General features: G+C 42.6%; 60 protein-coding genes and 1 pseudogene. 34 read left to right on the top strand and 27 right to left on the bottom strand.

Annotated features, from left to right (window positions below; all coding sequences use genetic code 11):
* Both FTU01_RS12360 and FTU01_RS12355 read left to right on the top strand, forming a co-directional pair.
* The coding region (locus FTU01_RS12360; RefSeq protein WP_004785112.1) for a transposase domain-containing protein at positions 1-98 on the top strand (98 nt) is incomplete at its 5' end.
* A 248-nt stretch (positions 99-346) separates the two neighbouring features.
* Positions 347-697, top strand: a complete 351-nt coding sequence (locus FTU01_RS12355) for a hypothetical protein (RefSeq protein ID WP_166134638.1) — start codon at positions 347-349, stop codon at positions 695-697.
* 135 nt (positions 698-832) lie between these two features.
* Here the strand turns inward: FTU01_RS12355 and FTU01_RS12350 are convergent.
* From FTU01_RS12350 to FTU01_RS12295, 12 genes and pseudogenes are all read right to left on the bottom strand, one after another.
* A pseudogene (locus FTU01_RS12350) lies at positions 833-1,075 on the bottom strand (transposase); the annotation flags it as partial.
* 245 nt (positions 1,076-1,320) lie between these two features.
* A complete protein-coding gene (locus FTU01_RS12345; protein WP_179992703.1) occupies positions 1,321-1,974 on the bottom strand; it encodes a tRNA-(ms[2]io[6]A)-hydroxylase in 654 nt (217 codons plus the stop codon).
* Between the two features lie 15 nt (positions 1,975-1,989).
* Positions 1,990-2,715, bottom strand: coding sequence for a pyridoxine 5'-phosphate synthase (gene pdxJ / locus FTU01_RS12340; RefSeq protein ID WP_180139350.1), 726 nt, complete (start codon positions 2,713-2,715; stop codon positions 1,990-1,992).
* A 13-nt stretch (positions 2,716-2,728) separates the two neighbouring features.
* The gene (locus FTU01_RS12335; protein ID WP_180139349.1) at positions 2,729-3,439 is read right to left on the bottom strand and encodes a DNA repair protein RecO; all 711 of its coding nucleotides are present in this window, start codon (positions 3,437-3,439) and stop codon (positions 2,729-2,731) included.
* Positions 3,440-3,450: 11 nt separating this feature from the next.
* Positions 3,451-3,648 (bottom strand): NF038104 family lipoprotein, encoded by a 198-nt coding sequence (locus FTU01_RS12330; RefSeq protein ID WP_180139347.1) that lies wholly within the window; start codon positions 3,646-3,648, stop codon positions 3,451-3,453.
* Positions 3,649-3,666: 18 nt separating this feature from the next.
* Positions 3,667-4,695: a GTPase Era gene (gene era / locus FTU01_RS12325; protein WP_004784513.1), complete on the bottom strand. Its 1,029-nt coding sequence runs from the start codon at positions 4,693-4,695 to the stop codon at positions 3,667-3,669.
* The gene (gene rnc / locus FTU01_RS12320) at positions 4,695-5,393 is read right to left on the bottom strand and encodes a ribonuclease III (RefSeq protein WP_004784515.1); all 699 of its coding nucleotides are present in this window, start codon (positions 5,391-5,393) and stop codon (positions 4,695-4,697) included. The genes era and rnc overlap by 1 nt, the downstream gene beginning before the upstream one ends.
* Positions 5,365-5,736 (bottom strand): DUF4845 domain-containing protein, encoded by a 372-nt coding sequence (locus tag FTU01_RS12315; protein WP_034171224.1) that lies wholly within the window; start codon positions 5,734-5,736, stop codon positions 5,365-5,367. The genes rnc and FTU01_RS12315 overlap by 29 nt, the downstream gene beginning before the upstream one ends.
* 24 nt (positions 5,737-5,760) lie before the next feature.
* A complete protein-coding gene (gene lepB / locus FTU01_RS12310; RefSeq protein ID WP_159124070.1) occupies positions 5,761-6,588 on the bottom strand; it encodes a signal peptidase I in 828 nt (275 codons plus the stop codon).
* Positions 6,589-6,609: 21 nt separating this feature from the next.
* Positions 6,610-8,427 (bottom strand): translation elongation factor 4, encoded by a 1,818-nt coding sequence (lepA, locus tag FTU01_RS12305; protein ID WP_004784519.1) that lies wholly within the window; start codon positions 8,425-8,427, stop codon positions 6,610-6,612.
* 260 nt (positions 8,428-8,687) lie between these two features.
* Positions 8,688-9,173, bottom strand: coding sequence for an acyl-CoA thioesterase (locus FTU01_RS12300; protein WP_373686385.1), 486 nt, complete (start codon positions 9,171-9,173; stop codon positions 8,688-8,690).
* A 122-nt stretch (positions 9,174-9,295) separates the two neighbouring features.
* Positions 9,296-10,681: a Do family serine endopeptidase gene (locus FTU01_RS12295; protein WP_034171221.1), complete on the bottom strand. Its 1,386-nt coding sequence runs from the start codon at positions 10,679-10,681 to the stop codon at positions 9,296-9,298.
* Positions 10,682-10,917: 236 nt separating this feature from the next.
* On the opposite strand from FTU01_RS12295, the gene nadB reads away from it, so the two are divergent.
* A complete protein-coding gene (gene nadB / locus FTU01_RS12290) occupies positions 10,918-12,546 on the top strand; it encodes an L-aspartate oxidase (RefSeq protein ID WP_180139344.1) in 1,629 nt (542 codons plus the stop codon).
* Positions 12,547-12,666: 120 nt separating this feature from the next.
* On the opposite strand, the gene FTU01_RS12285 is transcribed toward nadB, so the two are convergent.
* The 4 genes from FTU01_RS12285 to pabC all read right to left on the bottom strand — a co-directional run bounded on the left by FTU01_RS12285 (position 12,667) and on the right by pabC (position 15,676).
* The gene (locus tag FTU01_RS12285) at positions 12,667-13,107 is read right to left on the bottom strand and encodes a PaaI family thioesterase (RefSeq protein WP_180139354.1); all 441 of its coding nucleotides are present in this window, start codon (positions 13,105-13,107) and stop codon (positions 12,667-12,669) included.
* Positions 13,108-13,198: 91 nt separating this feature from the next.
* Positions 13,199-13,798, bottom strand: coding sequence for a dTMP kinase (tmk, locus tag FTU01_RS12280; RefSeq protein WP_180139343.1), 600 nt, complete (start codon positions 13,796-13,798; stop codon positions 13,199-13,201).
* Positions 13,799-13,800: 2 nt separating this feature from the next.
* Positions 13,801-14,859, bottom strand: a complete 1,059-nt coding sequence (mltG, locus tag FTU01_RS12275; RefSeq protein WP_180139341.1) for an endolytic transglycosylase MltG — start codon at positions 14,857-14,859, stop codon at positions 13,801-13,803.
* 1 nt (position 14,860) lies between these two features.
* Positions 14,861-15,676 (bottom strand): aminodeoxychorismate lyase, encoded by an 816-nt coding sequence (pabC, locus tag FTU01_RS12270; protein WP_180139339.1) that lies wholly within the window; start codon positions 15,674-15,676, stop codon positions 14,861-14,863.
* A 161-nt stretch (positions 15,677-15,837) separates the two neighbouring features.
* On the opposite strand from pabC, the gene FTU01_RS12265 reads away from it, so the two are divergent.
* The 7 genes from FTU01_RS12265 to FTU01_RS12235 all read left to right on the top strand — a co-directional run bounded on the left by FTU01_RS12265 (position 15,838) and on the right by FTU01_RS12235 (position 22,533).
* Entirely contained in the window at positions 15,838-16,848 is a 1,011-nt protein-coding gene (locus FTU01_RS12265; protein ID WP_180139336.1) for a sulfate ABC transporter substrate-binding protein, read from the top strand.
* 174 nt (positions 16,849-17,022) lie between these two features.
* On the top strand, positions 17,023-18,048 hold the full coding sequence (locus tag FTU01_RS12260) for a sulfate ABC transporter substrate-binding protein (RefSeq protein ID WP_180139334.1): 1,026 nt from the start codon (positions 17,023-17,025) through the stop codon (positions 18,046-18,048).
* Between the two features lie 20 nt (positions 18,049-18,068).
* Positions 18,069-18,674: an alpha/beta hydrolase gene (locus tag FTU01_RS12255; protein WP_180139333.1), complete on the top strand. Its 606-nt coding sequence runs from the start codon at positions 18,069-18,071 to the stop codon at positions 18,672-18,674.
* An 86-nt stretch (positions 18,675-18,760) separates the two neighbouring features.
* Positions 18,761-19,594, top strand: coding sequence for a sulfate ABC transporter permease subunit CysT (cysT, locus tag FTU01_RS12250; protein WP_180139331.1), 834 nt, complete (start codon positions 18,761-18,763; stop codon positions 19,592-19,594).
* Positions 19,591-20,484, top strand: a complete 894-nt coding sequence (cysW, locus tag FTU01_RS12245; RefSeq protein WP_034171212.1) for a sulfate ABC transporter permease subunit CysW — start codon at positions 19,591-19,593, stop codon at positions 20,482-20,484. Before cysT ends, cysW begins: the two co-directional genes overlap by 4 nt.
* Positions 20,485-20,495: 11 nt before the next feature.
* Positions 20,496-21,557, top strand: coding sequence for a sulfate/molybdate ABC transporter ATP-binding protein (locus FTU01_RS12240; RefSeq protein WP_125279340.1), 1,062 nt, complete (start codon positions 20,496-20,498; stop codon positions 21,555-21,557).
* 52 nt (positions 21,558-21,609) lie between these two features.
* Complete coding sequence (locus FTU01_RS12235; RefSeq protein ID WP_004784546.1) at positions 21,610-22,533, top strand: CysB family HTH-type transcriptional regulator; 924 nt, start codon at positions 21,610-21,612, stop codon at positions 22,531-22,533.
* Positions 22,534-22,750: 217 nt separating this feature from the next.
* Here the strand turns inward: FTU01_RS12235 and carO are convergent, their stop codons facing one another.
* A complete protein-coding gene (carO, locus tag FTU01_RS12230; RefSeq protein ID WP_180139329.1) occupies positions 22,751-23,494 on the bottom strand; it encodes an ornithine uptake porin CarO in 744 nt (247 codons plus the stop codon).
* Between the two features lie 299 nt (positions 23,495-23,793).
* On the opposite strand from carO, the gene dapD reads away from it, so the two are divergent.
* The 5 genes from dapD to FTU01_RS12205 all read left to right on the top strand — a co-directional run bounded on the left by dapD (position 23,794) and on the right by FTU01_RS12205 (position 27,187).
* On the top strand, positions 23,794-24,615 hold the full coding sequence (gene dapD, locus FTU01_RS12225) for a 2,3,4,5-tetrahydropyridine-2,6-dicarboxylate N-succinyltransferase (RefSeq protein ID WP_004784553.1): 822 nt from the start codon (positions 23,794-23,796) through the stop codon (positions 24,613-24,615).
* A 131-nt stretch (positions 24,616-24,746) separates the two neighbouring features.
* Entirely contained in the window at positions 24,747-25,457 is a 711-nt protein-coding gene (gene queE / locus FTU01_RS12220) for a 7-carboxy-7-deazaguanine synthase QueE (RefSeq protein WP_034171208.1), read from the top strand.
* A 33-nt stretch (positions 25,458-25,490) separates the two neighbouring features.
* Positions 25,491-26,159, top strand: coding sequence for a 7-cyano-7-deazaguanine synthase QueC (gene queC / locus FTU01_RS12215; RefSeq protein ID WP_180139328.1), 669 nt, complete (start codon positions 25,491-25,493; stop codon positions 26,157-26,159).
* A 27-nt stretch (positions 26,160-26,186) separates the two neighbouring features.
* The gene (locus FTU01_RS12210) at positions 26,187-26,648 is read left to right on the top strand and encodes a hypothetical protein (protein ID WP_034171206.1); all 462 of its coding nucleotides are present in this window, start codon (positions 26,187-26,189) and stop codon (positions 26,646-26,648) included.
* Positions 26,649-26,728: 80 nt separating this feature from the next.
* A complete protein-coding gene (locus tag FTU01_RS12205) occupies positions 26,729-27,187 on the top strand; it encodes a peroxiredoxin (protein ID WP_180139326.1) in 459 nt (152 codons plus the stop codon).
* Between the two features lie 75 nt (positions 27,188-27,262).
* On the opposite strand, the gene FTU01_RS12200 is transcribed toward FTU01_RS12205, so the two are convergent.
* A complete protein-coding gene (locus FTU01_RS12200; RefSeq protein ID WP_166138351.1) occupies positions 27,263-27,862 on the bottom strand; it encodes a LysE/ArgO family amino acid transporter in 600 nt (199 codons plus the stop codon).
* 107 nt (positions 27,863-27,969) lie between these two features.
* Here FTU01_RS12200 and FTU01_RS12195 point away from each other — a divergent pair, with 107 nt between their 5' ends.
* A complete protein-coding gene (locus tag FTU01_RS12195; RefSeq protein WP_180139323.1) occupies positions 27,970-28,872 on the top strand; it encodes a LysR family transcriptional regulator ArgP in 903 nt (300 codons plus the stop codon).
* 46 nt (positions 28,873-28,918) lie between these two features.
* Here the strand turns inward: FTU01_RS12195 and FTU01_RS12190 are convergent, their stop codons facing one another.
* On the bottom strand, positions 28,919-29,482 hold the full coding sequence (locus FTU01_RS12190; RefSeq protein WP_180139320.1) for a YceI family protein: 564 nt from the start codon (positions 29,480-29,482) through the stop codon (positions 28,919-28,921).
* Between the two features lie 47 nt (positions 29,483-29,529).
* On the bottom strand, positions 29,530-30,099 hold the full coding sequence (locus FTU01_RS12185; protein WP_180139317.1) for a nicotinate-nicotinamide nucleotide adenylyltransferase: 570 nt from the start codon (positions 30,097-30,099) through the stop codon (positions 29,530-29,532).
* A gap of 101 nt (positions 30,100-30,200) precedes the next feature.
* Between FTU01_RS12185 and FTU01_RS12180 the strand changes: the two genes are divergently transcribed.
* The 3 genes from FTU01_RS12180 to FTU01_RS12170 all read left to right on the top strand — a co-directional run bounded on the left by FTU01_RS12180 (position 30,201) and on the right by FTU01_RS12170 (position 32,737).
* Complete coding sequence (locus FTU01_RS12180) at positions 30,201-31,001, top strand: enoyl-CoA hydratase (RefSeq protein ID WP_180139314.1); 801 nt, start codon at positions 30,201-30,203, stop codon at positions 30,999-31,001.
* 73 nt (positions 31,002-31,074) lie between these two features.
* On the top strand, positions 31,075-31,869 hold the full coding sequence (locus FTU01_RS12175) for a nitroreductase family protein (RefSeq protein ID WP_180139311.1): 795 nt from the start codon (positions 31,075-31,077) through the stop codon (positions 31,867-31,869).
* Between the two features lie 448 nt (positions 31,870-32,317).
* A complete protein-coding gene (locus FTU01_RS12170) occupies positions 32,318-32,737 on the top strand; it encodes a hypothetical protein (RefSeq protein ID WP_257233729.1) in 420 nt (139 codons plus the stop codon).
* A 181-nt stretch (positions 32,738-32,918) separates the two neighbouring features.
* Here FTU01_RS12170 and FTU01_RS12165 read toward each other — a convergent pair whose 3' ends face one another.
* The 6 genes from FTU01_RS12165 to FTU01_RS12145 all read right to left on the bottom strand — a co-directional run bounded on the left by FTU01_RS12165 (position 32,919) and on the right by FTU01_RS12145 (position 42,687).
* On the bottom strand, positions 32,919-34,385 hold the full coding sequence (locus tag FTU01_RS12165) for a carotenoid oxygenase family protein (RefSeq protein ID WP_180139308.1): 1,467 nt from the start codon (positions 34,383-34,385) through the stop codon (positions 32,919-32,921).
* Between the two features lie 140 nt (positions 34,386-34,525).
* Positions 34,526-34,843, bottom strand: coding sequence for an NGG1p interacting factor NIF3 (locus tag FTU01_RS12160; protein WP_180139305.1), 318 nt, complete (start codon positions 34,841-34,843; stop codon positions 34,526-34,528).
* Between the two features lie 17 nt (positions 34,844-34,860).
* The gene (locus FTU01_RS12155) at positions 34,861-35,742 is read right to left on the bottom strand and encodes a LysR family transcriptional regulator (protein WP_180139302.1); all 882 of its coding nucleotides are present in this window, start codon (positions 35,740-35,742) and stop codon (positions 34,861-34,863) included.
* Between the two features lie 479 nt (positions 35,743-36,221).
* Positions 36,222-36,347 carry a KGW motif small protein gene (locus FTU01_RS15590; protein ID WP_253144109.1) on the bottom strand — a complete coding sequence of 42 codons (126 nt, stop codon included), beginning with the start codon at positions 36,345-36,347 and terminating at the stop codon, positions 36,222-36,224.
* A 312-nt stretch (positions 36,348-36,659) separates the two neighbouring features.
* On the bottom strand, positions 36,660-40,493 hold the full coding sequence (gene purL / locus FTU01_RS12150) for a phosphoribosylformylglycinamidine synthase (RefSeq protein WP_180139353.1): 3,834 nt from the start codon (positions 40,491-40,493) through the stop codon (positions 36,660-36,662).
* Positions 40,494-41,058: 565 nt separating this feature from the next.
* Entirely contained in the window at positions 41,059-42,687 is a 1,629-nt protein-coding gene (locus FTU01_RS12145; protein WP_180139299.1) for an arylsulfatase, read from the bottom strand.
* 193 nt (positions 42,688-42,880) lie between these two features.
* Here FTU01_RS12145 and FTU01_RS12140 point away from each other — a divergent pair, with 193 nt between their 5' ends.
* The 10 genes from FTU01_RS12140 to pal all read left to right on the top strand — a co-directional run bounded on the left by FTU01_RS12140 (position 42,881) and on the right by pal (position 53,324).
* Complete coding sequence (locus FTU01_RS12140) at positions 42,881-44,221, top strand: deoxyguanosinetriphosphate triphosphohydrolase (RefSeq protein ID WP_166138742.1); 1,341 nt, start codon at positions 42,881-42,883, stop codon at positions 44,219-44,221.
* A 120-nt stretch (positions 44,222-44,341) separates the two neighbouring features.
* On the top strand, positions 44,342-44,944 hold the full coding sequence (gene ruvA, locus FTU01_RS12135) for a Holliday junction branch migration protein RuvA (RefSeq protein ID WP_168406939.1): 603 nt from the start codon (positions 44,342-44,344) through the stop codon (positions 44,942-44,944).
* Positions 44,945-45,179: 235 nt separating this feature from the next.
* A complete protein-coding gene (ruvB, locus tag FTU01_RS12130) occupies positions 45,180-46,181 on the top strand; it encodes a Holliday junction branch migration DNA helicase RuvB (RefSeq protein WP_166138764.1) in 1,002 nt (333 codons plus the stop codon).
* Positions 46,182-46,706: 525 nt separating this feature from the next.
* Positions 46,707-48,056, top strand: a complete 1,350-nt coding sequence (locus FTU01_RS12125) for an amidohydrolase (protein ID WP_373686384.1) — start codon at positions 46,707-46,709, stop codon at positions 48,054-48,056.
* A 260-nt stretch (positions 48,057-48,316) separates the two neighbouring features.
* A complete protein-coding gene (ybgC, locus tag FTU01_RS12120; RefSeq protein ID WP_034170923.1) occupies positions 48,317-48,724 on the top strand; it encodes a tol-pal system-associated acyl-CoA thioesterase in 408 nt (135 codons plus the stop codon).
* A 27-nt stretch (positions 48,725-48,751) separates the two neighbouring features.
* Complete coding sequence (gene tolQ / locus FTU01_RS12115; RefSeq protein WP_179992679.1) at positions 48,752-49,450, top strand: protein TolQ; 699 nt, start codon at positions 48,752-48,754, stop codon at positions 49,448-49,450.
* Positions 49,450-49,899 (top strand): protein TolR, encoded by a 450-nt coding sequence (gene tolR, locus FTU01_RS12110; protein WP_159124030.1) that lies wholly within the window; start codon positions 49,450-49,452, stop codon positions 49,897-49,899. Before tolQ ends, tolR begins: the two co-directional genes overlap by 1 nt.
* A 3-nt stretch (positions 49,900-49,902) precedes the next feature.
* Positions 49,903-51,210: a cell envelope integrity protein TolA gene (gene tolA / locus FTU01_RS12105; protein WP_180139297.1), complete on the top strand. Its 1,308-nt coding sequence runs from the start codon at positions 49,903-49,905 to the stop codon at positions 51,208-51,210.
* Between the two features lie 202 nt (positions 51,211-51,412).
* Positions 51,413-52,696: a Tol-Pal system beta propeller repeat protein TolB gene (tolB, locus tag FTU01_RS12100; RefSeq protein WP_180139351.1), complete on the top strand. Its 1,284-nt coding sequence runs from the start codon at positions 51,413-51,415 to the stop codon at positions 52,694-52,696.
* A 55-nt stretch (positions 52,697-52,751) separates the two neighbouring features.
* Positions 52,752-53,324, top strand: a complete 573-nt coding sequence (gene pal, locus FTU01_RS12095) for a peptidoglycan-associated lipoprotein Pal (protein ID WP_180139294.1) — start codon at positions 52,752-52,754, stop codon at positions 53,322-53,324.
* A gap of 90 nt (positions 53,325-53,414) precedes the next feature.
* On the opposite strand, the gene FTU01_RS12090 is transcribed toward pal, so the two are convergent.
* Positions 53,415-53,600, bottom strand: coding sequence for an NF038105 family protein (locus FTU01_RS12090; RefSeq protein WP_159124034.1), 186 nt, complete (start codon positions 53,598-53,600; stop codon positions 53,415-53,417).
* Between the two features lie 183 nt (positions 53,601-53,783).
* Between FTU01_RS12090 and FTU01_RS12085 the strand changes: the two genes are divergently transcribed.
* The 5 genes from FTU01_RS12085 (at position 53,784) to FTU01_RS12065 (ending at position 57,077) form a co-directional block, all read left to right on the top strand.
* Positions 53,784-54,758 (top strand): class 1 fructose-bisphosphatase, encoded by a 975-nt coding sequence (locus tag FTU01_RS12085; protein WP_159124035.1) that lies wholly within the window; start codon positions 53,784-53,786, stop codon positions 54,756-54,758.
* Positions 54,759-54,807: 49 nt separating this feature from the next.
* Entirely contained in the window at positions 54,808-55,584 is a 777-nt protein-coding gene (locus FTU01_RS12080; protein ID WP_179992676.1) for an RNA methyltransferase, read from the top strand.
* Between the two features lie 167 nt (positions 55,585-55,751).
* Positions 55,752-56,366: an RNA polymerase sigma factor gene (locus FTU01_RS12075; protein ID WP_159124054.1), complete on the top strand. Its 615-nt coding sequence runs from the start codon at positions 55,752-55,754 to the stop codon at positions 56,364-56,366.
* Entirely contained in the window at positions 56,363-56,680 is a 318-nt protein-coding gene (locus tag FTU01_RS12070; RefSeq protein WP_004784617.1) for a hypothetical protein, read from the top strand. Before FTU01_RS12075 ends, FTU01_RS12070 begins: the two co-directional genes overlap by 4 nt.
* Entirely contained in the window at positions 56,670-57,077 is a 408-nt protein-coding gene (locus FTU01_RS12065; protein ID WP_159124038.1) for a DUF3106 domain-containing protein, read from the top strand. The genes FTU01_RS12070 and FTU01_RS12065 overlap by 11 nt, the downstream gene beginning before the upstream one ends.
* Positions 57,078-57,233 lie beyond the last annotated feature (156 nt).

Raw genomic sequence — 57,233 nt, 5'->3', positions numbered from 1 at the left:
ATGCCTATTTAAGTGATGTGCTGAAAAGGCTGCCGACACATAAAGTGACCCAGATTGAAGAGTTACTGCCACACTGCTGGAAACCTAAATCGAATTAAAATTGGTATGGGATTCAGCGGACGCTTACTATGTATCGCCTTTTGAGTTTGAAGCAATGTACTATGATAAGATTAACCCGTTAGGTCAGGTGGCCTAACTTAAATAAAAAAATCTCCGATAAATCCGGTAAGGTTCAAAATGCGATTTATGGCTTTTTTATGTAAAAAAAAGTAATATCTGTTTTATTGTTAAATTATAACAATTAGTATAAATACACCTATGATTTACAGATGAAAAAGGTAGTTAAATGAAATATTTTCTAAGTTTAACTTTGTTAGTTTTAGCAATGACTGGGTGTACTTCGAGTCCAAAGACTGAAACTTTACAAGATAAGGCTACAAGCAATACTTCAGCTGATACGCAGGTCCTTAAATTTTCTGGTCCAAATGGTTTATTAATTTTTCTGAAATCATCGGATAACTTTGAAACTGCTTTAATGACTGATAACTCAGGCATGGTATATAGTTTAAAGCAAACAGTTGCTGGTAGTGGTATTCGTTTAGCTAATAATAATGGAGTTTCAATTCACTTTAAACGTGGTGAAGGGGTTGTTGAATTTGTAAAAGACCAGCCAATCAGCATTACTGAAGTAAAATAATAAGGTTTAAACTTTAAGAGAACCCCACACCATAATCTACATACCGAAAGTTGGACACTATTCCTTGAAATGTGGTCAAACATGATCAAGGACTAATTCGCACTCTGTTAATGGGTGAATTCAAACATGAGGTGCGACTTTTGCATGTAGTTTTTTTAGATCGATGGGTGGTTCTGTTGGAGCTTTTGATTGATCGAAAGCTTGCGAGGAAGCTGAAATCAGTTGATTTTTCCAGTCGATAATTTGGTTTTGATGAACATCAAATTCAGCACTCAATTCAGCAAGTGTTTTTTCTGCTTTAATCGCAGCAAGTGCTACCTTAGCTTTAAAATCATTTGAATGATTTCTTCTTGGTCTACGTGCCATAAAATACTCCATATATTGATGTTTATAACATCATTTGGGGAGCAAAATATCACTTATAAGTGTTGTTCAAATTTCCTGATCCACCTCTAAATCCGACCAAAATTAAAAAATAGGCATGGGATTCAGCGGACGCTTACAAATGCTTAGGCTATTTTAAATCCTTTCAATAGATAAATAAGCTAGGTAGCGAATCTTATATTTATAAAAAAATCCCCCGATTTGGAGGATCTTTTTTGATGTCTTAATTAAGTAGCTTTTTAAGCTGCTTTTGCAGGTACACCACTATGGAAACGGAACATTTCATCTGGACTAAGAATCAGATTCTTTTCTACTTCACGGATATGCTCAATTCGGCTTTGAATATCTTCTTGTGGATTTTTCAGTTTTGCAGTTTTAGCCACATCTAAAGCTAAGGCCAAGTAGTCCTCAAAATGGCGAGATTCAGATTTAAGCAAGTAACGGTAGTAACGTCCTAGCTCATCATCCACCAGCGGCGCAAGCGCATAGAATCGCTCACAAGAACGTGCTTCTACAAAAGCACCAATCACCAGCACATCAATTAATGCTTCGGGTTCATAGGTCCGGATTTCCTTACGCAAACCACCTGCATAACGCCCTGCACTGAGTCCAATCCATTGCTGGCCACGCTTATTCATGAATTCCAGCACCTGTTCATAATGCAGCATTTCTTCACGTACCAGCTGCGCCAGTTTCACTTGTAAATCTACAAAGAAGCTATAGCGGAACATCAGGTTCATTGCTGTACTGGCTGCTTTCTTCTCACAGTTGGCATGATCCTGCATCAGGATCTCCAGATTCTGTAATGCCTCATCGAGCCAGGCTTTTGGTGTTTCACAACCTAAGAAGCCAATGACAGGCTTCATCAGTTCATCATAATCAATATTTGACATATATCTTTTGCAATCTTAACGCGCAGCTTTAATTGCAGCCTTCATTTGTTGTACAGCTTGCGCCAGTCCAACAAAAACTGCATCTGCAATAATCGAGTGACCAATATTTAATTCATGAATTTGAGGAATCGCAGCAATTGGAGTGACATTATCCAGGTTCAGACCGTGACCTGCATTGACCACCAGACCTTTAGAAGCCGCATACTCTGCCCCTTTGATAATGCGATCCAGCTCAACTTGCTGTGCTTCTGGCGTGTCAGCATCGGCATAAGCACCTGTATGAAGCTCAATTGTAGGTGCGCCACAAGCGACTGCCGCATCAATCTGGGCAATGTCTGCATCAATAAATAGCGACACGTCACAGCCAATCGCAGACAGTTCCTGGGTGGCTTTTTTCACATCTTCAAAATGACCAACGACATCCAGACCACCTTCAGTCGTCACTTCCTGACGCTTTTCTGGTACAAAGCAGACATGCTGCGGCTGGATTTCTTTAGCAAAAGCCACCATTTCATCAGTCACAGCCATTTCCAGATTCATATGCGTGGTCAATACCGGACGCATACGACGTACATCTTCGTCCTGAATATGTCGGCGGTCTTCGCGCAAATGCAGGGTAATTCCCTCTGCACCGGCTTGCTCACAGATCAATGCAGCATTGACTGGGTCTGGGTAGGTCGTACCACGTGCTTGTCTTAAAGTTGCGACATGGTCAATATTGACACCAAGTAATGCAGCCATAATATTTTCCTAACTACGATTGAGATTGAGAATTTTGGATCCACAATTGTCGACTTTTCAGTGGTCGGTCACCAAGCAAAGCAGTGATCACCTGTCGATATAGCTTCGTCAGTAATTGTAACTGTTCTGGATTAAAATCCCTACCATTTTCATAGTGCTGCATTGTTAAAATCTGCGGGCCCGACATGGTTGAGCGCAAGGCCTTGGCCGAAGGCATAAAACCTTCATTCAACTGAAAATAGTAATGTTGCAAGGGATTGATTGGTGCCTGATTGGCATCGACCGAAAAATCCAGTTCATAGCCCAGTTCTTCTAATAAGATATGTTCAAACTGACGCAGAACCTGTTTTAAATAAGTATTGGGATTTTCCTGATCGGAGAGTTTTTGCAAGGCATTCAATGTTTCGCCATATTTGGCAAAGGTCAGCGGCATTTGCACTTCAAGCGGACATAAACGCAACAGGATTTCATTCAGATAAAAGCCAGAAAAAAAGGCATCACCGAAAAAAAAGATCGGCTGATTAACAATTTCTAATTTGGTGAAGTTTTTGAGTTCAGATTTGCCTGAGGCTAGCAAGCTGATGGGTTGATATTGTGGTGGTGGATTTTGTCTTAATATCCCATCGATACGGCCATATTCCTGGGTAAATAAATGCACAATATGACTGCGATCGCGATATTTACGATGATGAATCAGGTATCCATGCAGCACTTCATTACGCATAGGCTGCTTCTTTAGTCTTTATTCTTTTTTGATTTTTTCTCTTCTTCTTCGTCATCCCCATCAGGAATGGCGGCACCCACAACAGCCGCGGTCCCTTTGACCGCGTACTTTGTGGTTTTATAGGCAACTTTGGCAGGAACGGTCACTACTTTATGAATACAGCCTTGCAAGAATAAAACACATGCAATGACTGCTAGAAATTTCATCATGATCCGTTCTCGTCCAATTTAAATGTCGCTATAACCTAGACTTTTCAGTGCTCGCTCATCATCAGACCAGCCGCCTTTGACTTTCACCCAAAGCGTTAGCATGATTTTCTGCTCGAACATTTTTTCCATGTCGACACGTGCATCCATGCCGATTTTTTTCAGCTTGGAACCTTTTTCACCAATCACAATGGCTTTTTGGCCAGCACGATCAACGAAAATGGTGGCATCAATATAAGTACATGCCGGCTTCATACGGCCTGTTTTTTCGTTCAGGGTCGGCTCTTCAGTTTTGAAAGATTCAATCTGAACAGTTAAATCGTATGGCAGTTCTTCACCTAACTGACGCATGATCTTTTCACGGATAATTTCAGAGGCCAGGAAACGCTCTGAACGATCGGTAAGCTGATCCAGTGAATATAGCGGCGGCTGGAATGGCAGATACTTGGCAATCGTATCGCGTAAGTGTTCGAGGTTGGCACCACGAAGTGCAGACACCGGTACGATTTCAGCAAAGTTCATCAGTTTGGCACGTTCACGAATCAGCGGTAAGGCTTCATTCTTGTTCTCGAACGTGTCCAGCTTGTTGATTACCAGAATGACTGGCATATCCGCATTTTTTAATTTCTCCAGAACAAGCTCATCGTTCTGGGTCCATTTCTGTGCATCAACGACAAACAGCACCAGATTCACATCACGCAATGCAGAGTGCGCAGCACGGTTCATCATTTTATTGATGGCACGCACTTCTTTTTTATGCATCCCCGGTGTATCAACAAATACTGCCTGAGATTTTTCACGTGAATCAATCCCTACGATTTTATGACGGGTAGTTTGTGGCTTACGTGAAGTAATCGAAAGTTTCTGGCCCAGTAAGTGGTTCATCAAAGTTGATTTACCCACGTTTGGACGTCCGACAATCGCCACGAAACCGCTACGATAATCAGAAGGAATTTCAGTACCCTGTGCACTGAAAAATTGACTAATCAAGTCATTGCTGTCGCTTTGCGACTCGTGATCAGCATCAATGTGATCGGAATGAGTAGTCATTAAGACTTATGCTCCAAATGTTTTAAAATATCTGCCGCAACCGCCTGTTCAGCGAATCGTCGGCTTGAACCTTCACCGGCCATGACCGGCAAGCCTTCTACCTGGCATTCCACTTTGAAATGCTGGTTCGGGGCATCACCCTGAATATCTACAACCTCGTAAACTGGGAGAGGTTTTTTACGTGCTTGTAAATATTCCTGTAGGCGTGATTTAGGATCTTTCAGCTGGTCAGTCGGTTCAATATTGTCTAAATATGGTTCGTACCATTTTAGCACAATCGCCTGTAGTACAGTGAGATCACCGCAATCCACATAGATCGCACCAATGATGGCTTCGACCGTATCCGCAAGTATAGACTCACGATGATGACCACCCGATTTCAGCTCACCCGTACTGAGAATCAGGTTCTGACTCAATTTTAGATCATTGGCAATTTTCCCTAACGCTTCCTGTCGGACAAGGGTCGCACGCATACGCGTCAGACGGCCCTCATTTTCCTGTGGATAAGCAGTAAAGAGATAATTGGCTATGATCATCCCTAAAAGAGAATCGCCTAGAAATTCTAGGCGTTCATAGTTGTGTTTATGACTAACTGAACGATGGGTTAGTGCCAGTTTTAACAGATCAGCTTGTTTAAACTGATAGCCGATCCGTTTGGCAAGACGCTCATCATTTAGTTTTGACTGTGCTTTGATCAAAATCTTTCTCAAACTTCATCACTAAATCGATATTCATTATAAAATTCTTGCGAATTTCATAATTCTTGTGCACCTGTAAACCATCAGTGTTGGTTACTTTGGCAATTTCATCAAACTTCAGATCGCGAATATTGTTCATTTCTAAACGCTGCCCCATCTGTTGACGAAATTTTTCTGGCGCAATATTTGCCGGAGAACTCTTTAAAAGTTCCTCAATCTGATTATCCACCATACGATCATCAAAGTATGGCCCCCAAACTGCAATCGCCACTTTGGCAAGAAAAGCAAACCCCACGATTGCAAATAAAATTCCAATATACGAAGCACCTTGCTGATGTTTCATTTTTTATTTTCCTGACTGAAATAATTAATCGATTATCCCGTTTCGACTAAACGATGGCAGTTTAAAGCCAGGTTCTTTATGCATCCAGATATAGAATGCGCGACCTGTTAAGTTTTCTTCCGGAACAAAGCCCCAGAAACGACTGTCAGCACTTTGATCGCGATTATCCCCCATCGCAAAGTAATGACCTTCTGGAACTTTCACTTCCCAATATAAACCATTTTCAGTTGAAAACTTACCATTTTCTATATAGTTAAGGAATGGAGCCTGACGAGCTACATTAACTCCTTCCAGCTCACGCATAGTGAAAGTATGTTCGCCAATGGTTTCTTTATGATAAATCGAATTTGGCGTATCCAGGCGATCTTTTTCACGACTGAATTCTACTGGAACTTTTGCTACTTTCTCACCATTAATGGTTAACTGGCCATGATCATAAACAATATGATCACCTGGCAAACCAATTACACGTTTAATATAGCTAATCGTTGGTTGTGGCGGATAACGGAAGACCACGACATCGCCACGTTCCGGACTACCTGTATCCAGAATTTTTGTATTTACAATCGGTAATTTCACACCATAGTCAAACTTATTGACCAAGATAAAATCACCGGTTTCCAGTGTTGGAACCATAGAATCTGATGGAATATTGAAAGGTTCGTACAGGAAAGAACGCAATACTAAAACGACGGCCAAAACCGGCCAGAAATCATAAGCCCAAGTAATAATGAAGTTTTCATTGCCCTTGCCTTTGGTCTGTCGTTGTTTCAGAACAAATTTATCCAGCAACCAGACCGCGACGAAAAATAAGGTCGCAGGAACAAGAATCAAATTAAAATCAAAATCCATGGGCTTATTATCCTTATAGTATTAGCGTTCAACTTTCAGTACAGCTAAGAACGCTTCTTGTGGAATTTCAACACTACCCACCTGTTTCATACGTTTCTTACCTTCTTTCTGTTTTGCAAGAAGTTTCTTCTTACGTGATACGTCACCACCATAACATTTTGCCAATACGTTTTTACGCATTGCTTTTACAGTAGAACGGGCAATAATTTGCGCACCAATGGCCGCCTGAATTGCCACATCAAACATCTGACGAGGAATCAGGTCTTTCATTTTTTCAACCAGTGCGATCCCACGATGACGTGCATCCTGACGGTGGCAAATCATTGCTAAAGCATCGACTTTTTCACCATTGATCAGGACATCCACTTTCACCAGTGATGAACTTTCAAAACGCACAAAGTTATAGTCAAGGGAGGCAAAACCACGTGAACAAGATTTCAATTTATCAAAGAAATCCATCACCACTTCAGCCATTGGAATTTCAAAAGTAACGGATACTTGATTCGCCATGAACTTCATGTCTTTTTGTACACCACGGCGCTCAATACATAAGGTCATGACATTACCCAGGTATTCCTGTGGCACGAGGATATGACATTCTGCAATTGGTTCACGCAGGTCTTCAACAGTTGAGCCATCTGGCATTTTTGATGGGCTGTCGATGTAAATGGTATTGCCATTTTTCATCACTGCTTCATAAATTACCGTTGGTGCTGAAGAAATCAGATCCAGATCGTATTCACGTTCTAGACGCTCCTGTACGATCTCCATGTGCAGCATACCCAAGAAGCCACAGCGGAAACCGAAGCCTAGAGCATCAGAACTTTCTGGTTCGAAGAACAACGCAGAGTCATTGATTTGCAGTTTATGCAATGCTTCACGGAAAGGTTCAAAATCACTGGAATCGATTGGGAACAGGCCCGCATAGACCTGTGGTTTTACTTTTTTGAAGCCAGGTAATGTTGGAACTTCTGGAGTAGTTGCCAGTGTAATGGTATCACCCACTGGTGCGCCAAAAATGTCTTTAATACCGGCAATCACGAAACCAACTTCACCCGCTTCAAGGATATCGGTTTCAGTATGCTTCGGATTGAAAATACCGACTGAAGTGATGATATGTGTCTGACCAGTCGATTTCACCAGCATCTTGTCGCCCTTGCGAACACGACCCTGTTTCACACGAACCAGAGATACTACGCCCAGGTAGTTATCGAACCATGAGTCAATAATCAACGCTTGCAGCGGTGCATCACGTTCACCTGTTGGTGCAGGAATGACATTCACCAGCGTTTCAAGCACACCTTCAATACCTAGGCCAGTTTTTGCTGAACAGGTCGGTGCTTCAGTCGCTTCAATCCCGATAATATCTTCAATTTCCTGAATTACACGTTCAGGTTCAGCTTGTGGCAAGTCAATCTTGTTCAGTACTGGTAAAACTTCCAGACCCTGCTCAATGGCGGTATAGCAGTTTGCAACAGACTGCGCTTCTACCCCTTGTGCTGCATCCACAACGAGAAGTGCACCTTCACAGGCCGCCAAAGAACGTGAAACTTCATAAGAGAAATCCACGTGTCCCGGGGTATCAATGAAGTTCAACTGATACTCTTGGCCATTTGGATGGGTATAGTACAAGGTGACCGAAGCCGCTTTGATGGTAATCCCACGTTCGCGTTCAAGTTCCATAGAATCAAGAACTTGAGCCTGCATTTCACGATCCTGCAAACCACCACAAGTTTGAATAAAACGATCTGCCAGAGTCGATTTACCGTGGTCAATATGCGCAATAATCGAGAAGTTACGAATGTTTTTAATATCAACAGATTTTTTAGCTTGCGCCATGGGCTACCTTGAGAAAAAAACGCGTCATGCAATTTAAAAAGTCATTGCATAACAAAAGCCGAATAGAAATTGCCGAGGATTATAGCAGAATGGAGATACAGAAAAAGAATTATCTTTCTTCTCTCTCGCCTATCTTAAATACGTAACCGCTTTATGTTTTATTTTCTTTTCCTCAGCTTTTTTTCAAGAAAACAGCTTGTTAAATGGGTTGCCTCCTATTTGGTAGCTACTCTCTATTCAATCTCGATATCATCACCTTATTAGATTGATTCTTCTCTTATCGCCTTTGCTTCTTTACTCAAATATAAAGTAGAAAAATCATAAGGGTTAATACTGTCTGAGAGAGGCTGATAAGCTTGGGTAAAACTTGGCGACATACGCTTCGGTCGACCCGACGCAATTTCGATACAGGCCCACTGCGTACTACCGGTAAATAGGATATTCTGATCCTGCGGACGATAAAATACATACTGTCTGAATGAATACAAGGCATTTAGATCACTTAACCAAGTTCGTAGAATCAGCTCATCCCCTTCAAATGCCGCCTTGCGATACTGGACATGATGTTCAACTGCAACCATGGCATGTTTAAGTTGCAGATACTCATTTAAACCGAGTCCTAATTGCTCGATATGCGCCGAGGCCACATCCTGCATCCACTGCACATAAACTACGTTATTCACATGTCCTAGACGATCAATATGTTCAGGTTGTACCTTCAAAACTTGGTCAAAAATACCGGTCACTTTTCTCTTATCCTTTATCGCAATTTTTTCCATGTAGAGTCTACAGAAATTATGGCTCGGGTAAATTGCGAAAAATAAAAAACCGCCTAAACAAGCGGTCTTTTATTGAAGATTCATTTATTTTATGAAATGCGCATCCCGACAATGGCACGTTGACCCTGACGAATCAGACCGACACGGGCAACACTACCTTTTTTTAGATCTGCCACAGCTTCCACAAACTGGTTACTGTTCAAGATTGCTTTACCATTGATTTGAGTCACGACATCATTTGGCATAATCCGTGCCTGAGCTGCGATCCCATCTCTACGAACATCCTGAATGACTACACCACCCTTAATCTCTAAACGCTCTTTTTCAGCCGGGCTTAATTCCCGAATAGTAACGCCTAATACCGGACCTTTATTTGGCTGAGCCTGGTTACCTGCTTTGGCTGGCGTTTCATCTGGTGCAGTCGTGAGTGTTGCATTGATATTACGACGTTTATCATCACGTAATACTTCTAACTGGATCTGCTGTTTAGGCGCAGAACGGTTCAAATAGTTCAACAACTGGCTAGTGCGTGAAATATCAGTACCGTTGTATTTTAAAATCACATCACCGGCTTGCAGACCCGCTTTTGCCGCTGGCGAGTTTGGTGCCACCTGAGTAATTAAAGAGCCTTCTGGCTTAGATAATTTATAAGATTCTGCCAAAGTACGGTCGATATCTTGCAGACTTACACCCAGATAAGAACGGGTCACTTTACCATCACGTTTCAGCTGGTCAGCCACTTCCATAGCGACATCAATGGGAATCGAAAATGACAGGCCCATATAACCGCCAGTACCACTGAAGATTCGTGAGTTCACCCCAACCACTTCACCGCGCTGGTTAAATAGCGGTCCACCCGAGTTACCTGGATTCAGGGCCACATCAGTCTGAATAAATGGGACTGCGGTTTCGCCCATCATATTACGCATCTTGGCACTGACAATCCCGGCAGAAGCGGAGTAGTCAAAACCAAAAGGTGAACCGATTGCTAATACGGGTTCACCTACACGTAATTTATCGACATCACCAGTACGCAGTTCCGGGAAACCTGAACCATTGACTTTCAACAAAGCGACGTCGGTACGCTCGTCGCTTCCCACGACTGTCGCATCAATTTCCCGACGATCATTCAAGGTAATTGTCACTTTAGACGCATCTTCAACTACGTGGTGGTTGGTCAGCAGATAGCCATCCTTACTAATGAAGAAGGCACTCCCATATCCAGTTTTTTCCTGCGGTACACGTGGCTGCGGAATAATCACCTGATTACCAAAGAAACGGCGTAAAATTTCAGGAACCTGTTGTTGCAAGAGCTCTTCTTCGCTCATTTTCTTGACAACACTCACACTGACAACTGCCGGACTGACCTGATCAACCAGGTTAGAAAAATCGACGGGTGTTACTGCCTGTAACTGAGCAGCACTCATGGTAACAGTCGCTGCAAATAATCCTTTTTTTAAATCCAGAATTTTCATATAAATTATTCACCCAAATTGTTGATAAATTTATGTAAATAGGTTTTATCACAAACTTCATATATTTTAAGTAACAATATGTTCGAAAGCTTGAATGTTGGCAACCTTTAATTTTTCTAAAGCATTAAGTTAAAGCTTTTATTAATTTTTTTCATCAATAAATGAGCACTTAAACGCTTGCCTTTTGTACAAAAAAGCGCTCTGATTAACGGACTTTTTTCAATTAGCTGATGGACATGTCTAATTTTCCCCTTACCCATCATTTTGACGTGATCATTGTGGGCAGTGGCGGTGCCGGTCTTAGTCTAGCACTTTCTTTGTCTGAACATTTTAATATTGCAGTTCTTGCCAAATCCACCCTGACCGATGCCAGTACCTATTATGCACAAGGTGGCGTTGCAGCAGTACTGGATGAGACAGACTCGATTGAACAGCATATTGATGACACCATGATTGCAGGTGTACATCTGTGTGAAATGGATGCGGTGAAGCAGACGGTTGAAGGTGGTAAGCCTTCGGTGGATTTTCTGCTGAAACACGGCGTCCAATTTACCCTGGATGAGCAGGAACAATTACATTTGACCCGTGAAGGCGGCCATTCACAGCGCCGAATCATTCACGCAGCTGATGCGACTGGGCGTGCCATTTCTACCACGTTAGTACAGCGCGCTCAGGAAAAAGAAAATATTACCATCTTTGAAAATTACATTGCGATTGATCTGATCTGCTCACAAAAACTGGGCTTAGATGGTGAAAATCGCGCCTTAGGTTTATATGCACTCAATGAAGAAAGTGCACAAGTCCATACTTTCTTAGCACCATTTACTGCCCTGGCTTGTGGCGGTGCGATGAAAGCCTATCTTTATACTTCCAATCCAGATATCGCGACCGGTGATGGGATTGCGATGGCTTATCGTGCCGGTTGCCGGGTTGCCAATATGGAATTCAACCAGTTCCATCCAACCTGTTTATATCATCCGCAAGCGCGTTCATTCCTGATCACCGAAGCTATGCGAGGTGAAGGCGCCTATTTACGCCTTCCTGATGGTGAGCGCTTTATGCTGCGCTTTGATGAGCGAGCAGAACTGGCACCACGTGATATTGTGGCGCGTGCAATTGACTATGAGATTAAACGTCTGGGCATTCGTCATGTCTGGTTGGACATTACCCATAAAGATGAAAGCTTCATCAAGGAACATTTCCCGACCCTGTATGCACGTCTGCTAGAGCTTGGCATCGACATCACCAAGGAAATGATTCCTGTGGTTCCTGCTGCGCATTATACCTGTGGCGGTGTAGTTGTAGATGAAAATAGCCAGACCGATATTGCCGGACTCTATGCCATTGGTGAAACGTCCTATACCGGCTTACATGGCGCTAACCGTATGGCCAGTAACTCACTTTTAGAATGTTTTGTATATGGCATGAGTGCTGCCAAACATATTCAGGAAAATTTCAAGGCGGATCAAGCTATCCCTGAAGTTCCGGAATGGGATGATTCTCAGGTGACCAATCCTGATGAAGATGTGGTTATTCTGCAAAACTGGGACGAGCTGCGTCAGACCATGTGGAACTATGTCGGTATTGTTCGCACCACTAAACGTCTAGAACGTGCCCTGCACCGAATTGAGATGTTGAAAAAAGAAATTACCGAGTATTATCAGGATTATCAGGTGAGCAAAAACTTGATCGAGCTGCGTAATCTGGTACTCGTTTCAGAGATGATCGTGCGTTGTGCCATGCAACGTAAAGAATCCCGTGGACTGCATTTCACCTTGGATTATCCAGAATTGCTGCCTGAGCTACGCAAAACCGTACTGATTCCACCAAGTTTTGAAGTAGAAACTCCTTTGGTGAATGCTTAAAGATATAAATAAGGCAGTTAATATTTTTAAATATCATCTGCCTTTTCTTTGGCTCTGATTTTTTTTAAGTTTTAGAATAATCAGGTTATTTAAATAAAGCATATGATTTGTATGAGTTAATCAGCATTTTAAGGAATGTATGGGTTCTTTACGTGGTGGAACCGAATAGGTTGCTGTCACATGGGCAACTGGCTCTTCCTGATCAATCGAATAAATCCAGACTTCTCCCACAATGAGCGCCTTCCCCACTTTCATCAATTTACTTTCTCCTCTCAGATCGACTCCGCCTGAAGGCTTACGCAAAAAATTGATATTCAAATTCGTGGTCACTGCCAGACCAATCAGTCCAATCTCACCGAGGATCGCAATATATAAAGCCAGATCGGCCAAGGTCATCATGGTGGGTCCAGACACTGTGCCGCCGGGGCGCAATTCCTGCTCACTCACGCGATACAGTACGGTTGCACCCTGAGGCACTACAGCTTCGATCTGGCACTTTTCCAGGCTCTGCGGAAATTCCTGCTGTAAAAACTGGATGATTTCTTCTCTTGTACTTTTCATCATGTTTTATCTTCCTGATTTATTCCAATATAGAAGATTCTTCCTTGAAATAACTAGAAAAAAGTATGCCAAAAATGTCTTTAGAATAAAATTATTTTAAATAAGACAGCGCCTGTTCAAACACCTGACCAGGTGTTTGAGTTGCATCCAGACATTTAATCCGCTCTGGATGACGCTGGCATAGTGTTGCATATCCGGCGCGAACTTTCTCAAAGAAAGTAACTTTCTCTTGCTCAAACCGATCCAGCGCACCTCGGGCACGTGCGCGATTCATACCCAGTTCAATCGGTGCATCCAGCCAGAACGTAATATCCGGCATACGTTCTACGAAATTTTGATTTAGCAGATTCAGCTTGTCTTCACTGAGTCCACGTCCTGCACATTGATAGGCAAAACTGGCATCACTAAAGCGATCACATAAGACAATTTTTCCAGCATTTAAAGCGGGTAAAATCACTTGTGCCAGATGCTGGGCACGTGCCGCATACATCAACAATAACTCTGTATCATGGCACATCGCTTCTTCGTGGTTTACGGCCAATAACAGCGAACGAATCTGTTCTGCCATTGGTGTGCCACCCGGCTCGCGGGTCAACACGACCTCTTTACCTTGAGCAATAAAATCATCATAGATACGACGAATGAGTGTGGTTTTCCCTACACCCTCAGTGCCTTCAAAGCTGATAAACATGCTCATTCCTTATTTTTTGAACGTAAAACAGAGAGATACTCTTGTACTGCTCTATTGTGGTCTTGCAGACTACTGCTGAATTTATGCCCACCATTACCCGTTGCAACAAAATAAATATTTTGTGAATTGTCCGGATGCATCGCTGCTTCAATGGCTTTCTTGCTTGGCAAGGCAATCGGTGTCGGTGGCAAGCCAGCCATGGTATAGGTGTTATAAGGTGTTGGATTGCGTAGATCCTGACGAGTGATATTACCTTTGTAATTCTCACCCATACCATAAATTACGGTTGGATCTGTCTGTAGGCGCATGCCGATTTTCAAACGGCGCACAAATACACCAGATACCTGTTGTAACTCGCTATCCAGACTGGTTTCTTTTTCAATGATCGATGCCATGATCAGCGCTTCATATTTATTCTGATATGGCAGATCTGAAGCACGTTTTTCCCAAGCCTGATCCAGAGACTTCATCTGGCGCTGATAAAGATCAGTCAGAATCTTGCGATCCGTTTCGCCTTTGGCAAAGAAATAGGTATCTGGAGCGAACAGACCTTCAGGATGATTAAATGGAATATTGAGTTCTTTGAGCAATTGATCGGTTGGCAAATTCACCACTTCTTTAGTCACCAGATCATCTTTCTTTAAGGCATCAATCAGCTGTTTAAAAGTCGTGCCTTCGATGACCAAGATCCGGTTCATCTGAGCATTTTCTGCATTGGAAATCATGTCCAGTACTGCACGGATGCTCATACCTTGAGGAATTTCATAGACACCCGCCTTCATGGTGTCATGAATCATGATGCGCTGATACAGTTTTAAAATAATCGGAAAGCTGACATGATTTTCTTTGGCCAGCCGATCAATAAATCCAGAATAGGTTTCACCGTTACTAATTGCCAGTAACTGTTTTTGACCTTCTACAGGATAATCTTTCCATAGGCTAGCTTTCAGGATCAACCCTAGAACCAGGAGTATCCCGATTAGAAATAGAACTATCCCTTTCATGAAACCAGGGCGTTTGGCATTATTTTTCTTTTTGGTTTTAGACTTGGAAGCTGACATATTAATAAGGCATCTGATTCAATCGAAGACGGTTAAAAAGTTCAATACAAGCATCTACATTTAAAGCACGCTGCTCAAATTGAGTGGCAATTTTCATCGGACTGAGCGCATTGCAGAAAAACAGGCTGTCGATATGAGGAATTTCATCCATTTCCACATCACGCTGCTGACAGATAATGCCCTGATCCTGCATACGTTGCAAAATTTCTGCACGCATTACACCGAAGACGCCATTATAACGAAGTTCTGGTGTAATCCATGTATTGTTTATACGAATGAAGCAATTACTGCTCACCCCTTCAACAATTGTACCCTGCACATCAGTTACCAGTGCTTCCGGCCAGCCATGCTGATCCGCTTCCTGTTTAAGCAAAACCTGTTCCAGACTGTTTAAGGTTTTCAGCCCCACCAGATTCGGCATACTGAGGCCAATGGCCTGTTGCAATACACCCGCCTGAATATGCTCATAACTGAAGTCCTGTACAGTTTTCGGATAATAGAACACCCAAAGATCTGCCGGATGGTCTGGCAGGCTATAACCACGCTGTCCTATACCACGACTCAGTACAATCTTTAAGGTTCCGTTCAATTCAGCTTCTGATTTCAGTAACGCTTGCAAACTTTTTTCAATCAGGTCCAGATTAGCCTGCAAACTTAATTTTTGCTGGCTCATTCTTAAACGGGCTAGATGACGGTCTGCTAACTCGATCCGGTTTCGACGGATGCGCGCGGTAGTAAAGCAGCCATCTCCATAATGAAAGGCACGATCCAGCACATCTATATCTTTGACGGGTTGAGCATTTTTTAAATACAGCATGCTTTTAAGGCCTCTCTGGTGACGGATAGAGCGATGAAATATAAGCTCTGCCTATATATCTGTTTTACTCACATAAAATTCGTTTTTAATTATTTTTTATGCAAAAAATCTCCAGCTATTCTTGCCCCATCCAACAAAACAAAGAAACATTTGAGGCAAATATGAACATCCGTAAATTAAAAATTGGGGTATTGGCAGCACTGATTTCGGCAACCGCTTTGAGCGTATCTGCAAAAGACTTCCTGAACGTGTCTTATGACCCAACTCGCGAATTGTACGATAACTTTAATAAAGAATTCAGTGCTTACTGGAAAAAATCTACTGGCCAAGATGTGAACTTTAAACAGTCACATGGCGGTTCAGGCAAACAGGCACGTGCTGTCATTGATGGTCTGAATGCGGACGTCGTGACTTTGGCTCTAGCTGCAGATATCGATGAGATTGCAGCACGCGGCCTGCTACCAAAAGACTGGCAGAAAAAATTCCCACAAAACTCGACACCTTATACCTCAACCATCGTTTTCCTGGTGAAAAAAGGTAATCCTAAAGGCATTAAAGACTGGGGCGATCTGGTGAAACCGGGCGTAGAAATCATTACACCAAACCCAAAAACTTCTGGTGGCGCGCGCTGGAACTATTTGGCAGCGTGGACTTGGGCGAAACACCAACTAGGTGGCAATGATGCAAAAGCACAAGACTTTGTTCGCCAGATCTACAAGCAAACTAAAGTACTCGACTCAGGTGCGCGTGGTTCAACAACGACTTTCGCTGAACGCGGGATCGGTGATGTATTGCTGGCTTGGGAAAATGAAGCGCATTTAGCCATTCGTGAACAGCCAGGCAAGTTTGAAATCATCACCCCTTCACTTTCAATCCTGGCTGAACCGCCAGTGGCGATTGTTGAGAAAAATGCCAAGAAAAATAATAGTGAAACATTGGCGAAAGCTTACCTGAACTTCCTGTACTCACCTGCAGGTCAGACTGTGGCAGCGAAAAACTTCTACCGTCCACGTAATACAACCGTGTTGAAGCAATACAGCAATATATTCAAGCCATTAAAATTGGTGACGATTGACAAAGAATTTGGCGGTTGGGATAGGGTACAGAAGAAACACTTTGCCAATGGTGGTGTCTTTGACCAGATTGTAAAAGCCAATAGTTCAAAATCTTGATAAGAAAGAATTCAAACAATGGCCTTATTGAATAAGGCCATTGTCATATCAGAGACTTACCAAACCACTTATCTTATATTTTCATATAAAATTCATTTTTAATTATTTTTTATGCATAAAGAATAGGTTTATTCTGCACTCATGTTACAAAACGTGTAAGAGTTTGAGGTTCACATGAGCATTTCAACAAAACTAAAACTAGGGGTTCTGGCGGCTGTTATTTCAGCAACTTCATTTTCTGCTGCAGCACGCGACTTTCTGAATGTCTCTTATGATCCGACGCGTGAACTCTATGAAGACGTCAACAAAGAATTTGGTAAATACTGGAAAAGCCGTACTGGCCAAAGCATCAACTTCAAACAGTCACATGGTGGTTCAGGTAAACAGGCACGTGCCGTGATTGATGGTTTGGATGCCGATGTCGTAACTTTGGCATTAGCTGCTGACATTGATGTACTGGTCGAAAAAGCCAAACTGTTACCTTCAGACTGGCAGAAAAAATTACCACAAAACTCGACACCATATACTTCTACCATCGTATTCCTGGTACGTAAAGGCAATCCAAAGGGTATCAAGGATTGGGGGGATCTGGTAAAACCAGGTGTAGCGATTATCACACCAAATCCTAAAACTTCAGGCGGTGCACGCTGGAACTATTTAGCAGCTTGGGCATATGCCAAACACTTACCGGGTGGTAACGACAAAACTGCACAAGAATTTGTTCGTAAAATCTATAAACAAACCAAAGTACTTGATTCAGGTGCGCGTGGTTCAACCACCACTTTTGCTGAACGCGGCATCGGTGACGTACTACTGGCTTGGGAAAATGAAGCACATTTAGCCCTTCGTGAACAACCGGGCAAGTTTGAAATTGTGACTCCTTCCCTATCAATTCTGGCTGAGCCACCCGTGGCGATTGTTGAAAAGAATGCCAATAAAAAAGGCAACAAATACCTGGCTCAAGGTTATCTGAACTTCTTGTATTCACCACTGGGTCAGGAAATCTCAGCACGTAACTTCTATCGCCCACGTAATGAAAAAGTGCTGGCGAAATACAGCCAAGTCTTTAAGCCATTAAAACTGGTGACTATTGATCAGGAGTTTGGTGGCTGGGATAAAGTACAGAAAGCCCACTTTGAAAATGGTGGTGTTTTTGACCAGATCGTTAAAGCTAACAACGCAAAAAATAATTTAAGCTAATTTCATACAGGAGCATCGACATGACTCATACGCTTATTGTTCCCGGTGTAGGTGGCAGTGAATACAATCACTGGCAAACCTGCCTGCAACACCGGCTGATGCGTTGCTCCCGTGTGCAGCAAAAAGACTGGAATCATCCGGTACTGCATGTATGGGTCGCTGAATTTATTAAAACCCTGCAAACCATTCCAGATGATGTACAAATTGTGGCACATAGCTTTGGCTGTTTGACCAGCGTGGCAGCACTGGCCCAGCATCCTGAACTGAATACTAAAGTCAAAAATCTGGTTCTGGTTGCACCTGCCAATCCTGCACGTTTTGGGGAAAATGGTTTTGCCCGTGATAGCCAGATGGATTACAGCGCCTATTTTCAGCAGCTCAAGATTCAGGCCCCAACGACTTTGCTGATCAGTGAAAATGATCCTTGGCTGAGTTTTGAAGATGCCCAGGTTCTGGCGAAAGCCTGGAAAATCAAACCGATTAATCTGGGAGCTGTAGGCCATGTCAATGTTGCTTCCGGTTTTGGTCCTTTCCCTGAAATTGAACAATATTTGATTTCAGAAAAGGCTATGCACCATATCAGCAAAGTTGATGAGAGCAAGTATTATTTTAAATTTGCATTTTAGTCCCTGCAAATTATGCTTGTGCCGATTCTATTTTCTAATTTTCGCTGGTTAACTTTAACCAGCATTCTCTCTTTTGAGGAGTAATCATGTCGCAGCGATCCCGAGTGCTGCCAGGATTTGGTCTTTCTCTAGGCTTTACCCTAGCGTATTTGTCATTAATCGTTCTGATCCCGCTGTCTGCCGTTTTTATTAAATCACTCGGCATTGGCTGGGAAGGCTTATGGGAAATCCTGAGCTCTGAACGTATCTTGAAATCATTACAGCTAAGCTTTAGTTCAGCCATTATCGCTGCTTTGATTAATGTAGTTTTTGGCCTGTTACTGGCATGGTGTCTGGTGCGTTATAGCTTTCCGGGCAAACGTATTGTCGATGCACTGGTCGATCTGCCTTTTGCCCTGCCAACCGCAGTTGCCGGTATTGCTCTGACTTCTTTATATGCACCGACTGGCTGGATTGGTCAATATCTGGATCCAATCGGCATCAAGGTAGCTTATACCCCGATCGGTATTACCCTAGCTTTGATCTTTATCGGTATTCCTTTTGTGGTCCGTACGGTACAGCCGGTTCTTTCTGATTTAGAAACTGAACTGGAAGAAGCAGCATCTGCACTCGGTGCGAACCGTTTTCAGATCGTCACTAAAGTCATTTTCCCAATTCTGCTGCCAGCACTGATCACAGGTTTTGCTTTGGCTTTTGCACGTGGTGTCGGTGAATATGGCTCAGTGATTTTCATTGCCGGTAACCAGCCCTTTGAAACTGAAATTGCACCCTTAATGATTATTTCCCGTCTGGAAGAATATGACTATGCAGGTGCGACCACAATTGCTGTAGTGATGCTGCTCATTTCGTTTGTGATGCTCTTTTTGACTAACTTATTGCAAGCTTGGGCGAGCCGTCGTACCGGGAGAACTGCACGATGAGTTTAAATACCAACAGCAATGCGCTGGCTGAAAAATTGCAATCCCGCGATGCGACTCGTGAGCCGACCTGGGTACGTTATACCCTGATTGCGATTGCACTGATCTTTTTTTTAAGCTGCCTGATTCTGCCTTTAGTTCTGGTCTTTGTTGAAGCGTTTAAACAAGGCGTTGGCGTATATACGCAAGCCCTTGTTCATCCAGATACTTTATCTGCGGTCAAACTGACCTTGCTAACGGCTGTGATCGCGGTACCGATGAATGTAGTATTCGGCGTAGCTGCAGCCTGGTCAGTGGCGAAGTTTAACTTCCCGGGTAAATCAATTTTGACCACCATTATCGATATGCCTTTCTCAGTATCACCTGTTATTGCAGGTTTGATGCTGGTACTGATTTTCGGTACTCAAGGCTGGATGGGTGGCTGGTTGATGGATAATGACATCAAGATCCTTTACGCCGTTCCTGCGATTGTTCTGGCAACGATCTTCATTACCGTACCTTTTGTAGCGCGTGAGCTGATCCCTTTAATGGAAGCGCAAGGTACTGAAGAAGAAGAAGCTGCGATTGTACTCGGTGCATCTGGCTGGCAAACCTTCTGGAAAGTGACCCTGCCAAATATCAAATGGGGCCTGATTTACGGCGTAATTCTGTGTAATGCCCGCGCCATGGGTGAGTTCGGTGCAGTATCAGTGGTTTCTGGCCATATCCGTGGTGAAACCAATACTTTGCCGCTACACGTCGAAATTCTATATAACGAATATACCTTTAGTGCTGCGTTTGCCGTGTCATCGCTCCTGGCTCTCCTCGCAATTGTGACTCTGGTTCTGAAAACCTGGGTTGAACTGCGCCAGGAAAAACAAGACAAACGTAATGATGATTCAACAGTTTCTTAAGGAATGCCCACATGAGTATTCAAGTTAAAAATATTGAAAAACACTTTGGTGCATTCCATGCACTGAAAAACATTTCACTGGATTTCCCGGATGGTCAGCTGGTTGCCCTGCTCGGCCCTTCAGGCTGCGGTAAAACAACCCTACTACGTATCATTGCGGGTCTGGAATCTGCTGACGGTGGTCAGGTGATTCTGGAAGGTCAGGATGCAACCAATGTTCACGTTCGTGAACGTGAAGTGGGTTTTGTATTCCAGCACTATGCCCTGTTCCGTCATATGACCGTATTCGATAACGTGGCTTTTGGTCTACGTGTCCGTCCACGTTCAACCCGTCCATCGGAAGCAGAAATCAAAAAGCGCGTGACTCGTTTGTTAGACCTGGTTCAATTGGGCTTCCTGGCAGACCGTTATCCGGCTCAATTGTCTGGTGGTCAGCGTCAGCGTATTGCACTAGCACGTGCCCTTGCAGTTGAACCGCGTGTACTGTTACTAGATGAACCGTTCGGTGCACTAGATGCCAAAGTCCGTAAAGAACTGCGCCGCTGGTTACGTACCCTGCATGATGAACTGCACATTACTTCAATTTTCGTCACTCACGACCAGGAAGAAGCCTTAGAAGTTGCTGATCAGATCGTAGTGATGAACAAAGGCAATGTGGAACAGATCGGTTCACCACGTGAAGTGTATGAAACACCAAAAACACCATTCGTGTTTGACTTCCTGGGACAAGCCAACCGCTTCGAAGGTCAGAACAATGGCGGCATCATTCAGCTAGGTGAAGACCGTATTCAGTTCGATGCCGCTAAACAGGCAGCTCAGGGTAATGTCATTGTCTTCGCTCGCCCGGATGAACTGCGTATTCATGCACAACCACAAGAGAATGCGATTCAGGCCACCTTTATTCGTGAACTCTGGATTGCAGGAAAAGTCGTTGCAGAATTGAATGACCGCCAAGGCAATCTGATTGAAATTTCACTGACACCAGAAGAAGCCCGCGCTCATCAATTCCGTCCGGATCAAACTGTTTGGTTGAGTGCATTAAATCTGCATTTATTTGAAAACCAGGTCGCGTAAGACTGCAAGATGGGGCTTTTAAATGCCCCATCCTCTTATAGGGTAAAGAATTATGAATTTCCAACAATTAAGAATTATTCGAGAAACTGTTAGACAGAATTTTAACTTAACTGAAGCTTCTGCCGCGCTTTACACTTCGCAGTCAGGTGTCAGTAAGCATATTAAAGACTTGGAAGATGAGCTTGGTGTACAGCTATTTATCCGTAAAGGTAAACGCTTATTAGGATTAACTGAACCAGGCCAGGCACTTCTTGGCATTGTAGAGCGTATGCTGGTTGATGCAGACAATATCAAACGTCTTGCAGATGACTTTAACAAGGTCGATGAAGGTACATTAACGATTGCAACGACGCATACCCAAGCACGTTATGTATTACCGCCAATCGTGAATCAGTTCAAAAAAGAATTTCCGAAAGTTCATCTGATTTTGCAACAAGCCAGTCCAATGGAAATTACCGAAATGCTTCTTCAGGGTGAAGCAGATATCGGGATTGCGACTGAAGCCTTAACGACTGAAGAAAATCTGGCGAGTGTGCCTTATTATAACTGGCAGCACAGTATTATTACGCCGCAAAATCACCCGTTGAATAGCAAAGAACAGGTCCGTATTGAAGACCTCGCTGGCTATCCGATTATTACTTATCACGGTGGTTTTACTGGCCGTTCTAAAATCGACTCAGCCTTTGAAGAAGCCGGTGTAGATGTGGATATTGTCATGTCAGCTCTGGATGCCGATGTTATTAAAACTTATGTCGAGCTCAACATGGGTGTCGGTATTGTCAATGATCTGGCTTATGATCCAGAACGTGACTATCGTTTGAAACAAATTAAAACTGATATTTTTGGTGTGAATACGACTTGGATTGCTGTGCGTAAAGGTCATTTACTACGTGGCTATGGCTATGAATTTATCTCACTTTGCTCACCAGATGCCGATATTAAAGCATTGAAAAAAGTGGCATATCCTGATGAATAATTAGTAACTATAAAATTTCATAAAGAGGCTGATATAAGCCTCTTTTTTTCTGTTTCTATCTACTCAATTTACATAAGCAAAAAGAGCTTTCTAATTTTTAAATCTTATTTTTACTTAATTGAAATTTATAAGGCTGTGAGCTTCTAAGCTTGTCTTGAGTATTACAAGAACAATAAAAAAAACGAGCCTAGGCTCGTTTTTTTTATTGTATGCAAGATTAGAAGCGGAAGCTTACACCCAGTTTTGCTACTGGAAGCCATTCGTATTTATTATCTTCACGAATTTCACGCTCTTCATTTCTTAAAGCTGTATCAAAATCTGGTACATCTGGATTAGCAGAGTCTAAAGCTTCAAAGTTACCTGTTGAAGTTAAACTCACACGTGGATTACCATTATAGTATGCACCGATTTCTCCAAATACACCCCAACGGTTAGTAATTGCTGGAGAGAAACCAATACCTACATATGGTGCGATATTATTCTTATAAGATAAGTCACCTGTTACTCGTCCAGTAGTACTTCCTACTGTTTTATATCGATTACCATCCACTGTAATAATACCATCTGCACCTGTACGACTTTCTAGACCATAGTCATTATCGATATAAGCCACACCTGCTGCCATATAGAACCAGTTCGCCCAAGGACGAATTTCAGCATTCAAATAAGTCAGGTTATTATCCATATCTAGATCATATTTTGTACCATTGATTGATAAATCATCTGACCATGAAATATCACCACCGTTATAACCTAGAGTAACACCTACATAAGGGTTAGCATTCCAAGAGATCGCGCCACCATAACCGGTAGTACCGACTTCAGCACGAACAGCTGCAGGTTTAAAGAAAGAGAATTCAGCTACGCCTTCATCTGTTACGATTGTTTCATCAGCAGCCATGACAGATCCAGCTGTGGCAGCTAGAACGGATACTGCTAAAAGTTGATATAAAGCTTTCATTATTTCTCTCCTCAAAAGAACTTTTTTTTCATCATTAGTTATTTGTGATGAGCTCAATATAAAGGAGCCAATGAATATTTTTTATTCGTGTTTTGCTGAGCTTTTGTTATTTTTTGATACATATTAATTTTTCTTGTTGAATGATAAGCCTTTTTTAAACAATGTTTGTACATATCTAAAATACGAAAAGGATACTAATCACTTTACTTGCGAATTTAATTCAGCACCCTTCCTAGTTTTCCATCTTTTTAGAGCAATATAGTGTAAAATATCGGAAATTTTTTTCTGGAAGGAAGATCATGTCTCAGCTTTCAACAATCATTGAACAAGCGTTTGAAGACCGTGCGAATTTCACAGCAGCAGACTGTCCTGCTGAAATCCGTCAAGCAGTTGAGGAAGTAATTGCTGGCCTGGACAATGGTACTTTACGTGTTGCTGAAAAAATCGAAGGTGAATGGGTTGTTCATCAATGGATTAAGAAAGCGGTATTGTTATCATTTAAATTAAACGATAACAAACCAATGGAAGCTTGTGATCTTCGCTTCTACGACAAAGTAGATACTAAATTCTCTGACTGGACTGACGAGCAGTTTAAAGCTGCTGGCGTACGTGTTGTTCCTCCGGCGGTAGCGCGTAAAGGTTCTTTCCAGGCGAAAAACGTGGTACTGATGCCTTCTTATGTGAACATCGGTGCTTATGTAGATGAAGGTACGATGGTTGATACTTGGGCAACTGTAGGTTCATGTGCTCAAATCGGTAAAAATGTTCACTTGTCTGGTGGTGTAGGAATCGGTGGTGTTCTTGAACCGCTTCAAGCTAACCCAACTATTATTGAAGACAACTGTTTCATCGGTGCACGTTCTGAAATCGTTGAAGGTGTAATCGTTGAAGAAGGTTCTGTCATTTCAATGGGCGTATTCATTGGTCAATCTACCAAGATTTATGACCGTGAAACTGGCGAAATCCATTATGGCCGCGTACCTGCTGGTTCTGTGGTGGTTTCAGGCAGCCTGCCATCTAAATGCGGTAAATACAGCTTATATGCAGCTGTAATCGTGAAAAAAGTAGATGCAAAAACTCGTGCTAAAACTAGCCTGAACGATCTGCTACGCGAAGACTAAGATGTCTTAACCTAGAGGACACATTTGTGTTCCTCGGAGCTTCAACCGCTCCTCGTCTCTACGGTCAGCAATGATCGTAGGGATTTTTATTTTTATACATTGTTATTTATTTTTCAGTGGTTAATGTTGTTATGAATACGCTTCGATCTTCCGCAATTCCAGTTTCTGATCCGTCTGCGGGCTTACGCATTACGGAGATCTTCTATTCATTACAAGGTGAAGCCAATACTGCAGGTTTACCGACCGTATTTATCCGCTTAACCGGATGTCCACTGCGCTGTACCTATTGTGATACTACGTATTCTTTTGAAGGCGGCGAGCGCAAATCTTTAGATGACATCATCCAGACCACGCTTGATTTTAAAACGCCTTATGTCTGTGTGACCGGTGGTGAACCATTAGCGCAACCGAATGCCCTGCCTTTGATGCAGCGACTTGCAGATTTAGGCTGTGAAGTCTCTTTAGAAACCAGTGGTGCATTAGATGTTTCTAAAGTGGATACACGTGTATCCAAAGTTCTAGATTTAAAAACACCAACTTCAGGTGAAGTTGCACGAAATTTGCTTACAAATCTGGATCATTTAACTCAGCATGACCAGATTAAGTTTGTGATCTGTAATCGTGAAGATTATGAATGGTCAAAACAGCAGGTAGAACAGTACCAGTTGAATGAAAAAGTCAGTACGGTCTGGTTCTCCCCTGCATTTGCAGTTGAAAAAGGAGCTGCGCGCTTGCCACAATTGGCACGTGATCTGGCTCAATGGATTTTAGAAGACCATCTCCCTGTTCGTTTCCAGCTGCAGCTGCACAAGTTGTTATGGAATGATGAAACTGGTCGTTAATTTTTGTAAATTTACTATATTGGAGTATTTGTTATGCGCCCTCGTGCCATTGTATTGTTATCTGGCGGATTAGATTCAACAACCTGTCTGGCTTGGGCGCAGGCACGCTATGAATGTATCGCACTGAGTTTTATGTATGGCCAACGTTCCACTACAGAACTTGATGCAGCTCGTGCGCTGGCTCAACGCTCGGGTGTAGAACATCGTGTCATCAATATTGATTTAGGTAACCTGGGCGGCTCAGCCCTTACTGATCATAGCATTGAGGTACCGGATCAGTTGCAGGAAGGTATTCCGGTAACCTATGTGCCTGCACGAAATACCATCTTCTTATCTTATGCTTTGGCCGCTGCAGAGGTGTTCGGTGCCGAGGCAATTGTGATCGGTATTAATGCGGTGGATTATTCAGGTTATCCAGACTGCCGCCCGGAATTTATCGAAGCTTTTGCCAACATGGCACGCCTTGCAACCAAGGTTGGTATCGAAGGTCAGGCCCTGAAATTTGAAACACCTTTGTTACATTTATCCAAAGCAAATATCATTCGCTTAGGCCTAGAACATGGCGTAGACTACAGTCAAACGGTATCTTGCTACCAAGCAGATGACCAAGGACGTGCGTGTGGAACATGTGACAGTTGTCGTTTACGCAAGCAAGGTTTTGCTGATGCAGGTGTTGAAGACCCGACACGTTATTACCTTTAAAATCGATCAAGGTTATAAATCCATATTATGAATATTAAAGCCAAATTACTTGCGACTAGCCTACTCTCTTTGTCTGCCCTATTTTCAACTGCATCTTTTGCAAATAATGATCAAGCTAAGGCAAAAGCAGAATTTGAGGCGATGAAAAAAGAATATACAACTGCCATGAAAAATGCTGGAAGCAGTTCAAATGTGCGTGACGGTTTAATTAAAGCCTGTGCTATTCCATACAAACAGGCAGTGAAGTACAAAAAACTGACTCAGTCTGATGTGAATAAGCTTTGTACATGTGAAGTAGATGCGGAAGGTAAATTGACTCAAGCCCAAAAATGGCAGATTCAAAGCACCATTAACCAGAAGAAAAATCCTGCAACTTTAGACTTTGTTAAAAAACAAAGCCAGAACGTGCAGTCTTGTGTAGGCCCACAGCTCGCAGGTAAATTAAACTCACTTGCTGCAGAAGCCAATAAAGCCGCTCAAAAGAAATAATCCTGACGGATGTTTTTCTAGGATAAGCCACTATAATGTGGCTTATTTTTTTGAAAAAATTTAGAAAAATTGGAGAGATCATGTCTGAGATCAGCTTACTTGAGCACACTTTTCCGACCACTACAGGTGAAATTAATCTGGCCCAACTGGATGCAGAATGGTTAATTATCTATTTTTATCCTAAAGATTCGACACCTGGATGTACCACTCAGGCAGTCGGTTTTTCTTGTTTAAAAGATCAGTTTGATGCGCTCAATACGACTATTCTGGGCGTATCACGTGATTCGGTTAAAGCGCATCAGAACTTCACTGAAAAACAGAATCTGACCATCAATCTGATCAGTGATAAAGAAGAAGTGTTATGTAAACATTTTGATGTCATTAAAGAAAAGAATATATATGGCAAGAAAGTAATGGGCATTGAGCGCTCTACCTTCATTTTCCATAATGGCAAGCTGGTCAAAGAATACCGCAAGGTAAAAGCTGCTGGCCATGCTGAACAGGTTTTAGAAGATTTGAAAGCTTTACAGGCTGCTTAAGGTCTTTCATAAAATCAAAAAAGGCATGATCAGAAATATCATGCCTTTTTCTTTAGAGTTGCTGCAAAGAATAATTTAGTTCACTAAAGAAACCGCAATCGACCACATTACACAGCCAATGAGTACATCCAGTATTTTCCAGGCTTTTGGACGCTGAAAAATAGGTTGCAGATAACGTGCTGCATAGCCCAGTCCAAAAAAGAATACAAAGGACGCACTAATCGCTCCCAAGGCAAATTGTATCTGCGCATTGGAATATTGGGTGGAGATGGAACCAATCAAGACCAGTGCATCCAGATAGACATGCGGATTAAGCCAGGTCAGCATCAAACAAATCAGCAAAACTTTATATAAAGAAGGCACATCCTTTTGATCTGTGTCCAGACGCTGCTCATTCTTCCAGGCCTGATAAAAATGTTGAGCGCCATAGATCGCCAGAAAAGTCGCACCCAGATATTTTGCCATGTTGATCCAGTGTGGATTAACCAGCATTAATTGTGAAAATCCCAAAACACCGGCAAAAATTAAAATCGCATCAGATAAGGCACAACACATACAGATCGCAAAGACATACTGCTGTTTCAAGCCCTGTTTTAATACAAAAGCATTTTGTGCACCAATGGCAATAATCAGGCTAAAGCCTACCGCCAGACCTTGTATATATGCATTTAACATTGGAATATCATGGAATTATAAAGATGGAGATCATTATCTATGTTATTCTTTTCAATTAAATATAATTAAGAAAATATCATTCAGACTAAATTTTATTTAGGTAAGCTATGCCACTTAATTCTAAAAACTGTGATGCTTTTCTGGCTGTTGCAGAAACCCAAAGTTTTGATGCTGCCGCAAAAGTATTAAATATTACGGCTTCGGCAGTTACTTTAAGAGTGCAAAATCTGGAAAGAGATTTGGGGCAAGTTCTGGTGCTACGTGAGCGTCCTTGTAAAGTGACCAATGCTGGTCAAACCTTACTGAATTATTTGCAGCATCAACGCCTGTTACAGCAGCAATTGATCCAGCAATTAAATGGTCAAAATAAAGCAGAATTTAGCTCGATTCATATTGCGGTAAATGCGGATTCTCTTGCGACCTGGTTATTTCCCTGTCTGAACACCACCCTGCTTGCAGAGAAAATCACATTGAATCTTCAGGTCGCTGTTCAAAGTGAAACTTATAAGCTTCTAGAGCAGGGTCAAGTCAATGCCTGTATTAGCAGTGAGAGTGAAGCCATGCCGGGTTGTAAGGCTCATTTTATTGGCCAGATGCATTACAGAATGGTCGCAACACCTGCTTTTGTGCATTCTTGGTTTAGACAAGGCATTCACCGGGAATCACTACGTAAGGCACCTGCTGTGATTTACAATGATCAGGATCATCTACACAGCCATCTACTGTTAGCTCAATTTGGCTTAAACCAGCAATGTTTTCCTTTTCACTATATCCCCTCCTCGACCGCCTTTGCGGATGCCATTTTTTCAGGATTGGGATACGGTTTGGTGCCGGACTATCAAATTGCGGACCGGATTCAAAATGGGACATTGATCGAAATACTGCCTGAATGCTGTTGTGATGTACCTTTATATTGGCATCACTGGAAACAGCAGTCTCCCGCTTTAAAACAGTTAACCAAAGTCATTCTGGAACAGGCAGAACAGTGCATGAATAGTCCAAGTCAATAAATAGTTCTATTATATCCTGCCGAATTCACAGAAATTGAATATCACATTATTGGGTTTTCCACTGCCCCATTAAATGAATATTAACCTTTTCACCTACGCCTGCAGTGGCCTTCTTCATCCCAAAATCTGAGCGATTAATTACCGTGGTGGATTTCACATCGAGTAGATTAGGATTACCCTTGTTCGGTGTCAGCGTGGTATCGAATACCACTGGTCGAGTAACCCCTCTTAGAGTGAGTTGACCCATGACCTGATAGCGATTCGTACCATTTGGCTTAAACTGGGTACTTTTGAAATTGACCGTTTTATAGCGCGATGCATGAAACAGGTCCTCACCCATAATCATATTTTTAAGGCTAGGTTTAGAAACTTCCAGGCTATCCACCTGCATAGTGAACTCAGTAGATGACTGTTGTGGCTGATCAGGATCAAACTGCATGGTTGCCTTGAACTCTTGAAAATTTCCCTTTACCACATTCAAACCCAAGGAGTTAATGCTAAAGCCGACACTACTTTGAGGCGTCAATGTCCAGCTTTTAGCATACGCAGCCGATATACACATAGCAGATAGAGCACCCGCATAAGCTATATTTTTCAGGAATAGATTCATTGTGTTCATCCTTAACAATCAAATGAACTCACTACCTTAAAACGGTTTTAGCCCAGATTTGTTTTATCATTTAGTTCAAACTTGTTGACCAATTGTTGAAAAATCTCATTATTTTTAAATTTATGTAAAAACTCACTAGTGCCTAAAGGAAAAGCTGATTCCACTACTTCACCGCGATAATACGCTTCACGTAAAGGAGTCGCTGAAATTGCACCGACCAAGCTATCGAGTTCCACCATTTCCCACTCCGGGAACAAACTTAAATAATAAGAAGATTCATCTTTAAAGTGTCCAATCAGACCAACTTTTGCTTCTGGTTCAACTACTTCAGACACCAGCGATTTCACCAGTTTTTGCCATTTTTCATCATTATAGACATCAATGACATGGACAAATTTAATACGCTTCTGATCTGCTTCAGAAAAGTTCGACAGGATCATTTCTTCACGTTCAGTGGCCAGAAATGGATTTTTAATATTGCGTTCTTGCTGTGCCGAGCCTAATGCCAGAATCACCTGTTGGCTCTGCTGCAAGGCAATTTTAATCGTTTGCATATGGGCCAGATGGAAAGGTTGAAAACGACCAATAAACACCAGGTAATCAAATTTATACTTCATAGCACATCTTACTTTTATGAACGCATCAGTTATGCCGCAGGGAATTTTTTGCGACATAATAAGCGCCAATAAATTCATATTAATAAAGCAAGGATAGTACGATGACACTGAGCTGTATTCAACAACCGCATCAGCATTTAAATGCGAATTTAGACAATGGCGTACTGACCTTAGCCATTCACCGCCCTGAGGCAAAAAATGCGCTTTACGGCGAACTATATCTATGGATCGCACAGGCACTGGATGAAGCAGACCAGGATAGTAGTGTGCGTGTCGTGATTCTACGTGGTCAAGACGCAGACTTTAGTGCCGGCAATGACATGCAGGACTTCATGAAGTTTATTCAGACGCCTCTGCAAGCTAAGGCTGGCGATACTCCTCCTTTTGTGCTGTTGAAGTCCGCTGCAAAATTTTCCAAGCCTTTAATTGCTGCCGTTCGTGGCGTTGCGATTGGGATCGGGGTAACGATTCTGCTGCATGCTGATCTGGTTTATAGTGACAATACTGCCCTGTTCCAGATTCCATTTGTTAGCCTTGGCCTGTCGCCTGAAGGCGCTTCAAGCAAGCTGTTAGTACAACAAGCTGGCTATCATAAAGCGGCTGAGTTACTGCTTACTGCACAACGGTTTAATAGTGAAAAAGCATTGGGTGCAGGTCTGGTAAATAGCATTGAGGAAAACGTCTATGCTGCTGCTGAAAAACAGGCAAAAACTCTTGCCGCTTTACCGCTGGCTTCTATTAAACAAACCAAAGCACTGATGAAGCATAATCTGGCTGAAATTATCGAGTGTATTGATGATGAAGCTGAGATATTTATGAAGCGTGTCGGTTCACCTGAAATGACGGAAGCCGTTCAGGCGTTTATGCAAAAACGGAAACCTGATTTCACACAATTCAACTAATTCTGAAACTTATCTTTTAATTGAGGCAGTTTAGACTGCCTCAATCTTTTATTTTTTTGAAAGAATCTAGCTTATGACTAATGAAAACTCCCAAACGACTTCTCAAACAACCGATAGTTCAAATCCTGAAAAGAAACGTTACTACGAACCTGCTCCTCAGGATATTGATGTAGATAATTTCCGCAAGGTCATCGAAAGCCGCCGTTCAGTGCGTAAATTTACCAAGAAACCAATTCCTGCCGAGGTCCTCGATGCCTGTCTGGACCTGGCCTTGCTGGCACCGAACTCCTCAAACCTGCAGCCATGGACATTTTATGTGGTGCAGAACTCCTCCAAGAAAAAACGTCTGGTTAAAGCATGTATGAGCCAGCTTGCTGCTAAAACAGCTTCGGAACTGATTATCTGTGTAGCACGTACTGACCGTGTAGATGAAATGGCTAAACTGAATATCAGCGAGTTTCCATTTCCTGAGGCTCCACCAGCCATTAAAAAGTACTATAAATACATTCCCTATAACTATAAAACAGGTTATCTGAATGCCTTTGGTAACTTTAAGAAAGTTGCTTTCAAAGTAGCACGTACACTCGATAAACAAATGCCAGTGTCTGCATTTAGCCCTGCTGATGCGAAACTTTGGGCAAGTAAAACCACAGCATTAGCCTGTGAAAACCTAGTACTGGCTTTACGTGCTTATGGTTTTGATAGCTGTATGATGGAAGGCTTTGATGAACCAATGGTTCGTGAACTTCTAGATCTGAATGATCAGCAATATCCAGTGATGGTGATTGGTGCTGGTGAACGTGCCAAAGATGGTGTGTTCTTCCCGCAGTATCGTTTTGATCGTGAGTTGTTTATTCAGAAGGTTTAAGTTTAAAAGTAGTATTTAAAGGATTTAATAATATTAATTTAATTAATATTTGATGACATGGATGTCGCTTAATTAAGTATATTAGAAAAATCTAAATAATAATTTTATAGTTTCCTCATACAAGTATTTCATAATGATTTTATTCTTATAAAGAATTACTTAAAACAAAAAATTTTCAATCATCAATTATCTCAACCAAATTAAAACTAACTACGGAATAGCATTAACCTTTACACCTAAGACAGGCGTTTATAATGGTCAAACTTATTAAAACGAGCATACTTATAAATATAATAATGTTAGCTACAGGATGCTCATCAATGATGAAAAATAGTATTAGTTACGCTAGGCTTTGTTGCACAAAGATTTCATAACTATATGATTTTAGAAGTTTTGATTATTTTTTGATCCAAAATTAAATTTATTTAAATCAGATGCTTACATATTTATGCAACAAAGCCGTTACGCTATACATTATGAGACAGGAAAATTTATATATAAAAACAATTGGCCCGAGTGTAGAAATTTAACAATGACTCCAGATTTAATAAAAAAGCAAAAATATATTACAACTTATAGTAGCTGTAAGATATCTCCTGAAGGGTATGTTCCTCAACAAATTATTATTGAATATGTGCCTTGGTTGACTTATGAAGAGCAAATAAAAAAAGGATATGGTATTCCTGAAGAATTACGTTACGCTCAAGGAGAAGCAGCAGCAAAAAAAAGATTGGCTATAATGGCAGCACAACAGGAAAGAATATCAAAAATCCCAATTACAGCATGGAAAAAAATTGTACTTACTCCCCCTAAAGAAGTGGAAAAATACAAATATCAAGTTCCCGAAGGAAAAGGCAATCGAAGTTGAGGTAAAAATATCCACTACATCATTTCCCTTCATCCTGATGGTAATTACAGTATAGAAACCAAACTGTATTGGGTTGAGAAATATCAAGAAAAGTGGAATTGAAGATTTATTTAAGCATCTAGTCAAGTCCGTTTGATTTCAAACGGACTTAAATAAACTAAAATTTTTCCTAAATATAATTTTATATTACTTTTAACTCCCGATAATCAATCCAATTACAATGAAAACCAACTGGCACTCGAACGGGTAAATAAATCGTGGCAATTGGGCCATCCTTAATATGCTGTGCATCCAAAATCACAACTTTCGAAGGGCCACAATCTAAAGCATGCACATAAGACATGAGCCAACCCTCATTTTCAGCTTGTGCACCTTCTTTTTCGACAAATATAGCCTCACCTGTGACCCAATTTTCTCCAAATGAATAACTTTCTATGGTCGTAGTTTCTAAATCATGCCCCAACAGGCTATTACTGCTGACATGGTAAGGATCATCAAATTCGCCAAAGGAAATGCTATAAGCATAACGATAAGGCCGTCCGGTATAAGCTTCATTAATGCGTGGGAATTCCTGTTTAACATCCGATAAGATTGTCCGCTTCACTTTCCCTGTTCCTTTTTCGAAGACAAATCGTTCTAATCGAAGATCCTGATCTTCAATTGGGCCCTGAATCGAATGCACCATTGCTTTGGAATGTACCACTGCATCCATGACCACATTCCCTGTATCCAGATCATAAGCATTCATGGTATGAAAAATAAAACAGGGATCGATGTTGTACCAGCGTATATCCTGAGCACTTCCACCAAAAGATAACAGACCAATACGTGCCTGATGTTTCGGGTTCCATTGATATGGCAGCAGCGAACCTTTTAAGGCACTCTGCACCGAGAAATTTACATTTAAGTCCAAAATTAAGACCTGAGATTCGGTAATCGCACAGTCATGTACCATCGGACCATGTTTGACTGGAATTTCAACATGATTTTTCAGTTTGCCCTGTACATCGATATGCAGATAAAAGACTTTATTATGGGTTAGCCCATCATAACAAACCGCATGAATATCGCCGGTATCCGGATCAATATGTGGATGTGCAGTAAATGGCAAGTCTAGATCATCATTCTCAAACAGATGATGGCGCTTAGATTCCAGTTCACTATTCACTTCGATTGGATAAGCACCCGCTTCGACCAATGCCCAGATTTTCCCAGCAAAATTGATGATATTGGTATTTACTGGATCAGCTACACCACGACTTTTCCCCGGAATCACTGAGCGATGTAATTTCTTCTGTACACTATCCGCACCTACATATTGGCTTTTGTACCAGTGTGCTTCACCTTCTTTAAGCCGTAACGCATGAATCATCCCATCACCGGTAAACCAGTGATAAATTTTTGGATTTTTCACTGTAATGGGGTTCGGGCCAATTCGCATCAAGGCGCCATCTAATTCTTTCGGGATTTGCCCTTCTACCTTCAATTGAGTTGAAAAATGCTCCTGCCGCTGCGGTGCAAAAATACCATCCAGATAAGGATTATCATGGGCATATGGAATACGGTTATGTAGGATTTCTGCGCCGTATTGAATAGATTTATTCAGCGTATTTTTGAACATGCTGCTCAGCGGTTTTGGCAACTGCATTGTTATATTCCTTGTTTTATTCTTTTATTTAAATTGTTCTGATAAATTTTATAATAATAAAAGCAGGTTGGGTGTTTTTAATATATAGATAGACGGCACATTAACACTAATGCACCGTCGGTTTATATCAATTTTAAAATTTAAACTTTTATATCTAAAAGCTGGATAAATTCAAATGCCGGTTCTTCATAAGGATGACTTTCTTTTAGAGCTTTAGCCACTTCAACCGCCTTTTCATCAGGCACAAGAATTTCGACCCGCCATTCTTCCACTTTTTCTAGCTGGCCAATTTCCCCAATATGAGGATCTGCGCCTTGCTGTGGCTTAAATTGTCCAGTTCCCAGAATTTGCCAGGCACAATCGGTATACTCCCCAATACCACCCGCACCTGCTGCAAAGACGGCTTTCTTGGTTCCCTCTAGGTTTTCATCTGGTACGTAATAAATCAGTTTAAGCATATATCCCTACAAGTTTTTCAATCATTTACCGTATTGTTAAGGGCTTCGGTAATAATATTCAATGCTGGATTTTGAGAGTTCTTGTTAAATGTTGCATATAGTTCGACTTGAGGTAAAGGTCGATCTGTCTGGATCACTTTCACTTCATCATTCAGGAAACGTAATAAATAATCGGGAGCAAAACTAAAACCCATACCCATATTGATCAGGTTAATATGCTGTAGCACATTGGTCGCCCACAGCACTTGATCGTGCTTTAGCTGATCAAAGGACGTCAAGGCATTGAGTCTTTCGTAAAATATGGGTGATGCATTCTGATCACACATAATAATTGTATGATTTTTCAGTTCCTGTAATTTCAGTATTCGATCGGTTGGGTGCAAATGCTTGGCTGCAACCAAATGAATTTGCTCCGTCAATAAATGGATATTGTCAAAATCCGGATGATCCAGCTGAAAACGGGTAATACTTAGATCTAGTTCGGCGTTTTTCAGATGTTGAAGCTGTTCCAGACAGAATAGACTATGCAGATGAATTTTCAGATCTGGCATGGTCTTTTTCAGCTTGGCCAAAATATGTGGCATGACTTTTAGTTCGGCAACATTCAGAAAACCAATATGAATCTGGTTATTTTTCTGCTGGGCCACCTGTCGTGCTGATGCAACAGCCAATTTGGCATTTTCCAGAGCTTTTTCTGCATAGATTAAAAAGGCTTGGCCTTCATCGGTTAACTGTATTTTCCGTGAAGAACGCTCAAACAGGTTAACGCCAACTTCCTGCTCCAAATCTTTAATCTGCTGGCTTAAAGAAGGTTGAGCCGTAAACAGCTTTTCAGCAGCCCTAGTGAAACTCTGCTCCTGCGCCACGGTAATAAAATAGCGTAAATGTCGAAGTTCCATAGATTGCTCACTTCAAAAAATAGGTGCTTATCTTACGATTTAGGCCAACGTTTTGAAAACACTAATAGATCAATAGCTTATACGAATACTCATATAACTACCTTCTATGCATGGTCAGACTTTGCCCCTCATACATTTATGCCTGTTTCAGGTATACACATGTATCTTGCATGACGCAGCATTTGATACTGATGTTCTGGTAAAGACTGGGAACAGGCAGCTGAATCTTTTAACTTACCATATCTGGATGTGATTCAGATTGCTTCTCATGATGTTATAAACCCTAGAATGGTAAGTCTGAAATTCATGAATCTGTGTAATTCTGTTTAGGCCGGTTGGTTATATCGCTTGGCGTTATCAGGACAGTATTAATAATGCTTTTGATTTTGTGAATACGCAGAAGGTAACGTTAAAGCAGATTCAGCTCACTGTTTAGCGATAAAAAAACCACCTCTCGGTGGCTTTTTTAAATCTGTTGATCAAGAACCCTGTAGCAAATAACTACCTACCAAGAACAGCACCTGTAGGCCAACGACAAAACCAAATAACCACCAACCTTTCTGACGTAATTCTGTTCTATCCATTATTCTGAGCGTCTTAGCCATGTCATCACCTCATTCTTGAGTGTTGATACTGAACTGATCTATACCATCTTTCCTTTAAAGTGCATAAATATTGTGCATTATTTACACAATATCACTTATATGCAGATATAAAAGCAAAATCTAAACCACTTCAGCGGGAGAAAATTAAATAAATGTTTCAAACTGCTTAAAAAGCAAAAAGCCACCCACTGGTGGCAATTGATGAAGCTAGTCTAAACAAAAGTAAATGATTTTTCTAGTTTTACTAATTTCTCATAAGTTCAAATTATAAAAAAGGGCCGCTGAAGCAACCCTTTTTCAAGCTAAATCAAATTAGCCAATAAATTTACGAGCATTACGGAACATACGTAACCAAGCACCATCTTGATCCCAGTCTTCAGGTTTCCAAGAATGCTGGATCGCACGGAAGTTACGCTCAGGGTGTGGCATCAAGATAGTCGCACGACCATCTTTCGAAGTGACACCAGAGATCCCTTCAGGCGAACCATTCGGGTTCAATGGATATTGCTCAGTCGCATTACCTTGGCTATCGACATAACGCATGATCACCTGGTTATTGGCATTCAATGCAGCAATGCTTTCAGCTGATACAACCACACGACCTTCACCATGTGCCACAGCGATTGGAAGAATTGAACCTTCCATACCTTCTAGCAATACAGAATGAGATTTCTCTACACGAACATTGACGCTACGTGCTTCAAATACTTCTGATTTGTTGCGATGGAAACGTGGCCAAGCATCTGCACCTGGAATCAGTGGAGCTAATTGAGACAACATTTGACAACCGTTACAGATACCTAAAGAGAAGGTTTCTTGACGGTTAAAGAATTTCTCGAACTGGTCACGGAGTTGCTGGTTAAACAATACTGATTTTGCCCAGCCACCGCCTGCGCCTAATACGTCACCGTAAGAGAAACCACCACATGTCACCAGACCTTCGAAGTCATCCAAGCTGATACGACCAGCAAGCAAGTCACTCATGTGTACGTCAACAGTGTTGAAGCCGACTTTATCGAATGCTGCTGCCATTTCCACATGACCATTTACACCCTGCTCACGCAAAATCGCCATATTTGGACGACGTGAATTGATGTACGGCGCTTCGATTTGCTCGTTCAGATCAAATGTCGGTTGAGCAATCAAACCTTTGTGTGATTTATCAGTAACCAACGCAAATTCTTGATCTGCAGTTTCTACGTTGTCACGCAGACGCTGGATTTGATGAGAAACTTCTGTCCAAGCTACTTGCAGGTCAGCACGTTCAAGTACAAAACCATTTACAAATAACTGATCAGAGTTATTCACTGTACCCACTACAGAGATCGCATCTTTCAGAGTAGAAGCAGCGATTTCTGCTTGCAATGCTTCCCAATCCGCTTTCGCGATTTGCAGAACTGCACCAATTTCTTCAGCGAATAATGCTTCGACTGATTGGTCTTCTAGAGCTACGCCTAGACGTGCAGCAAACATCATTTCTGCAACAGTTGCCAGTAAACCACCATCACCGATGTCATGGTAAGCCTTGATCAGACCACGGTTGTTCCAGTCTTGAACCAGTGCGAAGAATGCTTTGAAGTCATCAAAGCTGTCGACATCAGGAGTCACTGAACCAATTGCTTTGTATACCTGAGCCAAGATCGAACCACCTAAACGGAACTGACCTTTAGATAGATCAATACGAACCAGTACAGATTCAATATTTTTCAGCTCAGGGGTTAATGTCTTACGAACATCAGTTACAGGTGCAAATGCAGTGATCACGCCTGACATTGGAGAAGTAACAGATTTGTCTTCGCCTTCGTCATTCCAGGTGGTACGCATTGACAATGAGTCTTTACCGACTGGAATTGCGATGCCCAGTGCAGGGCACATTTCCATACCAATGGCTTTTACACCTTCGAACAATGCCTGGTCTTCGCCCGGTTGACCTGCAGCAGCCATCCAGTTTGCAGACAGTTTGATGTCGCTGATTTGATCAATCTTCGCAGACATAATATTTGAGATCGATTCAGCAACTGATAAACGTGCAGAAGCCGCTGGGTTTAACAATGCAACTGGTGGACGTTCACCCATTGCCATTGCTTCACCTGTGTAACCGACAAGGCTGGTTGTTGTTACTGCAGCATCAGCCACAGGAACCTGCCATGGACCAACCATCTGGTCACGTGCCACCATACCGGTAATCGAGCGGTCACCAATAGTGATCAGGAATGATTTAGAAGCGACTGTTGGGTTCTTGATCACGCGATAAATCGCATCTTTCAGATCAGTCACTTTAGAGGCATCAAAGTCATCGCCTTTACGTGCAGTAGTTTCATATGAACGGCTCATACGTGGTGTTCCGCCAAGCATCACTTGCATTGGCATATCCACTGGCTTGTTGCCGAACAATGGATCTTCAACGGTTAAATGACGCGCTTCAGTCGCTTCACCGAGTACTGCAAACGGACAACGTTCACGCGCACAGATCGATTCGAATAAAGGTAGAGATTCTGGACGGATCGCCAGTACATAACGCTCTTGCGCTTCGTTTGACCAGATTTCCATTGGCGACATGCCTGGCTCAAGCGATGGGATCTTACGAAGATCAAGCACCGCACCAAGCTCATGGTCATTTACCAGCTCGGGCATCGCATTCGAGATACCGCCCGCACCGACGTCATGTACAGAAACGATTGGGTTTTCATCTTCCATACGCCAGCAAGTATCAATCACTTCCTGACAACGGCGTTCCATTTCCGGGTTTTCACGTTGTACAGAAGCGAAGTCCAGGTTTTCACCCAGTTTACCGCTGTCTACAGATGATGCAGCACCACCGCCAAGGCCGATCAGCATTGCTGGACCGCCAAGCACGATCAGTAGATCGCCTGGTTGAATCGCATCTTTTTCAACGTGGTCCGGACGGATGTTACCGTAACCACCCGCGATCATGATTGGCTTATGGAAACCTTTCACTTCACCATTGACGTTTTGTTCGAAAGTACGGAAATAACCAGTCAGCGCTGGACGACCAAATTCGTTGTTAAACGCTGCGCCCCCCAATGGACCTTCAATCATGATCTGCAATGGAGATGCCATACGTGACGGTTTGCCGTAGTTTTCTTCCCAAGGCTGTTCGAAGCCAGGAATATTCAGGTTAGATACGGTGAAACCCGTTAAACCAGCTTTCGGTTTACCACCACGACCAGTCGCGCCTTCGTCACGAATCTCACCGCCTGAACCAGTTGCTGCACCGGCAAATGGTGCAATCGCTGTTGGGTGGTTGTGAGTTTCCACTTTCATCAGGATGTGTGCGGCTTGGCTCTTGTATTTATAAACGTGTTGACCGTTATCTTCTTGAGTTGGGTAAAAGCGTTGTGTGTCAAAACCAACAATCACCGATGCGTTGTCTTTATAGGCTGACAATACGTCTGTTGGTGATTCTTTATAGGTATTTTTGATCATCTGGAACAATGACAATGGTTGAACTTCACCATCAATCGTCCATTCAGAACCGAAGATTTTATGACGGCAGTGCTCTGAGTTTGCCTGAGCAAACATCATCAGTTCGATGTCGTTCGGGTTACGACCCAGTTTAGTAAATGCTTCTGTCAGGTAATCAATTTCCTGTTCAGACAGCGCAAAACCGAACTCATTATTGGCTTTTACCAATGCCTCTTTACCTTGACCCAGGATATCAATCGAGTTCAAAGGTTTTGGCGCAGTTTCAGTAAATAATACTGCAGCATCTTCAATCGCATTGAAAACGCTTTCAGTCATGCGGTCATGCAAGATCTGTAATGCTTCTTTAGAAAGCTCTTTTTCGCCTTTCAAAGTAAACAAAACACCGCGTTCTAAACGATGAACCGGTGTATTACAGTTGGCAAAAATATCAGTTGCCTTTGATGACCACGGTGAAATCGTGCCGACACGCGGTGTCACCAGAATCTGGATTTCATCACTTGCAGCCTGGTGCAGTTCAAATGATTGACCATCGTTGAGAAGCTGTAAAGCGGATTGCTGTTGTTGCTCGTTGAGCGCTTGGTCAAAAAGATAAACAAATTGACTTTCTAGTGATTGAACAGAACTAATTGACGATAAACGTGTGAGTAGTTGAGCTTTCTTAAAAGAAGAATGTGCAGGTGCACCGGCAACGATAAACATGCTGATTTTGGCTCCACGGGATGATCGAGCGACCATGCCACAATGTGACTTGAGAGAGCGCATATTCTACTGTGAAATACATAAATCGGCTAGAGAGGAAATGAGAAAACTCAAGCGAAAAGCTATAGCATTTTATAAATAATGCTTTTATTTTCAGATAAAAAAATTGAATGTAGTCGCACAGCTTAACACAATTTGTTAAAGAAAAATTAAAACTAGTCAAGAATAATTCAACTTAAAAATTTTGTATTATTTTTCAACACTATTGATCATATCAAGTGGTTTAAAATTTAATCTCAATTTTTAATAAAAATGAACCAAGAATTGACTTCTTTATTATTTCTTGATCAAAAATAGGTAGCTGCGCTGCTTTTTGCCATCTGTCTGAATGATGATCAACTATATTAACTATTCAGCTTACAGATTAAGATTTTCTTTCTATCAAAATTATTGTTCTATAAAAAACAGGCCGTTTGACCTGTTTTTTATTTTTAGTTCATTCTCACGAATATCTGTTTAGTTTTGAAATTCGATACCCTAATAAGATTAGCTCAGGCAGTTTTATTTAATAAAATTCCCCACCTTCAATTTCTACCACACCATTTTCTCGTACATAAACTTTCCAGTCTGCCAATAGCTCCTGTAATTTTTCTGGATAACGCTCTGCTAGATCTTCAGTTTCACCCACATCTTCTGCCAGGTTATAAAGTTGCCATCTGTTTGGGCCATTCGGTGCAGGAATAAACAAGGCTTTCCAATCCCCTTTACGCAAAGCTTTTTGTCCGAACAGCTCCCAACCCGTGATATGGTCTTCAGCATGAATATAGGCCTGCTGTTGCTGCAAATACGGCAGAATGCTTTTACCACGTAGAGGCACCAGTTCCCGGCCTTTATACTGCTGTCCCGGATGCTGGATATTCAATGTTTCCAGTAAAGTAGGCAGTAGATCCATCACCGTTAAAAACTCATGACTGATGCCATTTTGGCGTGCGAAGCCCTGATGCTTGATGAATGCCGGTGTACGAATTCCACCTTCACTGGTATGTGCTTTATATAAACGAGATGGCGCTGTGGCCGCCTGCGCCCAATGCTCACCGTACCAGACATAGGAATTACCCTTGCCAATATTTTCCAGAGCATTGTCATAATATTTGGTAATTACGGTCTCAATATCAGGACCAAAGACTGGTAATGCTTCCAGCTGCGCGCCTTCTGCCCCATTATCCGAAAGAAAAATAATAATGGTATTGTCGTATTGATCAGTCTGTTTCAGGTATTCAATCACGCGACCAAGATTCTGGTCCATACGATCGACCATTGCTGCATAGACTTCCATGGTTCGCGCCGAGAACTGCTTTTCTTCATCCGTCAAACTGTCCCAGAATTTAGTTTTTGCCAATACTGGATGAATCGTAGCATCTTCACCTACTAAACCAAGCTCTTTGATTTTAGCTAAACGCTTCTGACGTAATACTTCAGGACCTTCATCATATACACCTTTGTATTTGGCAATATCTTCCGGATGGGCTTGTAAAGGCCAGTGTGGTGCTGAAAATGGCAAATAGGCAAAGAATGGGCGTTCTGCACGACTCTCATCATCTTGCAGATAATCTAGCAAGCGATCTGTGAAATAGTCCGAACTATAGAAGTCTTCCGGCAATGCAGTAATGTATTCATCATTTTCTGCATAGAGCCCACGAGTTACTTTCAACAGGTCCGGAATTTCTTCTTCTGGAATATCGGGTTCAAACGCATAGTGATTGGCTGCACCCGGGAGCAAGGTAAATGACTTTTCAAAACCACGGCGTGCCGGAAAACGGTCTGGAGTTAAGCCCAGATGCCATTTTCCAGACATGATGGTGTAATAGCCTGCATCATGTAACAGTTCCGGTAGAGCCGCAACCTGATCATTTAAATACCCCTCATAACCCGGTTGGCCTTTCTGTTCAGGTCGTATGGCTTCGGCCATGGAACCCAATCCTGCCAGATGATGATCTGTACCGGAAAGCAGCATGGAACGGGTTGGTGAACAGGTCGAAGCGGTATGGAAATTAGTTAAACGTAATCCTTCCAGGGCAATCGCATCTAAATGTGGTGTTTGGATCTCTCCGCCAAATGCACCCAGATCAGAAAAGCCCAGATCATCAGCGACGATGAGTAAAATATTAGGTGGTGTAGCGTGTGCTGTCGTCATATTTGGTCTGCAAATTGATTTTATTATGGTCATAATTTGCCTGAAATTGCTGGCTCAGCCCTGTCACCAAATTGACAATCTTTCGCTGTATTTCAGCTAAGCTAATTCAAAATGACATTTCATGTCGCACTGCCCTAGTGCTTTACGCTCTTTTTTGGCATGATGCAGAAAGTAGAGAACTGAATAATGATAAATGACTCAAATGCGTTGGTTGGAACTGCTTTCGACAGTTCGGATTGGTAGTAAAAAGCAGAGTACAGAACTGGCCCGTAGCCCGTTCCACAAAGATTATGACCGTATTATTTTTTCCCAGAGCTTCCGGCAGCTCAACCGTAAAACCCAGGTGCATCCTTTAACCCAGCACGATGGTATTCATACGCGCCTGACGCATTCACTGGAAGTCTCCTGTATTGGCCGCTCGCTAGGGATGTTGGCCGCAGAGAAAATTAAAGACCAGCTTCCACCCTGGGTGTCTCCAGCGGATGTGGGCGCCATCATTCAAGCCGCTTGTCTGGCCCATGATATTGGCAACCCGCCTTTTGGCCATGCCGGTGAATATGCGATCCGCGAATGGTTTGATGATGTATCACATACTGACTTCTTAAAAGATTTAAGTCCTGAACAGGAAGCAGATGTACGTCAGTTTGAAGGCAATGCCCAAGGCCTGCGGCTTCTAACCAAGATTGACTATCATCCAAATGATGGCGGCATGCGCCTGACCTATGCCACTTTGGGTGCTTATTTAAAATATCCGTGGCTGTCAAAAACCATGGCATCGCAGGTAGATTTACCTGCCAGTAGCCGTGCCAAGTTTGGCTGCTATCAGGCAGAAAAAGAGATTTTAAAGCAGATCGCGGAAGAGCTTGGATTGATCCAGCTCGGCGAGTATCGATATTGTCGTCATCCACTGACTTACTTACTCGAAGCAGCTGATGATATTTGTTATGCCCTGATTGACCTGGAAGATGGCATCAGCTTGAACATGCTCAGCTATGCTGAAGTGGAACCGGTATTTTTAAATCTGCTCGGAGATTATGGCACGCCTTCCGAGATTGGTATGCCTGACACGACCTGGCAACAGAAAATTGCTGCCCTGCGTGGCCGTGTGATGAAACGTCTGGTGAATGAAGTGACGACTGCTTTTGCACGCCATCATGACCAGATTCTGTCTGGCCAGTTACAAGGCACTTTATTGCAGTACTGTTCATCGGATATTGAAAGTGGTATTAATCGTGCCAAAGAACTGGCACGTGACAAGATTTTTGAACATCCACAGAAAGCGGGCCTAGAGATCATTGCCCATCAAAGTCTGCAAAATATTCTGGATGCCTTTATTCCGCTGACCACACCACATAAAAACCTGAGCTTTAAGGAACAGCGGTTAATGTCGATCCTGCAACGTTCAGGGGCGAATTTTAAAGACAGCCATTATGACAATATTATGCAGGTATTAGATATTATCTCGAAATTTTCGGATCATCAGGCTTATAACCTGTCACAGGAATTGCAGGGTAATAAAGCCGGATTGTTATAAAACATCTTGCTGAATTAGATGCTTATTGCAGCAAAATCACCTGTTTTGCAGAAGGAGATTTTGCCTTTCCTGAAAATGCTGACTACTATGCTGCAAAACTGAATTGAGTAATGATAAAAGATGATTGGATGCCTGATTGGTGAAGTGCTGGCGCTGGAAGCACCGACTGTATTATTAAATGTGAATGGTGTGGGTTATGAAATTGATACGCCGCTCACTACTTTTTGCCAGTTGCAAAAAGGCCAGAAAATTACCCTATGGACACATCTGGCTGTACGTGAAGATGCACAATTGCTATATGGTTTTTTAAATGCTCAGGAAAAAACTATTTTCCGTACTTTATTAAAAGTGAACGGCGTTGGCCCCAAAATGGCACTCGGCATTCTATCTACCTTAAGTGTAGAAATGCTAATTCATACAGTTGAGAATGAAGATGTAAATACCTTGGTTAAAGTTCCAGGTGTCGGCAAGAAAACTGCTGAACGTTTAATGATTGAACTGCGCGATCGCTTTAAAGCCATGTCTGCGGGCACTGCTCCAAGCAATTCGACAGCGCCACAAATTCAGTTTATGGGCAATTCAGCTGTAGCTGAAGCTGAAGCTGCATTACAGTCTCTCGGTTATAAACCGGCTGAAGCGCAAAAACTGGTGAATGCAGCCAAAGGTGAGTTTACCGAAGCCAGTGACATCATCCGTGCTGCATTAAAGTCGATGAATAAATAAGCAATTTACCTATGAGCAAATTTTCAATCCAAAATTTGCTCGAGCTTTGGCGACATGGATGTCGCCGGTTGAGTTGAGGTACAGGAAGTACCTTCAACTCAACAAAAGATTTTTGTTACTTTTGATCTTTCAAAAGTAAGACAACGCCTACACAATGGCAGTTAAACACAAATCATTATTTGAAGCTGTTTCTGCAGCATCAAACAGCTTCGATAAAGAGATTAAGTTAATAGATATGCAAGACCGTCTCATCAGTGGTTCTGAAAAACCCGAAGATCATTTTGATCGTGCTATCCGCCCGACTTCCCTTGACGACTATATCGGTCAGCCCGTGGTGCGTGAGCAAATGGAAATCTTTATTGGCGCTGCTCGTGGCCGTGCTGAAGCTCTCGATCATACTTTGATTTTTGGGCCTCCAGGTCTGGGTAAAACGACGTTAGCGAATATTATTGCTCGTGAAATGGGTGGTAATCTCAAATCGACTTCTGGCCCAGTACTAGAACGTGCGGGCGATCTGGCAGCAATGCTGACCAATCTTGAGGAAGGTGATGTTCTGTTTATTGACGAGATTCACCGCTTGTCACCTGTGATTGAAGAAATCCTTTATCCAGCCATGGAAGACTACCAGCTGGATATCATGATTGGTGAAGGCCCTGCTGCCCGTTCGATTAAATTGGACTTACCACCATTTACTTTGGTCGCTGCAACCACACGTGCTGGTCTACTCACTTCTCCACTTCGTGACCGTTTCGGGATTGTGCAGCGTCTGGAATTCTATTCAGTCGATGACCTCACTCATATTGTGAAACGCTCTGCAAGCCTCTTGGATGTTCCAATGACCGAAGATGGCGCAAAAGAAATTGCACGTCGTTCACGTGGTACACCGCGTATTGCCAACCGTTTATTGCGTCGTGTACGTGACTATGCTCAAGTCAAAGGCACAGGTGAAGTCACTCAGGAAATGGCTCAACGTGCATTAGATATGTTGAACGTGGATAAAGATGGCTTGGATACTCTCGACCGTCGTTACCTGTCGATGTTGCTAGAACGCTTTGATGGTGGCCCGGCGGGTGTAGAAGCTTTGGCAGCAGCAATGGCAGAAGATTCAGGTACGCTGGAAGATGTGATTGAGCCTTATCTGATTCAGCAAGGTTATGTGATGCGTACTGCGCGCGGTCGTATTGCGACCAATATGGCTTATTTACAGTTTGGCATAACGCCGCCTGAGCCGAAGTAAGGGTTAAAATTCTTTTGGCTTAGCCATTTTTTATCATAAAGAAAAAGAGCTAATTGACTACTGCAATCAATTAGCTCCAAAAGCACAAACTCGAATCTTTATTATTAAGTAGTTTATTTAGCTATTATAGTTATTGCTCTTTAAGCAAATACTTAGGCTATTTCTTTTAAATTTTATCAATAATAATTATGAAATAATCAAAGCAACTTTAATGCCAAAATAGTATTTAACTTAGAGAAATAGTTGAAACTTAGATAATGAAAGATTTTTAAATCAGATACAAATTCCTTTTAATAATTCCCTATTAGTTTGAATTTTTTAAATAAAATAGACCGTTAAATTTTTATAATTACATAATTTTACAATATCTACCTCTGTAAAATTCCCTTTATCAGCAAGTACTAAAAATGAATATACCGAAAAGGTATGAAATCCATATTCAGAGGGTTTTGGTCAAATGTAGTGCATTATGTAATGCTCAGGCATCTCTTTAACTCTATTCAGATTTTTAAGGTTCTCCCTGATATGAACATGCATAAGACGCTTTCATTTTGTCTCCCTCTTTTATTTTGCAGTCAACTGGCTTTAGCAGATTGGGTAGATGATTCTGTTAAAGCAGCCGAAGCGCATACCATCAAACTACGCCAGCATATTCACCAATATCCTGAACTGGGCAATATAGAATTCAAAACCTCGGAATTAGTACAAAAAGAATTAAAGTCCTATGGTATTGAAGTACGTAAAGGCTATGCCAAAACAGGTGTGATCGGCGTTCTAAAAGGTTCAAAACCTGGCCCCGTCATGGCATTACGTGCAGATATGGATGCCTTGCCGATTCAGGAAACGGCAGCTGTACCTTTCGCCAGCAAGCAGAAAGGTATTTATCAAGGCAAGGAAACTTATGTGATGCATGCCTGCGGTCATGATGCGCATACTGCAATGCTATTAGGTGCAGCCAAAGTGCTCGCTACCAATAAAGATAAGATTGCCGGCACCGTAGTTTTTGTATTCCAGCCAGCAGAAGAAGGCGGTGCAGATATTGATAACTTTAGTCAAGGTGATCAGATCGGCTCACGTAAAATGCTGGCTGATGGCGCACTCAAGAATCCTCAGCCTGAAGTGATTTTTGGAATGCATGTGATGGCGGGTATGCCAAGCGGCAATATTTTCTATAAAGATGGTGCAATTCTCAATAGCGCGGATCATTTACGTATACAGGTAGATGGCCATCAGGTACATGGTTCAATGCCTTGGGCAGGTCGCGATCCCATCTATGCTTCTGCACAGATGATTAATAATTTACAAAGTCTGGTGAGCCGCAAAGCAGATCTGACCAAAGGCATGGGCGTGGTCAGTATTGGAAGTATTCAGGGTGGTACCACAGGAAATGTGATTCCTAATCAGGTGAATATGGTCGGTACGATTCGTTCTAACAGTGAAGATGTCCGTCAAGGCATTTTAAAAGACTTGCCGGAAATGCTGGAACACAATGCCGCAGCCAATGATGTCAAAGTCAAAGTAGAAATTGCACCCTATGCACCTGTTACCACCAATGACAAAACCTTGACCGAGTTGATGCGTCCGTCTCTGGCTAAGGTGAACGGTGAAGATAAACTGCATCTGCTCGATAACAATGCCAGCGCCAGTGAAGACTTTGCTTATTATGGCAAGCTGATGCCATCATTGTTTGTCTTCGTCGGTGCAACGCCAGCCGATCAGGACCCAGCCAAAGCAGCACCGAACCATAACCCGAATTTTATAGTCGATGATGCGACTTTAAAAACCGGCGTAGAAAGTCATGTCCGTTTTATACTGGATTATCCGAAAGTAGCCAATCAGGTACAAATGAGCTGGAAGCAAAATAACAAAAGCTGATTCTTAGTTCCTCCAGCATGAGTGACTGGTCTCATTCATGCTTTTACTTCGCCGTATTAATAAGCAATTGGTCGTTCCGTACTGGCTTAGCCCCTACTCCATCCAGATTTGACATCTTGTGCCATTGGTCTCAAAGCTCACAGTGCTAAACTTTGACGCGCTAAATTGCTTGACTTTTGGAATGAATAAGGCAAATTCTAAGCCTGCTCCAGCCTCCAAAAACAAGCAATAATTTCGTAAAATCTGCATGGAACAAAACTATGGCGAATCACTTTGAATTCAATATCCGCGTCTATATTGAAGATACTGATGCGGGTGGCATTGTCTACCACGCTAACCATATTCGCTATATGGAACGTACCCGTACTGAATGGTTACGTGCTTCCGGAGTGAGTCACTACTGGCATCAATCCGACTATAACTTTGTTGTGCACAAAATTAACGTCAAATATATGCGCCCAATCCTCATGGATGACCTGATTACCGTGACTGCACGTGTCATTTCATGTAAAGCTTCATCATTTGTATTGCAACAAAATATTTATCGTGGTGAAATCATGCTTGCATCTGGTGAGGTCGAGTTGGCATGTATTAGTGCAGACATGAAACCACGTCGACTTCCTGATGAAATCCGCGAACTGATTCATAAAGAATTGGAACAAGACTAAAAAAATTATTTGGCACACGTAACAGCTATGGCAACTCAGTTAGAATCATCTCTTCAAGTCTCAGATCTTATTTTACAAGCAAGCCCTGTCGTACAACTGGTGATGCTTTCTCTCCTGTTAGCCTCGTTGTACAGCTGGTATCTGATTGCCAAGTTAACCATGAGCTATAAAAAGGCTCAGGCTGATGACAATCATTTCCAGAAAATTTTCTGGTCAGGTGCCGAACTCAAGACGCTTTATAACAATGCCCAGCTCAATTCCAAACGTACTGGTCTGGAAGATATCTTCTATCAGGGTCTGGGCGAGTTCCTTAAACTTAAAAAACGCCATGCTCCAACTGCCCAGTCAATTGAAGGTACTGAGCGTATTCTGCGTGTAGGTTTAAGTCGTGATCAGGGGCATCTGGAACAAGGCTTGGGTGCGCTGGCCAGTATTGGTTCAGTCGCTCCTTATGTCGGTCTGTTTGGTACCGTCTGGGGCATCATGAATGCCTTTATTGGTCTGGCAGATGTCGATCAGGTTACTTTGGCCACTGTCGCACCTGGTATTGCAGAGGCCCTGATTGCAACGGCGATTGGTTTATTTGCTGCAATTCCTGCGGTTTTAGCCTTTAACCATTTCACATCTAAAGGTGAAGCACTGTACTCTGACCGTGCTCTGTTCGCTGAAGAAATGGTGGCGCTGCTGCAACGTCAATCTGTGGGCGCTACGCAGGACAATGACTAATGGCCATTCAACGTTCAGGACGCTTCGAGCGTATTAAAAAACCACTGAAAAGTGACATGAATGTGGTGCCATACATCGATGTGATGCTGGTACTTCTGGTCATTTTCATGGTGACTGCCCCAATGATTACCAGTGGCATCAAGGTCGATTTGCCGCAAGCCAATGGCTTACCAATCGAATCCAAAGATGCGCCTACGATCGTCACTTTAAAAGAAGATGGTACTTATTTTCTGGAATATAAAAATCAGACCACAGGTCCTGTCACCCTAGAGGCTTTGACGCAGACTTTGATAGAAGCGCAAAGCACTGCGGAAAGTGAAAACAAGGTCCTCAATGTCGTGATCAATGGTCATACCACCCGCCCTTATGGCGATGTGATGGCCTTAATGTCAAGCCTGCAGGATGCGGGTTTGTCCCAAGTGGGTTTACTGACCAAGCCATTAGAATAAAGTATGAAAAATTATCAGAAACCACCGTTTCAGAAGAAAGCAATTGCGATTGGGTTTACGTTAGGAATCCATGCAGTTGCTTTGGTGGGCCTGCTTTTTCTGGGCATGAGTAAGCCACCTGAACCGCCAAAACAGATTAAAACGGTCTTAATTAAACCTGAAGACCTCAAGCCGGTGACTCGTGAAGAAACTGAGTTTGAAGAAACTGCACATGAAAATATTGCAGAAGAAATTACCCAAACTGCTGAACCGAGTGTAGAGCCTGCACCTGTAGTGCCAACGGCAGCTGCACCGACACCTCCGGCACCGCAGCCTGCACCAGCACCCCCACAGATCGATATTCAAAAAGCTCAGCAAGAAGCCAAAGCGGCAGAGCTTGCTCAAGCCAAAGCCGCTCAGCAAGCAGCCGAAGCAGCAAAACGTGCTGAAGCCGCCGAACAGGCAAAACAGGCTGCTGCCAAAGCCAAAGCAGAGGCTGCACAAAAATCTAAAGCCGAAGCTGAAGCAGCGCGTAAGGCGGAAGTAGAAGCACAGCGTAAAGCCGATGCTGCGCAAAAAGCCAAACTTGAAGCGCAGAAAAAGGCTGATTTAGCCGCCAAGCAAAAAGCAGAGGCTCAAGCCAAGGCAAAAGCGGATGCTGCGGCAAAAGCCAAGGCAGATGCCGAAGCTAAACGTAAAGCCGATGCGGCTGCAAAAGCTAAAGCAGAGGCGGATGCTAAACATAAAGCTGACGCTGCGGCAAAATCCAAAGCAGAGGCTGAAGCTAAACGTAAAGCTGACGCGGCTGCGAAGGCTAAAGCGGAAGCAGATGCCAAGCACAAAGCTGACGCTGCGGCGAAAGCTAAAGCAGAGGCCGAAGCTAAACGTAAAGCTGATGCCGCTGCAAAAGCTAAAGCAGAGGCGGATGCTAAACATAAAGCTGAGGCTGCGGCAAAGGCTAAAGCAGATGCAGATGCGAAAGCCAAAGCAGAAGCTGATGCCAAAGCCTCTGCAGCCAAACAGGCTGCTGAAGAAGCTGCACAGAAAAAAGCGGAATCTAAGCGAATTGCCTCTACTGCAAAACGTGATTTCGAAAATAAAATCAGACGTGCATGGGATACCCCAGTGGGCTCCTCAGGCCAGAAAGCGACTGCTCGGGTCACTTTGAGCGATAGTGGTTCTGTGGTTTCTGTGGTGGTGAGTGCCAGTGATCCAGATATGAAAGCCAGTGTAGAAGCGGCAGTACGTGCTGCTGCACCTTATCCAATGCCTTCAGATCCGGATGCACGCCGTGAAGCACGAAGTTTTACTTCAACCTTTACAGCTCATTAATGAAAAACAGCCATAATAAAGAAAAAGTGTTATGGCTGTTTTTTTGAGTTAAACTTCAATTGAAACAGATTAAATAATAATCACTCTCCATAGTGATATAACAGTTTGATGATAAATTCGTGGTCTATTTCGCATAAATCCATGCGATGATGTAGCCCAATCACTTATAAATAACTCCGTTGATTTGAGTAAATAACGAATGATGGAAAAGACACGCAAACACCTACTCTGCCTTGCAATCATGACCACTTTGGGTGCGGTCACTGCGACCCAGTCTCAGGCTCAACTGCATCTGGAAATTACTAAAGCTCCTGAAGCTGCTCCTAAAATTGCCATTGTGCCTTTTAGCCAGGATCAGAGTATTTATCCGGTGGTGGAAAATGACCTGAATCGTTCTGGAAAATTTGCCAGTGCCTCGAAGAATTTACCTGCTACAGCACAACTGAATTCGCCAAATGCTGAAGCATGGGCAGCTGCAGGCGTACCCTATGTGGTGACCGGTTCATCCAAGACCAATCCGGATGGTTCTTATAGTATTCAGTATCAATTGTATGATGTCGAAAAACGTCAATACTTACTGAATGAGTTACTGACTGTTCCTGCATCACGTACCCGTCAGGCAGCCCATATGATCAGTGATGCCATCTATCAGGCATTAACTGGTATTCCGGGAGATTTCACCGGCCGTATTGCTTATGTCTTGCGTAATCCGGCAACGCCTGAGCAGCGTTATACCTTGCAGATTGCCGATACGGATGGTGAACAGCCAAAGACCATTTTGACTTCGCGTGATCCAATCTTGTCACCTGCCTGGACACCGGACGCGAAAAAAATTGCATATGTATCTTTTGAAACCAAACGTCCGGCCATTTATGTACAGGATCTGGCGACTGGTCAACGTGAAAAGCTGGCCAGCTTCCGTGGATTAAACGGTGCACCAAGCTTCTCTCCAGATGGCAAGAGCATGCTGTTCACTGCGTCTATGCACGGTAACCCGGAAATCTATCAGATGAATCTGGAAACACGTCAGTTAAAACGCATGACCAACGATAGCGCAATTGATACAGAAGCACGTTATGCGCCGGATGGAAAATCATTTATCTTTACTTCAGATCGTGGTGGTTCTCCGCAGATTTACCGCTATGATTTTAATAATGAAAGTACCAAACGTCTGACTTTCCGTGGCGCATTTAATGCCCGCGCGACCTTAAGTACAGATGGTAAGAAACTTGCATTGGTTCATCGTCCAAGTGGCAGTAACTATAAAGTGGCTGTACAAGATATTAGCTCAGGTGTGACCAATATCCTGACGCCAACCAGCCTGGATGAATCACCTAGCTTCTCGCCAAATGGTCAGATGGTGGTCTATGCCACTCGCGAAGGTAACCGTGGATTGTTATCCATTATGTCTCTCGATGGCCGGTTCCGCATGAATTTGCCAAGTGAAACAGGTGAAGTCCGCGAACCTGCTTGGGCACCAAAATAATAGTTCAATATTTATAAATGCTTTACCCCATAATCAACCTTCATGGAGATGAAGAATGAACAAAGTAAAATTATTTGCACTTCCTTTACTTGCAGCTGCAGTCGTAATGACTGGTTGTGCCAGCCGTAAACCAGCAGCTGAAGTCCAAACTGGCAACCTGGATACCAGTGGCATCACCACTGTAAACACTGAAGGTCTAAGTGAAGATGCAGCTTTAAGTGCTCAAAATATGGCCGGTGCATCTGCTAAAGGTGTAACTGCGGAAAATAAGGCTTATTTAGCTAAACGTGTAGTTCACTTTGACTATGACAGCAGTGAACTGAGCAATGACGATATCCGTACTCTGCAAGCACATGCCCAGTTCCTGATGGCAAATGCCAATTCTCGTGTAGCTCTGACAGGCCATACAGATGAACGCGGTACACGTGAATACAACATGGCGCTTGGTGAACGTCGTGCCAAAGCAGTAGAAAGTTTCCTGATCACTTCTGGTGTAAATGCAGGCCAACTTGAAGCAGTGAGCTATGGTAAAGAAATGCCAGTTAATCCTGGCCATGATGAAAGTGCGTGGAAAGAAAACCGCCGTGTAGAAATCAACTACGAAGCTGTTCCACCACTACTAAAATAAGTGATCATTTAAATAATACATCATTCATAAAAAAGCACTCAATCGAGTGCTTTTTTATTAGAGGGATATTTGAAAGATCAAAGAATAAAATTACTCTTTGCCTTCACCTTCTTCTGCAGTTTGCATGGATTCAATCATGTCGTGTTTATTGAATTTTTTATATTCAGGTTTTGCTTCGTAATCCTTCCACGCTTCTTTCATCTTGTCTTCAGAAATTTCATCGAGATTAATCGCTTCGCTCGGCGTTGGAGTCGCATCAAACTTTAATGTTGTCATCTCTGTGCTCCTATGATCATTTTTTCCTTTGATTCAACATAGCACTTTCCACAGGAGTTGCAAGGGCAAAATCACAACAAATAATTCAGTTTAATTGTCCTTTTCGGACGTTCTCCTCTAAAATATAGCCGTATATCGTTTTGATCTTTTTTCCCCGATTATAAGTCTTGGAGTTTTTCCCTTATGTCATACCGCACCTTATCCCAATTCCTACAACAACAAAGCGGGAACCTCACACCTGAACTTGCACAAGTAATTGAAACAATTGGAAATACCTGCAAGCGTATTGACCAACTCCTGCAAAAAGGTGCTCTAGCGGGTGTATTAGGTAGTGCTCAGCATGAAAATGTTCAAGGCGAAGAGCAAAAGAAACTGGACGTGATTTCTAATGATTATCTGATTGATGCATTAAAAGTACATCCACATGTAGGCGGTTTAGCATCTGAAGAACTGGATGAATTCACTTCAGCACAGGAAAATGGTCAATATCTAGTATTGTTCGATCCACTTGATGGCTCAAGCAATATTGATATCAACATGTGTGTGGGCACTATCTTTTCGATTCTTCCTGCAAAAAATAGTGTAACTCAGGCAGAAGACTTCATGCAGGCTGGTGTCAATCAGGTTGCTGCTGGTTATGTGCTGTATGGCCCATCAACCATGATGGCACTGACTGTGGGTGCCGGTGTGGTATTCTTCACTTTCGATCCTGAAACTCAAGAGTTCCTGTTGACTTCTGAAGCGATTCAGGTAGCTGCTGATACTAAAGAATATGCAATCAATGCATCAAACCAACGTCACTGGGAAGCACCTGTACAGCGTTATATCGATGAATTGCTGGCAGGTAAAACAGGTCCTCGCGCCAAAGATTTCAATATGCGCTGGGTCGCTTGTATGGTCGGCGATATTCACCGTATTCTGTGCCGTAGCGGGATCTTCATGTACCCATACGACTTAAAAGACCCAACTAAAGCAGGTCGTTTACGTTTAATGTATGAAGCCAATCCAATGAGTATGCTGATGGAACAGGCTGGCGGTGCATCAACGACTGGTCGTGTCCGCATTCTTGAAATCGAACCTACAAATCTGCATCAACGTGTTCCTGTCATCATTGGCTCAAAAAATGAAGTTGAGCTTGTGACCAGCTACCACCACTAATTTTTAAACGGCAGTTGATCCTTGATTGACTGCCGTGGACTTTCTTCTTATGCCAACCATCTTCCTTGAATCCAAAGACAATCCTAAAATTAAACACTTACGCGGTTTAATTGAACAGAATTCTTATCGAAAAAAACAAGGACAGACTGTGCTTGAAGGCACGCACCTGTGTCTTGCATGGTTACATGAAAACAAGAAAATCAATTCGATCTTCACGACTGAACATGCTTTAGCGCATCCTGATTTCGACATTATTTTAAACAAATATACCGGTGTGGTCTTTGTCATTGGTGAATCGCTTTATAAGGACCTGAGTACCTTAGGCACTTCGATTGCATGTATGGCGATTGTCGATATTCCAAGCTCAAGCCAGGCACTTGATTTTACGGCTGACACTCTGATCCTTGAAAATGTGCAGGATCCCGGTAATGTTGGCACCCTGCTACGTTCAGCAGCAGCTGCCGGTATTGATCAGGTCATTTGTACCAAGGGTTCAGCATCTATCTGGTCGCCACGAGTATTACGTGCAGGTATGGGCGCGCATTTTTCTTTGCAAACTTTTGAAAATATCGCACTGGAAGACCTTTTACCGCAATTCAAGATTCCGGTATATGTCACCAGCTCACATCGTTCTAGCAGCCTGTACAGTAAAGACTTGCGTAAAGCCTGCGTCTGGATTCTGGGCAATGAAGGTCAAGGCGTATCTGACTATGCCCTGCAACATGCCGAAGCGGTGACTATTCCACAGCCAGGTGGACAGGAATCCCTGAATGTTGCCATTGCAGGCTCTATCTGTTTCTTTGAGATGGTGCGTCAACGTATCTAATACGGTATTTAGGTTACATTGTTTTAATTCCAGTCAGTGTATTTATAAAATAGATTACACTACAAAAATAATAAGTTTTATTGTCAACCAAATCGTTATTCCCAACGTTATATGCACATGAACTTGGGAATAATGGTGGGTATCCAATGACAGGATTTTCCATCTCTATGGATTTAGCACCGAAACCGTTGCAGTCACAAGATGCGAGTATTCTAAAGAGTACGGCAGAGTCTCGCCTGAAAAATTTCATGCAGGACGTGACTGGGCGTGCTTTGGTGATGATGGAAAGTGCGACTCAAGGACAACATGGGATCGCAATGGATCTGGTTCAGGAAGCTTTTATTGCTTTGCATAAATCTTATGCAGAGAAAAGCACTGAAGAGTGGTATCCCCTGTTCTATACGATTCTGAATAACAAATTACAGGATTGGCGTCGTAAAGAAGCACGTCGCAACCAGCCCTTTTCCTTTTTCAAAAAAGTCAGCCTTGATGACGACGAAGTCGAATTTGACAATCTGGTAGATGAATCTACGCCCTCACCTTTAGAATTTCTGGATCAGGCAGTAACTGCTGAAGAAATTCAGGAGGCGATTGCCAAATTACCTGTGCGTCAGCAGCAAGCATTTATGCTCAGAGCCTGGGAAGGCTTTGATACTCAAACTACAGCGCAAATTATGAACTGTACAGAAGGCAGTGTGAAAACCCATTATCACCGTGCTATTCAAGGTCTACGTGCCTCTCTAGCACACTTAAATCCATATCTGGGAGGATCATCCGAATGAAGCAAGATGATTTCTTAAAGCAAGTAACTTCCAAACTTGATGGACTGGCACAGCACCACAAGGATAAACCGGTGGTGATGAATCATGTGCTGGAGCATATTCAGGACGCACAACATTCACGCTTTGCATTTCTAAAAATGTCTGGCTTTGCTCTGGCTGCTGCGATTGCTGGCGTGGTAGTGCTACCGAATATTGTCAGCCATAACGAACCTCAGACTCAGGCAGTATCTACCCCCAAACTCTCCCCACAGATGCTTGAAGATCTGGAAATGTTAATGGTTTTAGGTGAGGACAAAGTTCCACATGGCAGCTAAAAGATTAGCAATTGCATTTTGTGCATTCAGCTTCCTGCAAACCAGCTTTGCGGGATTTGAACGTTTTTGGATTTTTTCCAAAGATGCCAATACGCAGGTCAACGAAACCTGGGATACACTTTCTGATTCCGAGCAACTGGCATTAATTAAACGTTATCAGTCCTTAAAAGAAATGCCTGAACAGCAACGTATTAATTTACAGCAACGCATGGATTGGTTCACCCAGCTTCCTGAAGCTGAAAAGCAGCGTATGCGTGAAACCTGGCAAATGATGAGCAGCCAGGAACGTAAGGAGTTAGGGGCACGGATGCAAAAAGCAACACCAGAAGAACGACTGGCGATCCGTGAAGAATATATCCAGAAATACCAGCAACTCACTCAACCTAAAACTCATTAATTTAAGTTAAATAAAAAAGCCTCCATCTGGAGTAATGCCAGTCAGTTAAGCAAATATTAGTAAAATGTAGTAAAAATGAGTGTATGTAAATACGCTCATTTTTTTATGACTTTATCTGAAAATTTAGATTGCACCCTTCAACATTCTTTACCTTCA

This window comes from Acinetobacter sp. YH12043 (genome assembly GCF_013419915.1).
GTDB lineage: Bacteria > Pseudomonadota > Gammaproteobacteria > Pseudomonadales > Moraxellaceae > Acinetobacter.
Note: the sequence above shows the minus strand (reverse complement) of the source record. Positions and strands in the feature narration are given on the sequence as shown.

What these genes read in the sequence shown, in the direction of transcription:
- tolQ (WP_179992679.1), top strand. Translation starts at nt 48,752, where the DNA reads ATGGCAACTCAGTTAGAATCATCTCTTCAAGTCTCAGATCTTATTTTA.
- FTU01_RS12070 (WP_004784617.1), top strand. Translation starts at nt 56,363, where the DNA reads ATGAAGCAAGATGATTTCTTAAAGCAAGTAACTTCCAAACTTGATGGA.
- FTU01_RS12295 (WP_034171221.1), bottom strand. Translation starts at nt 10,681, where the DNA reads ATGAAAATTCTGGATTTAAAAAAAGGATTATTTGCAGCGACTGTTACC.
- FTU01_RS12140 (WP_166138742.1), top strand. Translation starts at nt 42,881, where the DNA reads ATGACTCAAATGCGTTGGTTGGAACTGCTTTCGACAGTTCGGATTGGT.
- FTU01_RS12160 (WP_180139305.1), bottom strand. Translation starts at nt 34,843, where the DNA reads ATGCTTAAACTGATTTATTACGTACCAGATGAAAACCTAGAGGGAACC.
- dapD (WP_004784553.1), top strand. Translation starts at nt 23,794, where the DNA reads ATGTCTCAGCTTTCAACAATCATTGAACAAGCGTTTGAAGACCGTGCG.
- FTU01_RS12355 (WP_166134638.1), top strand. Translation starts at nt 347, where the DNA reads ATGAAATATTTTCTAAGTTTAACTTTGTTAGTTTTAGCAATGACTGGG.
- ruvA (WP_168406939.1), top strand. Translation starts at nt 44,342, where the DNA reads ATGATTGGATGCCTGATTGGTGAAGTGCTGGCGCTGGAAGCACCGACT.
- FTU01_RS12345 (WP_179992703.1), bottom strand. Translation starts at nt 1,974, where the DNA reads ATGTCAAATATTGATTATGATGAACTGATGAAGCCTGTCATTGGCTTC.
- purL (WP_180139353.1), bottom strand. Translation starts at nt 40,493, where the DNA reads ATGTTTATCGTTGCCGGTGCACCTGCACATTCTTCTTTTAAGAAAGCT.
- pabC (WP_180139339.1), bottom strand. Translation starts at nt 15,676, where the DNA reads ATGCTGTATTTAAAAAATGCTCAACCCGTCAAAGATATAGATGTGCTG.
- ybgC (WP_034170923.1), top strand. Translation starts at nt 48,317, where the DNA reads ATGGCGAATCACTTTGAATTCAATATCCGCGTCTATATTGAAGATACT.
- FTU01_RS12065 (WP_159124038.1), top strand. Translation starts at nt 56,670, where the DNA reads ATGGCAGCTAAAAGATTAGCAATTGCATTTTGTGCATTCAGCTTCCTG.
- FTU01_RS12205 (WP_180139326.1), top strand. Translation starts at nt 26,729, where the DNA reads ATGTCTGAGATCAGCTTACTTGAGCACACTTTTCCGACCACTACAGGT.
- lepB (WP_159124070.1), bottom strand. Translation starts at nt 6,588, where the DNA reads ATGGATTTTGATTTTAATTTGATTCTTGTTCCTGCGACCTTATTTTTC.
- FTU01_RS12185 (WP_180139317.1), bottom strand. Translation starts at nt 30,099, where the DNA reads ATGAAGTATAAATTTGATTACCTGGTGTTTATTGGTCGTTTTCAACCT.
- FTU01_RS12195 (WP_180139323.1), top strand. Translation starts at nt 27,970, where the DNA reads ATGCCACTTAATTCTAAAAACTGTGATGCTTTTCTGGCTGTTGCAGAA.
- FTU01_RS12240 (WP_125279340.1), top strand. Translation starts at nt 20,496, where the DNA reads ATGAGTATTCAAGTTAAAAATATTGAAAAACACTTTGGTGCATTCCAT.
- FTU01_RS15590 (WP_253144109.1), bottom strand. Translation starts at nt 36,347, where the DNA reads ATGGCTAAGACGCTCAGAATAATGGATAGAACAGAATTACGTCAGAAA.
- FTU01_RS12200 (WP_166138351.1), bottom strand. Translation starts at nt 27,862, where the DNA reads ATGTTAAATGCATATATACAAGGTCTGGCGGTAGGCTTTAGCCTGATT.
- pal (WP_180139294.1), top strand. Translation starts at nt 52,752, where the DNA reads ATGAACAAAGTAAAATTATTTGCACTTCCTTTACTTGCAGCTGCAGTC.
- FTU01_RS12180 (WP_180139314.1), top strand. Translation starts at nt 30,201, where the DNA reads ATGACACTGAGCTGTATTCAACAACCGCATCAGCATTTAAATGCGAAT.
- FTU01_RS12260 (WP_180139334.1), top strand. Translation starts at nt 17,023, where the DNA reads ATGAGCATTTCAACAAAACTAAAACTAGGGGTTCTGGCGGCTGTTATT.
- FTU01_RS12190 (WP_180139320.1), bottom strand. Translation starts at nt 29,482, where the DNA reads ATGAATCTATTCCTGAAAAATATAGCTTATGCGGGTGCTCTATCTGCT.
- FTU01_RS12155 (WP_180139302.1), bottom strand. Translation starts at nt 35,742, where the DNA reads ATGGAACTTCGACATTTACGCTATTTTATTACCGTGGCGCAGGAGCAG.
- FTU01_RS12330 (WP_180139347.1), bottom strand. Translation starts at nt 3,648, where the DNA reads ATGATGAAATTTCTAGCAGTCATTGCATGTGTTTTATTCTTGCAAGGC.
- queE (WP_034171208.1), top strand. Translation starts at nt 24,747, where the DNA reads ATGAATACGCTTCGATCTTCCGCAATTCCAGTTTCTGATCCGTCTGCG.
- ruvB (WP_166138764.1), top strand. Translation starts at nt 45,180, where the DNA reads ATGCAAGACCGTCTCATCAGTGGTTCTGAAAAACCCGAAGATCATTTT.
- FTU01_RS12335 (WP_180139349.1), bottom strand. Translation starts at nt 3,439, where the DNA reads ATGCGTAATGAAGTGCTGCATGGATACCTGATTCATCATCGTAAATAT.
- FTU01_RS12145 (WP_180139299.1), bottom strand. Translation starts at nt 42,687, where the DNA reads ATGACGACAGCACACGCTACACCACCTAATATTTTACTCATCGTCGCT.
- mltG (WP_180139341.1), bottom strand. Translation starts at nt 14,859, where the DNA reads ATGTCAGCTTCCAAGTCTAAAACCAAAAAGAAAAATAATGCCAAACGC.
- nadB (WP_180139344.1), top strand. Translation starts at nt 10,918, where the DNA reads ATGTCTAATTTTCCCCTTACCCATCATTTTGACGTGATCATTGTGGGC.
- queC (WP_180139328.1), top strand. Translation starts at nt 25,491, where the DNA reads ATGCGCCCTCGTGCCATTGTATTGTTATCTGGCGGATTAGATTCAACA.
- carO (WP_180139329.1), bottom strand. Translation starts at nt 23,494, where the DNA reads ATGAAAGCTTTATATCAACTTTTAGCAGTATCCGTTCTAGCTGCCACA.
- FTU01_RS12090 (WP_159124034.1), bottom strand. Translation starts at nt 53,600, where the DNA reads ATGACAACATTAAAGTTTGATGCGACTCCAACGCCGAGCGAAGCGATT.
- cysW (WP_034171212.1), top strand. Translation starts at nt 19,591, where the DNA reads ATGAGTTTAAATACCAACAGCAATGCGCTGGCTGAAAAATTGCAATCC.
- FTU01_RS12175 (WP_180139311.1), top strand. Translation starts at nt 31,075, where the DNA reads ATGACTAATGAAAACTCCCAAACGACTTCTCAAACAACCGATAGTTCA.
- tolR (WP_159124030.1), top strand. Translation starts at nt 49,450, where the DNA reads ATGGCCATTCAACGTTCAGGACGCTTCGAGCGTATTAAAAAACCACTG.
- FTU01_RS12080 (WP_179992676.1), top strand. Translation starts at nt 54,808, where the DNA reads ATGCCAACCATCTTCCTTGAATCCAAAGACAATCCTAAAATTAAACAC.
- FTU01_RS12075 (WP_159124054.1), top strand. Translation starts at nt 55,752, where the DNA reads ATGGATTTAGCACCGAAACCGTTGCAGTCACAAGATGCGAGTATTCTA.
- FTU01_RS12285 (WP_180139354.1), bottom strand. Translation starts at nt 13,107, where the DNA reads ATGAAAAGTACAAGAGAAGAAATCATCCAGTTTTTACAGCAGGAATTT.
- FTU01_RS12265 (WP_180139336.1), top strand. Translation starts at nt 15,838, where the DNA reads ATGAACATCCGTAAATTAAAAATTGGGGTATTGGCAGCACTGATTTCG.
- lepA (WP_004784519.1), bottom strand. Translation starts at nt 8,427, where the DNA reads ATGGCGCAAGCTAAAAAATCTGTTGATATTAAAAACATTCGTAACTTC.
- era (WP_004784513.1), bottom strand. Translation starts at nt 4,695, where the DNA reads ATGACTACTCATTCCGATCACATTGATGCTGATCACGAGTCGCAAAGC.
- FTU01_RS12210 (WP_034171206.1), top strand. Translation starts at nt 26,187, where the DNA reads ATGAATATTAAAGCCAAATTACTTGCGACTAGCCTACTCTCTTTGTCT.
- FTU01_RS12235 (WP_004784546.1), top strand. Translation starts at nt 21,610, where the DNA reads ATGAATTTCCAACAATTAAGAATTATTCGAGAAACTGTTAGACAGAAT.
- FTU01_RS12255 (WP_180139333.1), top strand. Translation starts at nt 18,069, where the DNA reads ATGACTCATACGCTTATTGTTCCCGGTGTAGGTGGCAGTGAATACAAT.
- cysT (WP_180139331.1), top strand. Translation starts at nt 18,761, where the DNA reads ATGTCGCAGCGATCCCGAGTGCTGCCAGGATTTGGTCTTTCTCTAGGC.
- FTU01_RS12315 (WP_034171224.1), bottom strand. Translation starts at nt 5,736, where the DNA reads ATGAAACATCAGCAAGGTGCTTCGTATATTGGAATTTTATTTGCAATC.
- tolA (WP_180139297.1), top strand. Translation starts at nt 49,903, where the DNA reads ATGAAAAATTATCAGAAACCACCGTTTCAGAAGAAAGCAATTGCGATT.
- FTU01_RS12085 (WP_159124035.1), top strand. Translation starts at nt 53,784, where the DNA reads ATGTCATACCGCACCTTATCCCAATTCCTACAACAACAAAGCGGGAAC.
- tmk (WP_180139343.1), bottom strand. Translation starts at nt 13,798, where the DNA reads ATGTTTATCAGCTTTGAAGGCACTGAGGGTGTAGGGAAAACCACACTC.
- pdxJ (WP_180139350.1), bottom strand. Translation starts at nt 2,715, where the DNA reads ATGGCTGCATTACTTGGTGTCAATATTGACCATGTCGCAACTTTAAGA.
- FTU01_RS12125 (WP_373686384.1), top strand. Translation starts at nt 46,707, where the DNA reads ATGAACATGCATAAGACGCTTTCATTTTGTCTCCCTCTTTTATTTTGC.
- FTU01_RS12170 (WP_257233729.1), top strand. Translation starts at nt 32,318, where the DNA reads ATGCAACAAAGCCGTTACGCTATACATTATGAGACAGGAAAATTTATA.
- FTU01_RS12165 (WP_180139308.1), bottom strand. Translation starts at nt 34,385, where the DNA reads ATGCAGTTGCCAAAACCGCTGAGCAGCATGTTCAAAAATACGCTGAAT.
- tolB (WP_180139351.1), top strand. Translation starts at nt 51,413, where the DNA reads ATGGAAAAGACACGCAAACACCTACTCTGCCTTGCAATCATGACCACT.